This window comes from Nocardioides agariphilus, assembly GCF_015352445.1.
Lineage (GTDB): Bacteria > Actinomycetota > Actinomycetes > Propionibacteriales > Nocardioidaceae > Nocardioides > Nocardioides agariphilus.
The window spans coordinates 1-57671 of sequence record NZ_JADKPO010000023.1; the positions used below are offsets into that span (position 1 = coordinate 1).

A 57671-nucleotide genomic window follows, 5' to 3' on the forward strand; every position below is an offset into this window, starting at 1 on the left:
AGTGTCCAGCACTTCTTCCATGGCACTTCCTCCACTTCGAACCGCTCCTGCGATTCAGGTTGGAGGTCACGCCCTTACACAGACGGTCTGACACGCCCCCCGGCCTGGGCAACTTCCCCCCGCCGCCTGGATCGCCTCAGGGATCGCCATGCTCGGCGTTACCGCCACCTTGCTGCGGATGCCAAACGACGAGGTTCGACCTCCCGCCACGCGAACCGTCGCCGATCCCGGGCAGATGACCGGGTGACGAGAGCCTCGGTCCGCGCTCAGCCCTCCCTCGGGCCGCCCATGCCGGCCTCTCGGGCCTTGACGATGGCGGCGGAGCGGTCGGAGACCTGGAGCTTGGTGAAGACGTTGGAGACGTGGTTGCGCACGGTCTTGAGGCTGATCATCAGCTCGTGCGCGATGGTGGCGTTGCCCTTGCCCGCGGCGACCAACTCCAACACCTCGCGCTCACGGTCGGTCAGCGACGGAAACGCCCCAGCGGTCGAGCCCGCTCCGCTCGCGAAGTGCGCGATGACGCGGCGGGCGATCTCGGGACCAAAGATCGCCTCGCTTGCGGCGGCGGCCTGGATCGCGCGAACGATCTCCTCCTGCTCGGCTCCCTTGAGCAGATAGCCGCATGCCCCGGCCCGCATCGCAGCGAACACCGAATCGTCGTCCTCGAACATCGTCAGGACGACGACCGCGGGGCCGGGCGCGTCGCGACGGATCCGCCGAGTCGCCTCGATGCCGTCGAGGTCGGGCATCCGGAGGTCCATCAGGATCACGTCGGGTGCCAGCGACGCGGCGAGCTCGACGGCACGCGCACCGGTCTCGGCCTGGCCGACGATCTCGATGTCGGCGGTGTCGGCGAGCATCAGCTCCAGCCCACGGCGAAACGCGGGGTGGTCGTCGGCGATGAGCAGCCGGGTCACGAGGTGGCCTCCGCCGGATGATCCATGCCGAGCGGGAGTACGGCGCGCACGAGCAGTCCTCCCTCGGGTCGGCTGGTGACGGTGCAGCTTCCGCCCAGTTCGGCGGCACGTTCGCGCATCGAGGTCCAGCCCACTCCCCGTGTTGTACCGCCGTCGGTGCCGTGGCCATTGTCGGCAACGGTGAGCTCGAAGGCGCCGTCGAGCGCGACCGCGACGCGGCAGCGGGTGGCGCCGGAGTGCCGCACGATGTTGGTCAGCGCCTCCGAGGCGATCCGGTACGCCGCCACCTCGACGGCCGCGGGCAGCGTCGGCAGCGTCTCAGGGCCGGACACTTCGATCGCCACCTCACCGCTCAACCCGACGGCGCGCTGCCTGATCGCGCCAACGAGGCCGACCTCGTCGATCGCCGGAGGACGCAGGTCGTCGACGAGCCGTCGTACCTCCCCAATCGCTGACCGCACTTCGTCCCGGGTCTCCGCAAGCAGGGCGTTCCGCTGGTCGGCGTCGGAGCGGGCCTGGGCGGCGTTGAGCTTGAGCACGATCGCCGCGAGCGAAGGCCCGACGCCGTCGTGCAGATCGCGGCGAAGCCGTCTCCGCTCCTCCTCGCGGGCTGCCACGATGCTGCTGCGCGACTCGCGCAGCTCCTTGGTGAGCCGCTCGGCGCGGACGAGTACTGCGGCATGACGAGCAAGGTCGTCGAGTAGCGATCTATCCGCGGCGCTGAGGGTCCGCCCCGCAGGAAGGTCGACTGCCAGGTCGCCGAGCCGCTCGCCGCGGTGGAGGAGCGGCACACCGGAGCCGACGGGACCGATTCGAGCCCGGTTCGCCCGTAGCGCCTCCGCGACCGCGGCCGTCACGGCGTCGATGAGGCCTTCGGGGTCGGCTGCGTCGGCGCGGTCGGCCAGAAGCCGGATCGCTTCGCGCGGCTCGGAACGCAGCCCGTACACCCAGCGCTCGATCCGACGCCGAAGGAACGAGTAGGCCGGGTGCACGGCGACCGCCACGACGCCGACCGCGAGCAGCCCGCCCACGGTGCCGTTGCCGAAGACGCGGTCGGTCGCCAGGAGCAGCAGCGCGTAGGTACTGACGACTGCCACGACCAGGAGCAGGTAGGTCAGCGTCCGGCTCAGCACGAGCTCGATGTCAAAGAGGCGATGCCGCAGGATCGCGATGCCGATCGTCGCCGGGAGCGCGACCGCGGACAGCGCCAGCGCCGCGTCGAAGACAGGCTCGCCGTGCTCGCTCCACGCAAAGTGGACCGCCCAACCGGTGAGGAGCGTGATCGGGACTGTCAGCGCCCCCCACACCAACCAGAGCAGCTGCAGCCGCTCCTCGCCGGCCGAGCGCCGCAACCGCGTGCGCACCGCGAAGAAGCTGCCGAAGATCAGCAGCGCAGTCAGCGCGAGGCCGGTCACGCCGAGCACGCCTGACACTGGCTCAGGCAGCCAGCGCAGCGGCGGGTCCGCGCCGTGGTGGGCGTCGCGGAAGCTCTCCGCGTCACCGGCCGCCCCGATGAGGAACAGCACCACGCCCATCAGGCCGGTCTGCATCCAGCGACGCCAGAACCGCGACGCCGCACGTCCGTCGGGGAGCAGATAGGCGATCAGCACCAGCCACAGGAACAGGAACACCCAGGACCCGGCGCCGAGCTGGTCGACCACGGCCCCAGGACCGTCAGCGCTCTCTTCGCCGAGGGCCAGCAACGCACCGAAGCAAACCCCGTGGGCCACCAGCAGCCAGCCGATCCGCCGCTGACGCGCGCGCAACACCAGCAGGCCGACGCCGACCGGCACCGCGGCAGCTCCCAGCGCCAGCATGGGGTTCATCCCGCCAGTGTGGACGCCGTGACCTGGCCGGGCCAGGTTCCCGGGAACAGTTCCCGGGCCGCCTGGGACATTCGGATCGTGTGCCTGGGCGAGTGGGTCGCGCACCGTAAGGGTCTCGGCGAAGGCCGCCGGGGCCTGATCGGAAGGAGCGGGACATGCCGCTCAGCAAGTTCGAGAGACTTCTGCCCTGGACCGGCGCGGTCGCCGGTCTGGCGTGGATCGGCCAGAGCTTCCTCTTCCACGAGGACACCGAGGACTTCCCGGGCAAGGCGACCACAGCTGTGATCCACGACCACCTGGCCCTGAACTACGGCGGCGTCGCCTGCCTGGTCGTCATGGGCATCTCACTGGTGTTCTTCGCGACGGCACTGCGCGGTCATATGCGTTCTGGCGAGGCGCGCGAGGCGACCTACTCCGACATCGCCTACGGCGGACTGCTCTTGGTCGCCGCGGGCCTCTCCCAGATGGTGATGTGGAACTGGGGCCTCATCAACGGAGCCGCCGACGCCAAGGACGACGCAGCACTGCACACCCTCAGTTTCGTGGGGTACTTCGGCTTCGCCGGCATGGGCATCGGGATCGCGACCACCTTCCTGGCCACCGGACTGGCAGGAATCGCCCACGCTGTGGTGCCGCGCTGGTTCGCGATCCTTACCCTCGTGCTGGGTGTCCTCAGCGCTCTGGGCACAGCCGGTATCCCACCCGGCGGGCTGGTCAACTACCTCCTGCTGCCGTTCTGGCTTATCGGCGCGGCGATCATCGTGGGCAGGCGCCAGACGGCCGCGGCGGCGCCCGCAAACCTGACCATGGCCACGCCTTGATGGTTCAAGCTTGCGCGCCGTTCTCACGAAGAGGTCCGTCTCGTTCCCAGTCGGAAACGAGACGGCCTCACCGGTAGGGGATCCCCTACCGGGACGGCCAAGCGCCCAGGTCGACGTAGCGCGAGCTGTGGAACAACCCGTGGGCATTTTCAATCTTCGCTGCATCTCGACATTCGTCGTTTCCGACCGAGGTCGGATGCCGGCAGCAGTAATGGATCAGTACCTCGAGGCCCGCGGCCGCCGCGAAGTCTGACGTTGCTGTCATTTGCGCCTGTCGGCGCTCGCGTGCACGAGGGCTCGGATTGGGCTCGGTTTGATTCGCAAACGTGCGCAACGGCGTACCGACGACTTCAGGCGAGAAGATCAGCATCTCCGCAGGTCAAAAGGCGACTTCGGGACGATGATCGCAGTCGGCCGCAAGGGATCGCGGCCACGCTCAGGCGCTTTGACGTGTTCCCGATGACCCACCACGTCGAATGCGTCGCGCTGCTGGAGAAGGCGAGGTCGCCTGGGGGACTCACGACGGGGGCGGCGACCTGACGAACACGGTGCGAGATACGTGGACAACCATGGCACCGAAGACCAGCACCCCCACGGCGAAGGCGAACCACAGCTCTACGCCGGCGATCCGACCCACCAGTGGGAGTTGGTCCGCCTGGCCGAGGTAGATGCCGGCCACCGCGTACATGCCCAACGGGAAGACGATGCTCCACAGGGTCGCCTCGTAGCGCAGTGGGACGCGGCGGCTCACGTGTCGCCACCAGCCCGCCGCCACAAGCACCGGGAACAGCCAGGTGGCGAACGCCCAGAAGACCACGGCCAGCCCGGCGATCAGACCGCGCGTCGCTTCGACCATCGGCGCATCGGCCATCTCCACGATACGAGCGCCGGCCAGTACCGTGATCGCCAGACCGCCCATGGCCACCCAGTAGGGCGGGGTCAGCTCCTCGGGGCCGAAGTCGTACAGGACCAGGCGCAACGAGACGAGCATTCCAGTAGCCGCGTAGAGGAACACCCCCACCGACCAGGAGACCACGGCCAGCAACGCGAGGGCGCTGCGACCGGTCTCGACAACTGGCTCGATCGAAGCGGCTGCGATCGTCACCGACTGGCTGGCCACCGCCCAGATGAACCAGGTGCCATTGGCCGTCGCCAGAACAGGTCGTTGCTGGTTCCCGAGGACGGCTGTCCACGGCACGACGTAACCCAGCACCAGCCAGGCACCCCCGGCGAGCGCCAGGAGCGTGGCCGTCGCGCTGTGGTAGCCCTCCATGCCGAGGCGGACGCCCAGCACGTTGGTTCCGGCCACGAAGGTGAAGAAGCCGAAGGCGCGGCGGGGGTCGAGAAAGTCCTCGTTGAATGCGCCCCGGTAGGCCACGAACCGCCAGACGGTCAGACCGAGCAGCACCACGAACGCCGTACCGCAGACCAGCAGCAGGAGCAGGGACAGGATGTCGTGGCCCTTCAACGCCATCCCGATCGAGAGAATCCCGCTAGCCATCACCAGCGCGAAATACCCCGGCGTGAGCCCTTCGACTGAAGCCCGCGCCCGCTCGATGAGGGGTTCCGACACGCCGGAAGGGTAGCGACGCACGGCGGCTTGTGCTGTCACGACCGCTTCATGCCGGAGCCCGACGACGAGGAAACGAGTTCTCGGTCAGCCGGTGGACTACGAGACCGCGATGAACTGCACGCGGAAGTCGACCGGGCCACGCTCGAGGTAGGTGATGTCGAATCGACCGGGCGAGCGCTGCTGTACCTGGTTGAGCAATGGAACCGGGTCATGGTCGGCGACGATCTCCAGGCCCGCGCCCGGAGCCACCCCGTCGAGGGCGCCGAAGATCGTGGCGTGCCGGATGGCGTGTGGGATCACACGGACGTCCAGCTCGGGGTTTCCGGGCGGGTCCACGGTGCCGCAGTCGCAGCTCGAGGCGCCGTGGCCGGTCGCCGACTCGGCGGGGTCTGCATGACCGTGTCCCTCGTGTCCGCCACCGAGCACCTCGTGCATGCCCTCGAGCAACCGGGCGATCGAGTGGTTCGGCGACGCGGCGAGCAGCGGCAGCACCTGGTCGTTCTCCTTGTCCAGGTGCACAGCGAAGAGTGCCTGGAGGGCGCGCCCGGCGGCGGCCGCCGCTACGTGTGTGTCGGCCTTCTCGACCTCGTCGACCATCGCGACGATGGCGACGTGCTCGGCGAGCATCGCATCGACCAGGAGCCGCCCCTCGGTCAGCTCACGGGCTGCTGGGTAGAGGGTCTTCTCCTCGGCCAGTGCGTGCGGCACGAGCGACTCCCGTGCCCAGGCGACGAGGCGGCGACGGGCGCTGATGGCTGCATCACCGTCGGCGGCGTTGGCGAGGTTGGCGAGGTTGGCGACGAGCAGGGTCAGCTCGCCGGACATCTGGGCGTGGTGGTTCTCGACGGCATCGATGGCCTCGGCGTCGGCCGGGTCGGAAGCGATGGTGAGGGTGGTCATGTCGGGTGTCCTCTCGAGGATCGGGTGGTGAATAATATACAGTTAATCCCGTGGAAAATAATGTGGGCCCCCCCACAGGCGTCAGCCGGGCGCCCACCGGCGCCCAGGGCCGCGTCCTGGCCGTGCTCGCGCAACGCGACTCGCCCACGACGCTGGCCGAGCTGGTCGAGATCACCGGTCTGCACGAGAACACCCTGCGCGGCCACCTCGACGCCCTCCACCAGGCCGGTCATGTCTCGCGTTTGCGCGCCACGCCGAGCGGACGCGGTCGCCCCGCCTGGTCCTACGTCGCCCGCGAGGCGCCCTACGCCGCCTTGGCCCTCGCCCTGTCCCGCGGCCTCGAGAACAATCCCGGTGCCACCGCCCGTGAGGCCGGCGCGTCCGGGGGTCGAGCCTGGGGGGAGCAGCTGCGCGAGCTGTTCGACGAGGATGGTCGATCGCCGGACGAACGACTCATGCTCGCCCTCGAGCACGTGGGTTTCGGCCCCGAGATCTCAGCCGACCGAACGTCGGTCAGGCTGACCCGGTGTCCCTTCATCGACACCGCCCGTACCCATCCCGAGGCCGTCTGCAGTGTGCACCTCGGGCTCATCACAGGGGTGTTGGGTAGGCCCCTCGACCGAGCCGCGTTGCAGCCCTTCGCCGAGCCGGGTGCGTGCCTGGTGACGCTCGCGGTGCCGGGGACGCAGGCATGACAGCGCGTCGCCCTGCGGCGCGAACGCTGTTGGCGCTCCCTGCCGGACTTGCGCTGCTGGTCGGGATCGACGCCGGCCTCGGTCTCCTGGACGCCTGGCCACCGGTGAACTCCGGTCGCCTCGGCGAGGTCCACGGGATCCTCATGGTGCTCGGCTTCGTCGGCACCCTGGTCGCCCTGGAGCGAGCGGTCGCGCTCGGTCGTCCGATCGGCTACGCGGCCCCGGCCCTGCTGGGGCTCGGGGCACTGCTGCTCGTCCCCGAACCCACCGGCGAGATCGGCGCCTCCCTGATCACCGCCGGAGCGCTCGCGCTGTGCCTGCTCTACGTCCCGCTGTGGCGGCGCAACCGTGATGACGCGGTCCTGGTGTCCGCCCTCGGCGCGGTCTGTGCCCTGGGCGGCGCACTGTTGTGGCGCGGAGGTGCGGACACCTCCCAGACCATCGCGTGGCTGGCCGGCTTCGTGATCCTGACCATTGGTGGCGAACGCCTCGAACTTGCTCGACTGGCCATGCCATCGACCGCCGGACGCGACCTGGTCCTGCTGGGCAGCGGCCTGGCGAGCGGCATCGTCGCGGCCACGCTGTGGCCGGCCGTGGGAACGCCACTGCTGGGCGCCGCACTCCTCGCGCTGACCTCGTGGCTCGTGCGTCACGACGTGGCCCGCCGCACGATCAACGGTTCGGGCCTGCCCCGGTTCGCCGCCAGCTGCATGCTGTCGGGCCAGGCCTGGCTGGTCGTCGCCGGCGTCATCTGGCTGCTGGCCGGCGCGACTGTGGAGGGAGCGACGTACGACGCCGTGGTGCACGCGGTCTTCCTCGGCTTCACGATCTCGATGATCATGGCCCACGCCCCCTCGATCCTGCCGGCCGTGACGCGGGTGCCGCTGCCCTACCGTCCGGCGATGTACGCCCCGTGGTTGCTGCTCCAGCTCTCGCTCGTCGTGCGGCTGTGGGGCGGGGACGCCCTGGGCAGCGAGCTGGCTCGTCGCATCGGCGGCGCCGGCAACGCGATCGCCCTGCTGCTCTTCCTCGCCGTCGCGATCGGCAGCGCGGTGCGTGGGGTGCCCGCGAAGCCGAGGACCACGACCGAGGGGGTGCGCTCGTGAAGACCGCGGTCGGCGCGCCGGTGCCTGAGGTCGCGTCCGGCTCGCGGGGGTTCTGGCCGTTGCGCGACCTGCCCGTCGTGTTCTGGCTGCTCGGTGTGGCCGTCGTGTCGTTGGTGCACCCTTTCATCCCGGCACCGCGCTGGCTGATGATCCACTTGCTCGTGCTCGGCGCGGCGGGCCACTCGATCCTGGTGTGGAGCCGCTACTTCGCCGACACGCTGGTGCGCCTGCCGGCTACCCCTCGGCGGGCGCAGTCCCAGCGTCTGCTCCTCTTCAACGCCGGTGTGCTTCTCGTCGCCATCGGCGTGCCCGGTTCGCTCTGGTGGCTGGTGGTCGTCGGCGCGCTCGGTATCGCGGTCGCGGTCGGCTGGCACGTGGGGACCCTCATCCGTGGTCTGCGAACCGGTTTCGCCTCGCGCTTCTCCAGCACCATCTGGTTCTACATCGCCGCCGGGGCCCTGCTGCTGGTCGGCGTCACGCTCGGCACCTGGCTAGCGGCCGATCCAGGCGAGCCACTCCACACGCGGCTGCAGCTCGCCCACGTCGCGGTCAACCTGCTCGGCTGGATCGGCCTCACCGTGCTCGGGACCACGGTCACGCTGGGCCCGACGATGCTACGCACCCGCATCGTCGAAGGTGCGGAGAAGCACTCACGGCAGGCCCTGCCCGTGCTGCTCGGTGGCATCGCGCTAGTGGTCGCCGCAGTCTGGGCGGACGTCGTAGTCCTGGTGCCTGCCGGGCTGCTCCTGTACGCCGCCGGCGTCGCGCTCGTGGCCTGGCCCCTGGGGAGAACGGCCTGGCGCAAGCCCCCGGTCTCCTTCCCCTCGTGGTCGCTGGCCGCGGGCATGGTGTGGCTGGTCGGCCTGTTGCTGGTGCTCGTCGCGCAGGTGGCGTGGGACGTGTCCCACTCCGGCTCGTGGCTTGAGGTCGGCAGGACCTTCGAGCAGTACATCCCCTACCTGGCCGCCGGCTTCGTGGCCCAGGTCCTGCTGGGCGCCTTGTCCTACCTCATTCCCGTGGTCCTGGGCGGCGGGCCGGCCGCCGTACGGGCCACGAACCGGGACCTGGATGCGGGCGGCGCGCTGCGCGTGAGCCTGACCAACCTGGGCTTGCTCGTCTGCGTGCTGCCGGTCCCGAGCCTGGTGCGCGTCGTCGCGTCCGCGCTGGTGCTGGCCGCGCTGGCAGCGTTCGTCCCGATCCTGTTGCGCGCGATCCGACTTCGTCGTGGGGCGCCCGCTGACGCCCGCGAGACCACACCTCGTCCCCACGGCCAGACCACCGGCCTGGCCGTCGTCGGGCTCGCCCTGGTCATGACGGCGGTGGCCTTCGGCGGTTCGCTGGATCCGGCCAGCCTGGGCGGGCCGCCGAAGTCGGCTGCCGACGGGGTCATCGCGACCGGGCACACCACCACCGTCACGGTCGAGGCGAAAGACATGCGCTTCACGCCCGCTCGCATCGAGGTGCCGGTCGGTGACCGGTTGGTGATCAGGGTCGAGAACACCGACCGAACCGACGTGCACGACCTCGTCCTCGAGACCGGCCACGACACCGGACGGCTCGCGCCCGGGGAGTCCGCGGTCCTCGATGTCGGGGTGGTCGGACGCAACCTCGACGGCTGGTGCTCGGTCGTCGGGCACAAGCAGATGGGCATGGTGCTGGCCATCGAGGCCGTGGGATCCCCGGTCGCCGCCACCGGTCCCGGCACGCCACCGGTGGCCGACGACCCCGGGACCGACGCCCACGGCACCGGTCACGACATGACCATGGGCGAGCCCGCCGACGGCACGGTCATCCCCGATCCCGTGCTGCCGCCGCCGGAGCCCGGACGCGTCCACCGGCACACGTTCACGGTCACCGAGCAGGGCATGGAGGTCGCTCCGGGCATCACCCAGGAGATGTGGACCTACAACGGCTCTGCGCCCGGACCGACGCTGCACGGCCGGGTCGGGGACACCTTCGTCATCCGACTCGTCAACGAGGGCGGGCTGGGCCACTCCATCGACTTTCACGCCGGTCAGCGAGCGCCCGACAAGGTGATGGTGACGATCCCGCCCGGGGAGTCGCTGACCTACCGGTTCACCGCGACCCGCGCCGGCATCTGGATGTATCACTGCTCGTCGATGCCGATGAGCGCCCACATCGCCAACGGCCTGTTCGGCGCCGTCGTGATCGACCCACCGGACTTGCCCGCCGCCGACAAGTCCTACGTGTTGGTGCAGTCCGAGCACTACTACGGGGCCGAGGGCCAGCCGGTCGACATGGACAAGCTGCTGGCCGAAGAGCCCGACGCGGTGGTCTTCAACGGCTACGTCAACGCCTACGACCACGCCCCGCTCCAGGTGAAGGTCGGCGAGCGGGTGCGGATCTGGCTGCTCGACGCCGGGCCCAACCGCCCGTTGTCGTTCCACGTCGTCGGCGGCCAGTTCGACCGGACCTGGCTCGAGGGCGACTGGCTGCTCGGCTCCGCCGAGGCGCCCTCGCGCACCGGTGGCTCGCAGGCGCTCGCGCTGGCAGTGGCCCAGGGAGGGTTCGTGGAGATGGTCTTCGACGAGCCCGGGCGCTATCCCCTGGTCAACCACGTGATGATCGACGCCGAGCGCGGCGCCCACGGCGTCATCGAGGTCACGCGCTGAGACCCTCGCCCCACACCATGCTGGCCAATGTCCGCTGATGGCAGCCGAGTAGCGCCAGGTCGTCGGGCTTATCACCGGCGCCGTCGCCGGCGTGGCCAACGACCTGACGTGGTGTGCTCGACGTGCCCGTGGCGGACCCGCCGCGCGATCTCCTCCTGGCGCTGGCGGGCGTAGTCGAGGGCGGCGAAGGTGGTGCTGGGCAGCATGACGTGCTCCTTGCTCGGGGGCCTCGGCGAGGCCACTGCCGGCACCTTGACGCCGGGCGCTGGCACCTGGCTGCCAACGCACTGTCACCCAGCGGTCGTCGGATGGGAGGTGAGCACGGTGAGCACCGCCTCACCTGCGGCGTCCAGGTCGCGTGCTGCGCCGGCGCGCCAGGAGGCGTTGTACTCCGTGGGCGCCAGCGCCGCTCGGGCCCGCCCCAGGGCGGCGGCCACCCGCTCGGCCTCGACGCCGTACGACGGCCGGTCCGGCATCCGGGTCGTGATGGTCGCCACCAGCTCCACGACAGCACGATGGGCGTCGAGTCGGTCGAGTAGCGAAGCCACGTTGCGCAGACAGGTGACGAAGAGGTTCTCGTTGCCCGAGCCCAGCCAGAACCTGACGGCCTCGGCGGTCGTGCTCACGGTCTCCTCATCGAGGGCTCCCACTCGCCCGAGCAGTGCTGTCTCGGCAACGAGCGAGACGCCGAACACCAGCCGGTTGCCCGTCGCGCCGGCCAGCTCACGCGACTCGGCGAACAGCTCCAGCGCGCGGTGGGGATCGGTGGCCGAGAGCGCTTCCGCCTCGGCGTACCAGCCCATGGCCCGGACAAGCGGGCTGTCGACGCGGTGCTCGTAGGCCCGCAGCAGGGCGATCTCGTGGGAGACGTCTCGCTCGTCGAAGGTGCGGGCCAGGAGCATCCCGGACACGCAGAGCATGGTGGCGTTCGCGTCGCCTGCGCTGGTCGCGTGCCTCATGGCGTGCTCGGCCATGCCCCAGGCCCTGTCCAGGTCCCCGACGGCCAGGGCGGTGTCCACACCGGCATGGAGGGCGAGGTAGGCGGCGGGGGAGTCCGGGCCGCCCGCGAGCGAGATGCCTCGCTCGGAGTAGTCGGCCGCGCGGTCGTGGTCGCCCACCATCCACCAGTACCAGGAGGCCACCGCCAGCACGTCCGGAGTGACCGCACTCTCGTGCCCCGACTCCACCAGCAGCCGGCCCCACGCCATGACGTCGGCGCGGACCCGGCACTCGGCCCAGGGATACAGGTCGGGGACGATGCGCGCCGCCTCGTCGACCTGGCCGGTCCGGATGGCCCAGGCGACCGACTGGGCGAACTCCGGCAACAGGGCCTCCACGCGTGCCGTCCACCGGCCGGCGTCCGACCCCGCGAGGCCGGCGCGAGCCGACGCGGCAGTGTCCGCGGCCCATCTCGCGTGAGCGAGGGCCGCCTCGTCGTGCTCGGCCTCGTCGAGCAGCCCGCGGGCGAAGGCGCGGACGGTCTCGAGCATCCGGTAACCGCCCTGGGCCGGCGCGGGCCGCACGAGCAGCGACCGCTCGACCAGACCCAGGACCTGCTCGACCGAGTCCGGGCCGAGCACGGCCTCCGCGGCGTCGAGGTCGAACGGGCCGGCGAACACCGCGAGCCGTCGTAGCGACCGCTGCAGATGAACGTCGAGCAGGTCGTAGGACCAGGCGATCGTGTCGACCAGCGTCTGGTGGCGGGCGGGGGCGCGGAGGTGGTGGGAACGCAGGAGATCGAGCCGTTTGTCGAGCCGGTCGCGCAGCGTGGCCAGGCTGATCACGCCGACTCGGCTCGCCGCGAGCTCGATGGCCAGAGGGAGACCGTCGAGTCGGCGGACGAGCTCGGCAGCGTCGTGGACGACTTCCGGCGTGGCCTCGAGGTCGGGAGCTGACGCGCGTGCTCGCTGGAGGAACAGCGCCACCGACGGTACGTCTGGGTCCTCAGCACCTGCCCCTGGCAGCCGGAGTGGCGCCAGGGGATAGACCTGCTCGACGGGGAGCCCGAGCCGCTCCCGGCTGGTGGCGAGGACCCGGATGCCCGCCCGGCGGCGACGATCTCGGTCACCAGGTCACTGGCCGCTGCCAGCACGTGCTCGCAGTTGTCCAGGACGAGCAACCCCGACGCTGTCTGCGAGCGGCGGCGCAGCGCGGCCTCGGCCGTGCCTCCGGGGAAGACCTCGACCTCCAGGGCGGTCGCGACCACCGCGCGCACGCCTGCCTGGCTCGAGACGCTGGTCAGGTCGCACCACCAGGCAACCTGCTCGGCGCCGCTGACCGCACGCGCCACGGAGGTCTTCCCCACGCCTCCGGGCCCCACCAGCGTGACGCAACGATGGCGCGTGGTGAGGGTGCGCACCTGGTCGATGTCCTCGTCCCGCCCGATGAGCGTGACGGACGGGTCACCGGGCACGTCACTGGCCACGTCACCGGTGGGGTCTGGGACGTCTGGTCGCGAGGCTTCCGAAGCGCGTTCGAGGATGCGACGCTGGGCCTCGACCAGCTCGGGCGAAGGATCCAGCCCCAGCTCCTCGGCCAACGCGACCCGGTGGTCGGTATAGACCGACAAGGCCTCGGCCGAGCCGCCGAGGCGATGGAGTGCCCGCATCAGCAGCAGCGAGTGTCGGTCTCGCAGGGGCTGCTCGGCGACGAGCTGACGCAGCTCGTCGGCCGCCTCACGTGCGCGGCCCAGCTTCAAGAGCAGCTCCGCGCGCTCCTCACGGGCTGCCAGTCGACCTTCCTCCAGGCGCAGCGCCTCACCCTGGGCGATGTCGGCGGCCAGCCCTGCCCACGCGGTCCCGCGCCACAGCGCCAGCGCCTCGTCGTAGGCCGCCAGCCGACGGCCGTCCTCGAGCGCGCGCGCCTGCGTCAGCGCCGCGGCGAACTGATCCGCGTCGACGACAACACCTGCCAGGTCCAGCCGGTAGCCGACCGCCGTGCGCGCGATGCGCGAGCCCTCCGGGCCGAGTGCGCGACGCGCGCGACCGACCGTGGTGTGCAGGGCGGCGCGCGCGTCCACGGGGAGTTCCTCGCCCCACACGTCGTCGACGAGTCGGTCATCGGTGACGACCTTCCCTCGGGCCACGAGCAGCGAGGCGAGCAACCGCCCGGGACGACCAGCGGGGAAGGGCAGCTGCTGACCGTCGACCCTCAGGTGAGGGTCACCCAGGACGAACACATCCATGGCGCTCACCTCCCTCCACGCACGTACGGCTGCCTCCTGACACGCAGGTCCAGACATTGTCAGCCAGCCGTGAGCGCCCTGTCAGCGCCGCCGCCGAGGCTCTGGGCGACCAAGAACCGTCACTCACATCGGAGCACCCATGACCACCCACATTGCTGACCTGACTGCTGGCGATACTGCTGGCGCCTACGGCACGTCCCCGGAGCGCAGCGAGGAGGAGACCGGCGCTCTCGCCGACCGAGTCTTCGCCTCGGTGCTCGGGGCTCTCGACGTCCTCACGATCCACATCGGGGACCAGCTCGGTCTCTATGACCTGCTCCACCGTCGCGGCCCTCTCGGCGTCGCCGACGTCGCGGACGCGACCGGCGTCCACCCGCGCTACACCCGCGAGTGGCTCGAGCAACAGGCGGTCGCCGGCATCATCGAGGTGCTCGACCCGACAGTGCCTGCCGACCAGCGGCGCTACTGGCTGAGCGAGGCGCACGCGGCCGTGCTCAGCGACCGCGACAGCCTGGCCTACGCCACCCCCTTCGCCCGGATGGTGGCTGCGGCCGCAGCGCAGCTGCCCCAGCTGCTCGACGCATATCGGACCGGCGACGGGGTCAGCTGGGAGGAGTACGGCGAGCTGATGCGCACGGCACAGGCTGAGGCCAACCGCCCCCTGTTCCTGCAGGTGCTCGGCTCCGACTGGCTGCCGTCGGTGCCCGGAGTCGATGCCGAGCTCCGAGACGGCGGACGGGTCGCCGACATCGGCTGCGGCGAGGGGTGGTCCTCGATCGGCATCGCCCGTGCCTACCCGGCCGTCACGGTCGACGGGTACGACGTCGACGCGGACTCGGTCGAAGCGGCTCGCCGCCATGCGGAGGCCGAGGGCCTGGGTGACCGGGTGCGGTTCACCCTCGTCGACGCCTCGAGCGTGCCCGCATCGGGGGAGTACGACCTGGTGACCGCCTTCGAGTGCATCCACGACCTCCCTGACCCGGTCGGCGTCCTGCGCTCCGCGCACCGGATGGTCAAGCCCGGGGGCACGGTGCTCGTCATGGACGAGCGCATGCCGGAGACGTTCACCGGGCCGGGAGCCGCCGTCGAGCAGCTCATGTACGGCATCTCGATGCTGGTCTGCCTGCCCGACGGCCTCTCCCACTCCGGGTCTGTCGGCACCGGCACGGTCATGCGTCCGGACACGCTGCGCGGGTACGCCCGTGACGCCGGCTTCGACGACATCGAGATCCTGCCGATCGAGCACGACATGTTCCGCTTCTACCGGCTGCTCGGCTGAGCCGGATGGCCGTCGAGCGGAGGCGGACGGGCCGGCTGAGTGACTGGGTCGTGGCTCATCCCGTCTGGTGGGGCCTGGTCTCGGGAACCGCGCTGGTGCTGCTCGGCTTCGTGCTGGGCCTGGCTCCGATCGTGGTCATGGGCGCTGGTGCGGCCGTCGGCCTGCTCAACGTCGTTCATGCCAGGAAGCGCGGATACTGTCCGCTTCCGGCCCAGACGAGGTCTCGCCCGATGGGGTCCCAGACCCAGGAGTCCCGTACTCACCGACGGGTGCGATCTCGTCCTGAGGTACGACGACGAGGCACCTGAGTGGGAGGGGCGGAGCGCGGGCGCGACCTAGCGTCGATCACATGCGCTGGATCGCCGCCGTCCTCCTCGGCACGTACTCCTATGGGGTCGCCATGCTCACCCTGGGCAGCTCCTCGGAGGTGGTCTGGGCCTACGGCATCACCGATCGCCTCTACGCGATGACCGAGCCGCAGGCCAACGTGGCGCTGTTCGTCCCGGCGGGCTTCCTGCTCACGATCGTCTTGCTGCGTCCGCTGCTCGCCACTGCGGTCTGCCTGGTCGGATCGGCTGGGATCGAGTGGTTCCAGGCGGAGTACCTGCCGTGGCGGGTGGCCGACGCCGACGACATCGTGCACAACGGGCTCGGCGGCCTGATCGGCGCGGTCCTCGCCTGGCCGGTCGCCTGGGCGCGGGTCCAGGTGGCGCATAGACGCCGGAGTGCGCCCGTGACCCCGACCCTGGGCCGCACTGCCTGAGGAAACGGTGGCATGGTGTCGAGGTGGCCACCTCGAAGTACGCACACGTCGAACGGGAGCGGCGGTGGCTGCTCGCCGCCGTACCCGACCTTCCGGAGCACGCACGCAGGCTCGACATCGTCGACCGCTACGTCAGCGGGACCCGACTCCGCCTGCGCGAGGTGACCGAGGCCGGCCTGGTGACGCGCAAGCTGGGCCAGAAGGTGCGGCTCGGCCAGGGCGCTGGCGAGGTCGCGCACACCTCGATCTACCTCGACCAGGCCGAGTGGGATCGGCTCGCCACCCTGCCGGCGGCAGAGGTGAGGAAGGCGCGGACCCTGGTGTCCCACGTCGAGGGCATGGTCGCGGTCGACGTCTTCGGCGGCCACCTGGCCGGCCTCGTCCTTGCGGAGGTCGACGCGGGGGAGGGCCAGCCCTGGGATCTGCCCGCCTCCTACGGGATCCTCGGCGAGGTCACCGGGGACGAGGCTTTCACCGGGGGTGCGCTGGCCCTGGCCAGGTAGGGCATCGGGAGAGTCGCCTATGATATCTTGACGTCAAGATACTTCGCGGAGTCCACCGTCGAGGACCCCGGCAGACACACACCTCCGGGCAGCGGCAAGATGGCACGCGGAACCCCCACGAACTGATCGAGGAGATGGCGGATGGCCAGCCAGGACAGCTTCGGTGCCAAGAGCACGCTCGACGTGGACGGCAAGTCCTACGAGATCTACCGGCTCGCGGCCGTGACAGGCGACGGCCTCGACGTCGAGTCGTTGCCGTTCAGCCTCAAGGTCCTGCTCGAGAACCTGCTGCGCACCGAGGACGGCGCCGACATCACGGCCGACCATGTCCGGGCGCTGGCGGGGTGGGACGCCGACGCACAGCCCGACAAGGAGATCCAGTTCACTCCGGCGCGCGTGATCATGCAGGACTTCACCGGGGTGCCGTGCATCGTCGACCTGGCCACCATGCGCGAGGCGATGGCCGACCTCGGCGGTGACCCGTCCAGGATCAACCCGCTCGCGCCGGCCGAGATGGTCATCGACCACTCCGTCATCGCCGATGTCTTCGGCACCGCCGAGGCCTTCGGCCGCAATGTCGAGATCGAGTACGAACGCAACCGTGAGCGCTACCAGTTCCTGCGCTGGGGACAAGGTGCCTTCGAGGACTTCAAGGTCGTTCCCCCCGGCACCGGCATCGTCCACCAGGTCAACATCGAGCACCTGGCTCGGGTGGTCTTCACGCGAGAGGTCTCGACAGGCTCGACCGACGAGAAGGTGACCGTCGCCTATCCCGACACCTGCGTCGGAACCGACTCCCACACCACGATGGTCAACGGCATCGGCGTGGTCGGCTGGGGAGTCGGTGGCATCGAGGCCGAGGCCGCGATGCTCGGCCAGCCGGTCAGCATGCTGATCCCGCGGGTGGTGGGTTTCAAGCTCAACGGCGACCTCCCCGAAGGTGCGACCGCGACAGACCTGGTGCTCACCATCACCGAGATGCTGCGCAAGCACGGCGTGGTCGGCAAGTTCGTGGAGTTCTACGGTCCCGGCGTCTCAGCGCTGCCCCTCGCCAACCGCGCCACGATCGGCAACATGAGCCCGGAGTTCGGGTCCACGATCGCGGTCTTCCCGATCGACGAGCAGACCATCGACTACCTGCGGCTCACCGGTCGCTCGCCGGAGCAGCTCGCGCTGGTCGAGGCCTATGCCAAGGAGCAGGGGCTCTGGCACGACCCTGCCGCCGAGCCGCGGTTCTCCGAGAAGCTCGAGCTCGACATGTCGACCGTCGTGCCCAGCCTGGCCGGGCCCAAGCGGCCGCAGGACCGGGTCGCGCTCTCCGACGCCAAGCAGTCCTTCCGCGCCGCACTGGCCGACTACACCGACGACAAGGCCCCCGTGGATCAGCAGAGTGAGGAGGGGTACGACGAGGCGGTCGCCGAGTCGTTCCCGGCCTCGGACTCGCCGTCTCATGAGGGCAGCAACGGCTCCGCCCCGCCCACCGACAGCATGAGCGCCGTCGGCACCGGTGGGGGCCGACCCTCCAGGCCGGCCACGGTCACGATCGACGGCACGACCTGCGTGATCGACCACGGCGCGGTCGCCATCGCGGCGATCACCTCGTGCACCAACACCTCCAACCCCTCGGTGATGATCGGCGCCGCCCTGCTGGCCAAGAAGGCCGTGGAGAAGGGCCTGCAGCGCAAGCCGTGGGTGAAGACCACCCTCGCGCCCGGCTCGAAGGTCGTCAGCGACTACTACGAGAAGTCCGGCCTGACGCCCTACCTCGACAAGCTCGGGTTCAACCTCGTCGGCTACGGCTGCACCACCTGCATCGGCAACTCCGGCCCGCTCATCCCCGAGGTCAGCAAGGCGGTCAACGACAACGACCTCGCGGTCGTCTCGGTGCTGTCGGGCAACCGCAACTTCGAGGGCCGGATCAACCCCGACGTGAAGATGAACTACCTCGCCTCACCGCCGCTGGTCGTGGCCTACGCGCTGGCCGGCTCGATGGACGTCGACCTGTTCAACGAGCCGCTGGGCCAGGACACGGACGGCAACGAGGTGTTCCTGCGCGACCTCTGGCCGACGCCGACGGAGATCGAGGAGGTCATCGCCTCGGCGATCACCTCCGACATGTTCACCAGCGACTACGCCGACGTATTCGCTGGCGACGAGCAGTGGCGCGCGCTGCCGACGCCCGACGGTGACACGTTCGCATGGGACCCGGACTCGACCTACGTCCGCAAGCCTCCGTACTTCGACGCGATGCCCCGCCAGCCTGAGCCGGTCCGCGACATCGAGGGCGCCAGGGTGCTGCTCAAGCTCGGTGACTCGGTCACGACCGACCACATCAGCCCGGCAGGTGCGATCAAGAAGGACTCGCCGGCCGGTCGTTACCTCGGCGAGCACGGTGTCGAGCAACGCGACTTCAACTCCTACGGGTCGCGGCGCGGCAACCACGAGGTGATGATCCGCGGCACCTTCGCCAACATCCGGCTGCGCAACCAGCTGGCGCCCGGCACCGAGGGTGGCGTAACGCGGGACTTCACCCACGGGGGAGAGGTGACCTCGGTCTACGAGGCTTCCGAGCACTACCTCGCCGAAGGCACCCCGCTCGTCGTGCTCACCGGCAAGGAGTACGGCTCCGGCTCCTCGCGCGACTGGGCCGCCAAGGGCACTGCGCTGCTCGGGGTGAAGGCCGTGATCGCCGAGTCCTACGAGCGGATCCACCGATCCAACCTGATCGGCGTGGGGGTCTTGCCGTTGCAGTACCCCGACGGCGAGAACGCCGAGTCGCTGGGGCTGACGGGCGAGGAGACCTTCTCGATCACCGGCGTCACCGCGCTCAACGACGGCACCACCCCGCGCACGGTCAAGGTCACCGCCGACGGCAAGGAGTTCGAGGCCGTCGTCCGGATCGACACCCCGGGCGAGGCCAACTACTACCGCAACGGCGGCATCATGCAGTACGTGCTGAGGAGCCTGCTCAACGCCTGACCTCCAGCCGGTCCAGCAGCCAGGCGGCGACCGCAGCCTCGTACGCCAGGTGGTCGAGGCGGCCGCTCGGGCCGACGTGGGAGCCGGTGCCGAGCTCCACGCGGAACAGGCACTGCCGCGCCCAGTCGGGGTCGGTCTCGCGCAACCTGGCCACCCACTTCGCCGGCTCGTGGACGAGCACGCGGGTGTCGTGGACCGCGCCGGTGACCATCAGGTCGGGGCGGCCGCCGGCGGGGGGCGGGTTGTCGTACGGGGAGTAGGCGAGCATGGCGTCGAAGTGCTCGCGCACCCTGGGGTCTCCCCACTCGTCCCACTCGTTGACGGTGAGCGGGAGCGAGTCGTCGGACATCGAGGTGATGACGTCGACGAAGGGCACCTCGGCGAGCACCGCGCGCCAGCGGTCCGGTCGCTGGCTGAACACCGCGCCCTGCAGCAACCCACCGGCGCTCAGGCCACGGGTCGCGATGCGTGTCGGGTCCACGAGTCCGGCTTCGGCGACCCCGTCGGCGACCGCGAGCAGGTCGTCGAAGGTGTGCTGCTTGGCCGTCAGCCGGCCGTCGAGCCACCAGTGCCGCCCGCACTCACCGCCGCCGCGGATGTGGGCGTGCACCAACACGACACCTCGGTCGAGGAACGACGCCCACTTCTCCTCCCACTCACGCTCCCAGGAGTACTCGTAGGCGCCATAGGCCCAGATCAGCGCCGGCGCCGACCCGTCGAGTGGGGTCTCCCGGTGACGGACTATCGTCGCCGGCACCTCGACGCCACCGACCGACGAGAAGCTGCGGACCTCGGTGACGTACGCCGACGGGTCGTGGTCGCCGGCGCCGTCGCGGTGACTGTCGGTGACCGCCCCCGTGGCCAGCGCCACCTCGGCGTGCACGACCGGGTTGACGTGGGACTCGTCGATGATCGCGACGGACGCCGCGTCGTACCAGGTGTTGCGTGCCAGCCGGATCTCGCCGCCCGTGAACCGGCTGTGGACCTCGATGCCGGCGCCGGCCAGGTCACCGATCGGCAGCACCCGCAGCATCCGGTCACCGCCCCGGCGGAAGGTCGCCACGACAGCGTCGCCGAACGCGTCGACCCGCTCGAACCGCTCCGCGGGGTCCTCGGCACGCTCCTCGACCCAGCTGGTGTGGTCCTGTCCACCCGCGGGCGGGAGCGGACACGAGACCAGCCGGAACTCGACGGCCTCGTCGTCGGTGACCAGCAAGAACCCGGAGTCCCGCACGTGCTCGGCCCGGTACTCGACGCCCCCTCGTCGGCCGCCGAGCGACCGGGCTCGCAGGTCGACGCCGGACGGGTCGACGTACCAGCTCTCGGAGGTGTCGCGGCTCTCGGCGAGGACCACGATCGCCTGCTCGCTGCGACAGCGCCTGACCGTCACCTCGAAGCGGCGGTCGGGCTCGACCAGCACGTCGACGTCGTCGCTCGGCGGCGTGCCCAGACGGTGCAGGCGGACCCGCTCCTGGCGCCAGGAGTCGTCGAAGACGGTGTAGAGGAAGCCCGATGAGTCCGAGAGCCAGGCGCCGGTGTAACCGGTGCCCTCGACCACGTCGGGTAGGTCGGCACCGCTGCGCAGGTCGCGGAACCGCAGCGCGAACACCTCGTCGCCGCTGGTGTCGACCGAGTAGGCCAGCAGGTCCTCCGACGGCGAGACGATGGTCAGCCCGAGGTCGAGGTAGCCCGTGCCCGCGTCGAGGGAGTTGATGTCCAGCACCACCTCTGCGTCCTGCGCCGGGTCCGCGACACCGACGAAATCGTCGTCCGGTACCGCGATTTGCCGTGATTTCGTGGCCCCTGAGGCCGAATCGTGACGACTTTCTCGCCAGATCACGCCGTAGTCTCTGTTTCTCGCGTCCCAGGTGTAGTAGGAAAAGCGCATCCGCGACCAGGTTCCTGATCGACGCCGCTCGGGAACCCTCGCCACCATCTCGGACCGCAGCACCGACGTCAGGGAGTCAAGATGAGTCGTCGCCAGGTCGCACCACGCACGTTCGGCAGCCAGATGATCCACCAGCTCCTGCGGGTGCTCGCCGTCCACCGGGGACATCCACGCGTAGGGGTCGGAACGGCTGACGCCGTGCAGGACGTGGTCGTGGGCAACTCGGCGAGCCACTGGCGCAACGGTCGGTTCATCGGTCAGGGAGTCGGACACAGGCCGCACCGTAGCGGCCCCGTCCGGATCATGGCTGCCCTCGCGCTGCTCGGTGCGCTGCTCGTGCCGGGGTCGATGACCACCCCCTCGGCGTCGGCGGTGGGCGGTGGCACCTTCACCGTGGGCCTGTCCAACGAGGTCGACTCGTTCAACCCGTTCCTCGGCATCGAGGCGACGTCGTTCGAGATGTGGGCGCTGACCTACGACTACATGATCAGCTACGCGATGAAGGACATGGCTCCCGAGCCAGGCCTGGCCACGGACTGGGAGACCTCCGATGACGGGCTGGTGTGGACCTTCAACATCCGCGAGGGCGTGATGTGGTCCGACGGCCAGCCGCTGACCGCCAACGACATCGCCTACACCTACAACCGGGTGCTGGACGGCGGGCCGGAGGCGGCCACCTGGTCGTCGTACCTGACCGGGGTCCAGACCGTGGAGGCACCCGACGACACCCACGTCGTGCTCACCCTCAAGGAGCCCAACGCGGTGCTGCCGCTGCTCCCCATCCCGATCGTGCCCGAGCACGTCTGGAAGGACGTCACCGACAAGGAGATGAAGAGCTACGCCAACGAGCCGTCCGACGACGCGCCGGTGGTGGGTTCGGGTCCGTTCCGTCTGGTGGAGGGCACGGCCGGCGGCTCGACGTACCGCTTCGAGGCGAACCCCGACTACTGGAAGGGCGCGCCCAACATCGACGAGGTGGTCTTCCGGGTCTACAAGAGCGAGGACCCGATGGTCCAGGCGCTGATCAAGGGCGAGATCGACTTCGCGGAGGGCATCTCGGCTCTGCAGGTGAAGTCGCTGGAGAACCAGGACGGCATCACCGCGCAGAACGGTGACTCGCCCGGCTTCGACGAGATCGCCTTCAACACCGGCTCGATCGACACCGAGACCGGCGACCCGATCGGTGACCCCAACCCGGCCGTGCTCGACCCGAAGTTCAGGTTCGCACTGAACTTCGCGATCGACCGCGAGACGATCATCCGCACGGCCTACCAAGGAGGCGGCCAGCCGGGCACCACGATCATCCCGCCCGCCTACCCCGGCTACCAGTGGGTCTCCGACGACCCCGACGCCTTCGCCTACGACCCCGAGAAGGCGGCCTCCCTGCTTGACGAAGCCGGCTATGTCGTGGGTGACGACGGGTTCCGCACGCTCCCTTCGGGCAAGCCGATCGGCAAGCTCCGCCTGGCGGCGCGCAGCGACTCCGAGACCTCGGTCGACGTGATGGAGTTCTTCAAGGAGTGGCTGGCCGACCTCGACATCCAGTCCGAGGTCGAGACCTATGAGTCGAGCAAGCTGACCGACGTCATCTTGGAGGGCACCTTCGACACCTTCGAGTGGGGCTGGTACGTCGAGCCTGACCCCGACTCGATGCTCAGCTACCTGACCACCGGCCAGCTCGGCAACTGGTCGGACTCCTGGTACAGCAACGAGGCCTACGACGCGCTCTACGACCAGCAGCACGTCGAGCAGGACCAGGCGACTCGCGAGGACCAGGTCAAGCAGATGCAGGAGATCCTCTACAACGACGCGCCCTACCTGGTCACGGCGTACTCCTCGATCGGTGAGGCCTTCCGCAGCGACCGCTGGGCGTGCTTCCAGCCGCAGCCCGACCCGGGTGGCATCTGGCTGATCCAGTACGGCGTGCAGAACTACCTCAACGTCCGGCCCGCCGCGGATGCCGGGGACTGTGGCGGCCTGGAGAACGCCGTCGGTGCGGTCACCGGCACCACCGGGTCCAACGGGTCCAACGGGGGCAACGGTGGCGACGACAGCGGCGAGGACAGTGGAGGCAACGGCGCGGTGATCGGCGTCGGCGTGCTCGCCGGCCTTGCGGTCGTCGTCGGCGGGATCGCCCTGATGCGCCGCCGGTCGACCGTGGACGAGCGCGAGTGACGGTCCTCACCCAAGCGGATGCGGGGCCAGGACATGCAGGGGAGCTGGCACCGGCGCGGCAGGGCACGTTCGGTCGATACGTGCTCAGCCGCTGCCTCGGCGCACTCGGCAGCCTGGCGTTCATGCTGGTGGTCAGCTTCTTCCTGTTCCGGGTGATGCCGGGAGACCCGGCCAAGACGCTGGGTCGTGGCCGGTTCAGCACGCCTGAGCAGCTGGAGGAGTTCAACAAGGCCTATGGCCTCGACCAGCCCTTGCCGCAGCAGTTCGTCACCTTCTTGAAGAACACCCTGACCGGCGACTTCGGGATCTCGCTGCGCTATCGCGTGCCCGTCAGCGACCTGATCCTGGACCGGATGTGGCCGACGATCCTGCTCGTCGGGCTCTCGACGATCTTCGCGACCGTGATCGGTGTGTGGCTGGGGATCCGGGGCGCGTGGAACCGCGGCGGCAAGTTCGACAACTTCTCCACCGGCACCTCGCTGACCCTCTACGCGATGCCCGAGTGGTGGCTCGGCCTGTTGCTGATCGCGGCCTTCGCGGTGGGCTTCGGCCCGATCCCCGGCTACTTCCCGACCGGCGGGCTCCACTCCATCGACGTCGACCCGAACTCCGTGGCCGGCTGGTTCGACACGGCGCGGCACCTGACCCTGCCGGTGGTCACGCTGACGTTGGCCTATCTCGCCGACTATGCGCTGATCATGCGCAGCTCGTTGCTCGACGAGCTGGGGGAGGACTACCTGACCACCGCCCGGGCCAAGGGCCTGCGCGACGTGCAGGTCCGCAACCGGCACGCCGTACGCAACGCGCTCCTGCCGACCACCACGTTGGTCGCGCTCAACATCGGCTTCGTGGTCTCGGGCGCCATCACCATCGAGACGGTGTTCTCGATCCCGGGTCTCGGACTGCTGGCGACCGAGGCGCTGTCGGTGCCCGACTACTGGGTGCTGCAGGGCACCTTCCTGGTCGCATCTGCTGGTGTGATCCTGGCCAACCTCGTGGCCAACCTGCTCTACGGCCTCCTCGACCCACGAGTGCGCACATGACGACAAGTACGACGGTCCCGGCGCAGATCTCGGCCCGTGCGCTGGCCCGCAGGCGACGCCGGGAGGCCTGGCGTCGTGGCTGGGCGACGTTTCGTCAGCACCGCTCCGGCATGATCGGCCTGGGCATCCTGTTCGTGTTCGTCGGCGTCGCGCTCCTCGCTCCGGTCATCGCCCCGTCCGAGGGGCTCTCGGTCACCAGGGCGACGGGCGGGGTGCTCGAGGCGCCCTCGGGCGAGTTCTGGCTCGGCACCGACGACAAGGGCCGGTCGGTGCTCACGCTGCTGATCTGGGGGTCGCGCATCTCGCTGTTCGTCGGGCTCGCGGCGACGCTGCTCTCGATGGTGCTCGGCACCTTGATCGGTCTGATGTCGGGCTACTTCAGCGGCTGGACCGGCGCGATCCTGTTCCGGCTGACCGAGTGGTTCCTGGTGATCCCGTTCCTGCCCCTGGCGATCGTGATGGCCACGACGCTCGGCCGGTCGCTGATCAACATCGTGATCGTCATCGGGGTGACCTCGTGGCCCGGCACGGCTCTGCTGATCCGCGCCCAGACCCTGACGATCCGTGAGCGTCCCTACATCGAGCGCGCCAAGGTCCTCGGGGCCGGCTCAGGTCACCAGATGCGGCGGCACATCCTGCCCAACGTGATGCCGATGGTGTTCGCCAACACCACGTTGACCGTGGCCATCGCGATCCTCACCGAGACCACCTTGAGCTTCCTCGGCCTCGGAGACCCCACGCGAGTGTCGTGGGGCAGCATGCTCGACGCGGCGTTCGGGGTGGGTGCGATCACCACGGGCTCGTGGTGGTTCATCGTGCCGCCCGGTGTCTGCGTCGTCCTGGTGGTGCTCAGCTTCACCCTGGTCGGCCAGGCGCTCGAAGAGGTACTCAACCCGAGACTGGGTGCTCGCCGGTGAACGGGTCTGCCCAGTTGCTGGAGTTCGACGACCTGTCGGTGACCTACCGGACCGGTGGCGGCGACGTGCCCGCCGTACGCGGTGTCTCGTTGTCGGTCGCGGCGGGCGAGGTCGTCGGCGTGGCAGGGGAGTCGGGGTGCGGCAAGTCCACGCTCGCCGCCACGATCCTGCGCCTGCAGCCCCCGTCGGCGAAGGTGACCGGCCGTGTGCTGTTCGAGGGCGAGGACGTGCTGACGATGAAGTGGGGTGCCTTGCGCACGCTGCGCTGGGCCGGCGCCTCCATGGTGTTCCAGGGCGCGCTGCACTCGCTCAACCCGGTGCAGCGCGTCGGTGCCCAGATCGCCGAGCCGATCCGCCTGCACGAGCCCGGCCTGTCCGACAAGACGATCGACGGCCGGGTCGGCGAGCTGCTCGAGCAGGTGGGCTTACCGGCAGTGCGTGCTCGTGCCTATCCGCACCAGCTCTCCGGCGGGCAGCGGCAGCGCGTGATGATCGCGATGGCGCTGGCCTGCCGCCCGCGGCTGATCGTGGCCGACGAGCCGACCACGGCCCTCGACGTGATGGTCCAGGCCCAGGTGCTGAACGTGCTCAAGGACCTCGTCTCCGACCTCGACGTCGGCCTGTTGATGATCAGCCACGACCTGTCGGTGCTGGCCGACCTCTGCGACCGGATCGCGGTGATGTATGCCGGCCGCGTGATCGAGCACGGCCCCGCGGACAAGGTCTTCACCGACCCGCTCCACCCCTACGCCGCCGCGCTGGCTGCCTCGTTCCCCCACATCGGCGACCTGGCTGCGCGCTACGCCCCGTCGGGCTTGCCCGGAGACCCGCCCGACCCGACCGAGCTGCCCTCCGGGTGCTCGTTCCACCCGCGCTGCCCGCAGAGGTTCGAGGACTGCGACCGGGTCGTGCCCGAGCTCCGCGGCGACGACACCCGCGCCGCAGCGTGCCTGCTGCTGGAGGCCCCGTGAACCCCACCGGGAGCGAGACGACGCTCGAGGCCCGCGGCCTCTCCATCCGTTTCCAGGGTCGCGGCGGCCCGGTCGCCCGAGCCGTCGACGGCGTGGACCTCAGCATCGCCGCAGGCGAGATCCTGGCTCTGGTGGGGGAGTCGGGATCGGGCAAGACGACGCTGGCGCGCGCTCTCCTCGGTCTCGAGAAGCCGGCTGCCGGTGACGTGCTCCTCGACGGCCAGCCCCTGGACCGATCGGCGCAGGGGCTGCGCGCGTTCCGGCGCCGGGTCCAGCTGGTGCTCCAAGACCCTGCGGGCGCACTGAACCCCCGGCACACGGTCTACGAGTCGGTCGCCGAAGGCATCCGTCTGCACCGCCTCGACGCGCACGATCCCGAGGGGCGCAACGAGGCAGACCTGGTTGCAGCGGCGCTGTCCTCTGCCGGGCTGCGTCCTCCTGAGCGGCTGTTCCTGCGCTACCCCCACGAGCTGTCGGGAGGGCAGCGACAGCGCGTCCTGATCGCCGGTGCCCTGGCGATGGCGCCGCAGTTGCTGGTGGCCGACGAGCCGGTCTCCTCGCTCGACGCCTCGATCCGTGGCGAGATCCTGGCCCTGCTGCTCCAGCTCCGGCGCGACCTGGGCCTCGGCGTCCTCGTCGTCACCCACGACCTGGGCCTGGCCTGGAACATCGCCGACCGCATCGCCGTGATGTACCTCGGCCGGGTCGTCGAGGCCGGCCCGACCGAGGAGGTCCTGCGCGACCCGCAGCACCCCTACACCAAGGCGCTGCTGTCCGTCGTACCCGAGATCAACCACGTCACCCCCGTCGTGCTGACCGGCGAGGTGCCCGACCCGACCCGTATCCCCGACGGCTGTCGGTTCCATCCACGCTGCCCCGCGCTCGCCGACGGCTCGGCCGAGGACGCAGGAGTCGGCGGCGACTGCCGGACCTCCGCGTTGCCCATCCTCTCGGCGGGGGAGGGTCATCACACGGCGTGCCATCTGGTCGCTGCACGATCCGGGAGTCGTTCGTGACCGGGCTCCAGGCCGCGCTGCCCCGCGAGATGTACGTCGACCCGCAGGCCTTCGTCAAGGAACGCGACCGGGTGCTCCTTGCCACGTGGGCGTGTGTCGGACGACTCGACGACCTCGGCCTCGAGGCGTCCGGACGCCTCGCTGTTGTCGACGTGGTGGGGGAGTCGGTGCTGCTGACGCGTGACGACGACGGCCTGCACGCCGCCTACAACGTCTGTCGGCACCGCGGCTCACAGGTCGTGCCCCGCGAGCCGTTCAGCCCTCCCGTGTGCTCGGCGGCCGGTGCGCTGAGGTGCCCCTACCACTCGTGGACCTACTCGCTGTCGGGCCGGCTGCTCAAGGCGCCCCACACCGACGGTGTCGAGGTCGATCCCGATGACTTCTCGCTGCACCCGGTCGGGGTGCAGGAGTGGGCTGGCTTCGTCTTCGTGAACCTGACTCATCCTGGTCCCGGGACCTTCGACGAGGGCGTTGCCAAGGCCGCCGGCAACCTCGGCAACTACGACATGGGCTCACTGGTGACCGGGCTGAGGCTCACCTACGCGGTCGCCGCCAACTGGAAGGTCCTCGCCGAGAACTACAACGAGTGCTACCACTGCGGCCCCGTCCACCCCGAGCTGGTGCGTCTCGTGCCGTCGTTCGGAGGTGGTGGGCTCGGGCTGGAGTGGGACGACGGCATCCCGCACCGCGAGGGCGCGTGGACCTTCACGATGAGCGGCACGACCAACCGCTCACCGCTGCCTGGACTGTCGGAGGCCGAGAAGGTGCGTCACAAGGGCGAGCTCGTCTACCCCAACCTGATGCTGTCGTGCTCGGCCGACCACGTCGCGGCGTTCGTCTTGCAGCCTCTCGCGGTCGACCGCACGCGCATCGACTGCTCGCTGCTGTTCCACCCCGACGCCGTCGCAGCCGCCGACTTCGACCCCTCCGACGCCGGCGACTTCTGGGACCTGGTCAACAAGCAGGACTGGGCCATCTGCGAGTCGGTACAGCGCGGGATGTCGTCGCGTGCCTACACCCACGGCTGGTTCGCGCCGATGGAGGACGACAGCGCCGACATCCGGCGCTGGCTGCTGCCCAGGCTCAGCGATGAGTGAGTCCCGACAGGCTCGACCAGCGAGGTGGGACGTCGTGGTCATCGGCTTGGGCGCGCTGGGCAGTGCGGCAGCGATGCACCTCGCGCGCCGAGGCAAGCGGGTGCTGGGTCTCGAGCGGTTCGAGCTGGGCCACAAGCGCGGCGCCTCGCACGACTCGAGCCGGATCCTGCGGCACAGCTACCACACGCCGGTCTACGTCCGGCTGACCCAGGAGGCCTACGCCGACTGGGCCGCGCTCGAGCGCTGGTCAGGTGAGCAGCTGGTCACCGTGACCGGCGGGCTCGACCTGTTCCCTGCTGACCCGGCCATCCCGATGGACGACTACACCGCGTCGCTCTCCGAGGTCGGCATCCCCTTCGAGCTGCTCGACGTGGCGGAGACGGGCCGCCGCTGGCCGCAGTTCGCGCTGCCGGACGGCACGACCGGGCTCTACCAGGAGCGGGGCGCGATCGTGCCCGCTGCGCGCACCACTGCGCTGATGCAGAAGCTCGCGGTGGCTGCGGGCGCCGAGCTTCGAGGGTCGACGCGGGTGCTCGAGCTGGTCGACCGGGGTGGGCACGTGGAGCTGGTCATCGGCGATGGACTCGACCATCTCGACCAGCGGGTGGTCGCCGATCGTGTCGTCGTCTGCGCGGATGCCTGGACCAACGAGGTACTGGCCGGCCTCGACGTCCGCCTGCCGCTGGAGACGACGCTGGAGCAGGCGACGTACTTCGCCCCCGAGCGGCCCGGGAGCTTCGCCCCGCACCACCTGCCGCTGTGGATCTGGATGGACGACCCGTCCTTCTACGGCTTCCCGTGCTACGGCGAGCCGACGGTCAAGGCCGCCCAGGACTGCGGAGGCCCGGTGATCGACACCTCCGACCCCTTCTCGCGGACCGCCGAACCCGACGCGGAGATGCTGGAGCGGCTGGCGTCGTTCGTCACCACCTTGCTTCCCGAGGCGGGACGGCCGGTGCGCTCGATCCGCTGCCAGTACACCTTGACCCCCGACCGCGACTTCGTGATGGCACCGGTGCCGGGCCACGAGTCCGTCGTCGTAGGTCTTGGCGCCGCCCACGGGTTCAAGTTCGCGCCGACATTCGGTCGCATCCTGGCTGACCTCGCCGAGAGCGGTACGACGAGCAGCGACGTGTCGCCGTTCGGGATGGACCGCGCGGCGCTGGTCGACCCGTCCTACCAGGCTCACTGGCTGGTGTGAGCTTTCCAGGGCGGCCTGTGTCAACCTGATCGCAGGTCGAACGACTCTCGGGCATGACGCAATCCGTCCCCGAGGAGCTCTCGATGGGCGAGCACCGTGACATCGGCCGGCGCAGCTCGGAGTCGGCCCGCGCAGAGCTGGTCGACGTCGTCTTCCGTCGCCACTATGCGGCCCTTCTGCGGCTCGCCGTCGTGATGGTGGGCGACCGTGGGGCTGCCGAGGACGCCGTCCAGGACGCGTTCGTCTCCCTGCACCGCAACCTCCGCGCACTCCGGGACCCCGACGCCGCCGAGGCCTATGTCCGCTCAGCCGTGCTCAACCGCTGCCGTTCGTGGGTACGCCGCCAGGCCACCCAGCGAGCCAAGCGGCCTCTCCTGCTCGTGCGTGAGGGACCGCGCCGGACACCCGAGGACGCCACCCTGGCGCGCGACGAGGTGGGCTCGCTGGTGGCGCAGATGCGGATGCTCCCCAGGCGTCAGCGCGAGGTGCTGGCCTGCCGGTTCGTGCTCGAGCTGTCGGTCGCCGAGACGGCCGCACTCCTCGACATCGGTGAGGGGTCGGTCAAGACGCACACCCATCGCGGGCTGCACGCACTTCAGCAAGGGATCGAGGTGAACCGGTGAGCACTATCGAGGAGCGCCTCGCGCGGGACATCGAGGCAGTGACAGGAGGAATCGTCGTGACCGACTCGGACCTGCGGGACGCCCGCAACCAGGTTCAGCAGCGCATCTCCGGGCGGCAGCAGCGCCACCGGCGACGGGGCGTGGTCGCAGCCGCCGCGGCGGCCGCGGTGGTCGTCGGTGTCGCCACCTGGCAGAGCCTCGGGTCTGACGACGAGACGCTGTCGCCGACCGAGCCGGTGCCGACGCCCACCTCAACGTCCCTGTCGGCGGCCGACCAGACCTTCCTCGTCGGGGATGCACCGACGGCCGAGGAACTGGCCGGCGTCTGGCGGCTCGACAACCCGACCGTCTCGCGGATGCTGTTCATGTTCACCGCGGACGGCTCGTTCAGCTACGACGACACCGGCCAGCTGTCCGCGGACCCGATGGTCCACGGCACCTTCGTCGTCGACGGCGACACGATAAGCGTGGACGTCGACGGTGGGACCGCCGCGTGCGCCGGGCGGACCTTGTCGCTCCGCGCGGCCATGGCTGCGGGCGGCGGGCTGCACATCGTTCCCGTGGGTCTGGGTGACTTCGACTGCGACCGACCGTTCCGTCCCCAGTGGGCGCTGGAACGGGTGCTCCCGGGTGGCATGGGAGGCCTCGAGGCTCCCGCTGAGGCCGTGTGGCGGCCGGTGACAGGACCCGAGGTGGTCGTGGCGACGTGGCTCGATCCGCAGGGCGAGTACGTGTCCGAGCTGCGCGGTGACGGCACCTACACGGTGCTCACCGGGCCTGGGGAGCTTGCCGACCTCGGCACCTGGACCCTCAGTGACTCGAGCTCCCGCCTCAGCCTGACCAGCTCGGGGGACTCGCCGAGCTGCCAGTCAGGCGACCAGTTCGTCCTCAGCAACCTGCAGGCCACCGACTTCGGCACCCTCGTGATCCGGGGGGACGTGGCACGCAAGGACTGCCAGGTCCTCCTGCGGGCCGAGGCCTGGTTCTCGCTGGCTCCTTGAGCCCGACGCAGCAAGATAGGGGCCGTGAGTACCCAGAGTCCCTGGCAGGCCGAGCGGCTGGACCTCGACGCCTACCTGGCGCGGATCGAGATGAGCTTCGAACCTGCGTCGAGGTCCGCTCTCGACGCCCTCCACGAAGCCCACGTCCGGGCGTTCACCTTCGACAACATCGACGTGCTGCTCGACGAGCATCCGGGGGTGTCGCTCGATGCAGTGCAGGAGAAGTTCGTCGGGCGGGGGAGAGGCGGGTACTGCTTCGAGCACGCCGTGCTGTTCGCGGCTGCCCTGGAGCGGCTGGGCTACGACGTCCAACGGCGGCTCGGTCGCGTGGGAGGCCAGGCCCGGACCCACTGCGTCGTCGTCGTGAGGGTCGACGGGTCAGAGCTGCTCGCGGACCCAGGGTTCGGGATGAGCGTGCTGCGCCCGATACCACTGACCGACGGTGCGGAGGAGAGCCACGGCGGGTGGCGCTACCGGCTGCGCGAGGTGCCGCTGGGACCGGGCCGCAGCTGGACGCTCGAACGCTGGCGTGACGGCGACTGGGAGCTGATGCACACCCATGACGAGCTTCCGGTGGAGCCGCTCGACGTGATCGTCGGTCACCACTACACGAGCACGTTCCCGACGATCCACTTCCGCAACATGTTGATGCTGACCAAGCACCTGCCAGGACAGCACGTGGCGCTGACCCACGAGACCCTGACCGTACGTCGACCGGGCGAGCCGACCGAGCACCGCGAGCTGCGCGAGGGTGAGCTGGCCGAGCTGATCGACGAGCTCGGCGTACCCCTCACCGACGAGGAGCGCGACCGGTTGCTGCGGAGGGTCTCCCAGTTGCGCCCGTAGGGACAGCAGCGGCCGGACCCCTGCTGGGGCCCGGCCGCGTGGAGGAGCGAGGCTCAGTGGGCGTAGCGGCTCTGCAGGGCGACCTCGGCGCGCATACGCGGGGTCCGGGCGGGCCGGCTGGCGTAGTAGGCACGCAGGGCCACGCCGAGGGTGATGGCCGTGGCGATGACAGCGACGGCGAGGACGACGAGGAAAGCCGAGACGGTGGCGGTGTCGATGATGGTCATGATGCTCTCCCTGGATTTCTGAGACCGTGTGGCCTGATGACCAGGACTCTGCTCCGATCGGCGGGCCGCGTCTGTCGGCTGGCGAACACAACGACGAAGTCGGCAGCTGATCAGCTCAGAAGGTCGTCGAGCACCTTGACCAGCGGCCGGGAGCTGGCCCCGCTGTTGCCGATGACCGTGATGGTCGAGCCGTCACGGGGGTCGTGCCTGGACCAGAACCTCACGCCTGCGTCGCCGCCCGACATCTGGACGATGCCCGGGCCTGGCCTTGCCCAGCAACCGAGGGCGTAGCCGTCGCCGTCCTCGTCGACCGGGCTGCGCGGCGTGAGCATCGTGTGGCGGGTCTCCTGCCCGATGAGGCGGCCGGTCATCAGTGCGTCCCAGAACCGCGTGATGTCAGCGCCGGTCGTGTAGACGCCGCCGTCACCGGTGGCCACGACGGGCAGGTGGAAGACGTTGGTGCGCCAGTACCCGTCGACCTCCACATAGCCCAGGGCAGCCGTGCCTGGCAACGAGTCGGAGCGGAGGAAGTCGGTGCTGCTCATGCCCGCCGGCTTGCAGACGATGTCGCGGACGAGGTCCTGGTAGCTGCGGCCCGAAGCCCGCTCGGCGAGCAGTGCCAGTACGACGTACCCGCCGTTGCAGTAGGAGAACCGCTCGCCCGCAGGGAACTTGGTGGGGTAGCCGTCGAGGATGGGGACGAAGTCCTCGGTGCGGACGAGCCGGTGCACGGAGACCGGCATCGGGTAGTCGTCGGAGTCCAGCACATCCTCGTCGAGGTAGTCGCCGATGCCGGACCGGTGGCACAGGAGATGCTCGACCGTCACGTCGTCTGCGATCAGCGGCAGGTCGCGGCCGAGCAACGCCCGCGCGGGCATCGACAGGTCCAGCAGGCCGTCTTCGACGAGCTTCAACACGACGACCGCGGTGAAGGTCTTGGACCCGCTCGCCATCCCCAGCTGGGTGTCGGTGGTCATCGCGATGGTGTGCGCACGGTCGGCCAGACCGTAGGCAGCGTCGATCTCGACGGTGCCGTCACGGTCGACCCGCACCACACCGCTGAACCCGCACTCGCTCGCGGCTGCGTCCAGCCGTTGGCGCGGGTCGTCCACGACGCCACCGTAGTCGCAGGTCTGGTTGTCCACCGCTGGGTTTTCCTCGTTGACAGCTGATGGGAGACCGTGTCATAATTCGAACACATGTTCGAAACATTCTCGGGTTCTGACCCTCTCACGGCCACCTCGGTGACGGCTGCCGCACGTGCTCTGAGTGCGTCGTTGCAGTCCCCGTCAGGTCTCGACGACGCCGGACGCATCGACGCCATCCGCGCTCTCGAGCAGCTCGTGTGCGTGGCGACGGCGGCCCAGGCAGCGCTGACGGCAGAGTTCGACGACTCGCAACGAGCCGCGCAGGATGCCGTGGGAGTGCCCCTCGCTCAGCAGGGTCGCGGCGTCGCTGCCCAGGTGGCGCTCGCTCGACGCGAGTCCCACCACCGCGGGCAACGCCATGTGGGTCTCGCCAAGGTCGTCGTCTCCGAGCTGCCCTCGACGTGGGAGGCCTGGCGCGCCGGGCGCATCACCGAGTGGAGGGCGACGCTGGTGGCTCGCGAGACGGCGTGCCTGACCCGTGAGGACAGGCTTGCCGTCGACGCCCAGGTCTGCGGCGACCTCGACAAGGTCGTCGCGATGGGCGATCGAGAGCTCGTCGTCGCTTGTCAGCAGACCGCCTACCGGCTAGACCCGGAGTTCTTCGTCACTCGCCGGCGTCGCGCTGAGTCTGACCGCACGATCACCTTGCGGCCCGCTCCCGACGCGATGGTGTGGTTGACCGCCCTGCTGCCCGCGCGAGACGGCATGGCTGCGCATGCCGCCCTCAGCCGTGCTGCCGACTCGGCCCGGGCGATGGGTGACCCGCGCTCCCGGGGCCAGGTGATGGCCGACGCCCTCGTCACCTCCGTCGTGGACGCGGCCGTGCGGGTCCCGGATGCGCAGGCGACGGGGGAGACGTCCAGCGACGCGGTCGCGCCGGCGGCCGGTGTGGGTGTGAGCCTCGGGCTGGTGATGACTGACGCAGCTCTCCTCGGCAGCAGCGACGAGCCTGCTCACATGGAGGGCTACGGGCCGGTGCCCGCCGAGCTGGCTCGTGAGCTGGTCGCCCGCGCCTGCGACCGCGACGAGCGGATCTGGCTGCGTCGCCTCTACACCCATCCGACCTCCGGCGAGCTGGTGGCGATGGAATCTCGCGCCCGACTGTTCCGCGGCTCGCTGGCCCGCTTCATCCATCTCAGAGACCAGATCTGCCGCACGCCGTGGTGTGACGCACCGATCCGACATACCGATCATCTGAGAGGTGCATCCAGCGGGGGAGACACCGACGCCGTCAACGGTCAGGGCCTCTGCGAGGCCTGCAACTACGCCAAGCAGGCGGCTGGGTGGCGAGCCAGACCCTCCCGGGCGGGCGGCCGCCACGCGGTCGAGACCGCCACTCCCACGGGTCACACGTATCGCTCGGTTCCTCCGGCGCTGGTGATGATCCGGGAGACTCGGGCACGCATCGACCTCGTGCTGGCCGGATGAACGGGCTAGCAGGTCTCGCGCCAGGTCCGGTGCGAGACCTCCACGCCGTCGCGCCATGCCCAGGTGTCGATCACGACGTCGACCTGGCCGTCGACGATGTCGAGCTCCATCACCGAGCGGACCTTGACCGCGACTCCCGGCCAGGTGAGGTCGTAGGTCGTGTCGGCGTGGGCGTGCTGGGCGAACGTGCGCCGGTCGACGCTCACCTCGCCGCGGTAGTCCTCGCGCGCGGTGCCGTCGTAGGGCGTGTCGTACTCCGAGACCGACATCGTCCGCGCCGACGTCACGCGGGCGAGCACGTCGTCGCGGATCTCCCAGGCCACCCCTTCGGCCGACTCGGAGGACTGGTCGGCGCCGGGGCCGAACGTAGGGGCAGGCCACGTCCCTGCGAGGACTGGGAGCTCTAGTGCGGCGGCGTGGACTGTCAGCTGCACCGGGTGCGGCGGAGCCACGGTGTTGGGCCAGTCGGCTCCCGCGATGCTCACGCGCAGTACCTGACCCGGCGACCACGCGTAGGCGCAGGCGTCGAGGACGACCTCGACCTCGTAGGGCACGCCGGGCTCGAGAGGCTCCGGTGGCCCGTGCACCGAGGACCGGAAGGCCAGGTCCAGAGTCCCGCGGGTCACCAGCGCCGAGGTGCCGTCGGGGAAGACGTCGCAGATCTTCACCGACAGCGACGCGGCCGGCCGGTCGGCCGAGACCTGGATGCGCAACACCGGGTGACCTACCACCGGGCCGGGCGGCGGCTCGAAGTTCCAGCGCAGGGAGCGGGCGTCGTCGAGGCGCTGGTCACCTGACAGCCCCCACGGGAGGTGTCCCGCACAGTCGATCCAGGCCGCGGATCCGACATCCGCCTTGACCGCCAGCACGTGTGGCCCTGGCAGTGGCAGGACCTCGGTGGTGGTGGGCGGCACGGAGGGCAGTCGCAGCCAGTAGCCCTCGTGCAGGTCGAGGTCGATCTCGGGCCGCGTCGAGGTCCGCACGAACACCTCGCAGGCGTCCTCGTGCGTCCCGCGTCCACGTAGCCAGAGGTCGAACCATCCGGCCAGCTCGGCGTCGAAGTCGATCCGCGGGCCGGGCATGGCGGTCGTCGCGTCCGCGTGGGCCCAGGGACCGGCGAGGAGCCGGTGCGGCGTCCCGTTGGCCGCGAGCTGTTCGACCGTACGGAAGCTGTTGTTGCGGTAGCCGTCGGCCCAGCCGGCCACGATCAGGGTCGGCACCTGGATCCGTTCGTACCCCGCCGTGCTGCCTGCGAGGCGAACCGACCCGTGGTCCCAGTAGGGGCCGTGCCGGCTCTCGCGCAGCCAGGTGAGGAACCACGGCTCGTTGGTCTCCAGCCGCCGCGTCCACTCCGTATCCCAGCCGTCGCCGAACACAGCCGGCACGGGCGGTAGGACGCACATCGGCGTCATGTAGTGGTTGTAGTCGACCTGGTCGACCAGGCGGAGCGCGCCGCCGCGCCAGTGCACGTCGTCGGTCCACCGGTCGTCGGTGGCGTAGATCGCGCAGATCGCCTTGAGCTCCGGCGGCTGCTCGCACGCCATCTGCAGCGAGTTGAACCCGGAGTACGACGTGCCCCACATGCCGATCTGCCCGTCGCACCAGTCCTGGGCGGCCAGCCAGCGCATCAGCTCGGCGAGGTCGCGCTGCTCGGCCGGCTGGTACTCGTCGAGGGCGTGGCCGCTCGAGGAGCCGGTCCCGCGCAGGTCGACGCGGCACACGGCGTACCCGTGCTGGTCGCGCAGCCGCTCGTAGGACGCGGCGTAGGACGAGGTCAGGTCGTCCTTGCGGTAGGGCAGGGCCTCGACCAGGCAGGGCTGCGGATCAGGGGAGTCCGGGAGGTAGAGGGTGACGGCGAGCTCCACGCCGTCGGACATCGGGACACGGACCTCGCTGCTGCTCCCCACGCGCTGGATTGTTGCAGCAGGATGGACCCTCGTGGGCGACGTGATGACCGTGACCGGGCCGGTGGCTGCCGACGACCTCGGCGTGACGCTGCCTCACGAGCACGTCTTCCTCGACCTCACTCGTGAGTACCGCGGCAACGGGCTGCTCAACGACGCAGACCTCGCTGCGACCGAGCTGCAGAGGTACGCCGACGCGGGAGGTCGCACGATCGTCGACGTCACGACCGGGGGCCTGCGCGGCGACCCAGCCGGCCTGCGTGTCATGTCCGAGCGCACGGGTCTGCAGATCGTGCGCGGCGCCGGGTTCTACCGACGCGCCTACTTCCCCCCGGAGCTCGACGAGCTCTCGACCGATGCCGTCACCGACCTCATCGTCCGCGAGATCGAGGAAGGGACCGACGGCGTGCGCGCGGGGATCATCGGTGAGATCGGCTGCGACCGCTTCATCTCGGCGGTGGAGGAGCGGTCGTTTCGGGCCGCGGCGCGCGCCCATCGGCGTACGGGACTGACGATCACCACGCACGCGGCGCGGTGGCCCGTGGGCACCGCCCAGCTCGACCTGCTGGCCGAGGAGGGCGTGGACCCCGGCCGGGTGGTGATCGGGCATTGCGACATGGTCCCCGACCACGACTACCACCTCGCGATCGCGCGGCGTGGTGCCTGGGTCCAGTTCGACACGGTGCAGGGCGTGCACGAGTGGGACACCGAGCAGCGGCTGGGCTGGCTGCGCAGCCTGGCCGACCACGGCTTCCTCGATCGCGTGCTGCTCAGCCAGGACGTCTGCCTGCGCAGCGACTACGCCTCGATGGGAGGGCCGGGCTACGTCTACGTCGTCACCGAGTTCGCCGACCGACTCAAGGAGGCCGGGTTCGACGAGGCCGACGTGCGGCGACTGCTCGTCGACAACCCGCGGCGCATGCTCACAGGTCGATAGCCGGATCGATCGTGGGCCGGATCGCCGGTCGTCCGTACTTCGACATGGCCGCGATCAGCAGGTCGTGGGGGAGCCCGTGGATGGTGACCCCGCGTGCGGTCATCGTCGGCGAGGCCAGTAGGCAGTTGAGGATGGCCTCCTCCGTCGCCTCGACGACCGCGTCGAAGAGCGGGTTCATGGCCTGGTTCGCGACAGTGCGCACCTCCGCGACCGTCGCCTGGCTGTCGATCCGGGCGAAACCGCGGTTGCCTGTCGCGAAGGCGAGGAACAGGTCACCGCTGCCGTTCTCGCCGACGCCGCCCATCCGCCCGACGCCGAGGGACGCACGCTGTGCCAGGCGGCGACACTGGAGCGGGAGCAGAGGGGCGTCGGTCGCGACGATGCCGATGATCGAGCCGGAGCCGGGCGGTGGCCCAAGAATGTCGCCGTCGGGGGTGCCGGGCAGCACGTCGTAGGGGATCTCGAGCCCCACCGGCACGCCGTCGACCGAGAAGCGCGACCGGCGTCCGTAGTTGGCCTGGACCAGCACCCCGACGGTCCAGTGACCCTCGGCGTGCACGACTCGACGCGAGGCCGTGCCGATGCCGCCCTTGAACTCGTGGCAGATCATGCCTGTCCCACCACCGACCGATCCCTCGGCCACAGGTCCGGAGGTGGCAGCGCGGTAGGCCGCCTTGGCGTGCTCGGCCGTCACGTGGAAGCCGTTGACGTCGTTGAGGGTGCCGTCCCAGGTCTCGGCGACGACCGGCAGTGCCCAGGCCTCGATGCCATCGGGCAGCTCCTCGACCTCGATCTCCACCAGCGCGTCGCGGACGATGCCGACGCTGTGGGTGTTGGTGATGCCGATGGGGGAGTGCAGCAGGCCGACCTCCTCGAGCCACGGTAGGCCGGTCATCTCGCCGTTGCCGTTGAGACGGTGGTACGCCGCGTAGACAGGGTCGTTGCCGACGTTGCCGTCGTGGGGGACGACGACCGTGACTCCCGTGCGGACGTCGTCGCCCTCGATGAGGGTCGTGTGTCCGACCCGCACGCCGGGCACGTCGGTGATGGCGTCGTTGTCGCCAGGTTCCAGGGAGCCGATGACGATGCCGAGGTCGCGTGCGCGCGTCACAGGAGCGCCTTGGCCAGGTGCAGGTGGAACCGCACCGACGCGGACAGGTCATCGACGTGCACGCGCTCGTCGGCGTTGTGGTAGCCCGACTCGAGCACCTCGATGGGAGTGGTGAAGAACGGCTGGAAGCCGTAGGCCGCGGTGTTTCCGGCCGCTCGCAGGAAGCTGGAGTCGGTGAACCCGGTGCCCAGGCTCGGCAGCAGGTAGGCGTCGGGAAGCTCCTGGGCGACCCAGTCCCGGATCGCGTCGATCACCGGCCCCGTGGGCGGGGAGGCGCTCCCGGGGATGAGCTTGTCGGGCCAGGAGAGGTCGAAGTCGACGCCGCCGCCGATCCTCTCCCGCACGGCCGCCTCGACGTCGGCCTCGGTCGTGCCCGGCAGGATCCGGCAGTCGAGCTCGACCCAGGCCCGGCTGGGCATCACGTTGAGGGCATCCGAGGCGCCCACCCTGGTCGGTGCCATCGTGGTGCCGGCCAGCGCCGGTAGCCAGTGCTCCAGCTCGGGATGCAACGCGCCCGCGGTGGCCAGCGCCTCGTTGAGGTCGTCGTAGTCGTCCGAGCCCAGGAGGACACCGAGCATCTGGTCGACGAGTGGGTGCCTGACCGGAGCGGGCAGGCCTCGGCCGATCCGGGCGATCACCTCGGCGAGGTGCGGCACCGCGTTGTCGGCCTTCGTCGGGGTGCTGGCGTGGCCGGCCTCGCCGAGCGCGGTGACCCGGGCGGGGTAGGTGCCCTTCTCGCCGACCGCTACCCCCACCAACGTGCGGCCGTCGGTGAGCTCGAGTCGCTCACCGCCGCCCTCGTTGACGCTGAGGTCGGGCCGGATGTCGGGGCGCGCGTCGAGCAGCCAGCGCATGCCCACGTCGGCCATCCCGTCCTCCTCGTCGGCGACCGCGAGCAGCCAGAGGTCCCCGCGCGGGCGCCACCCGGACCGGACCAGCTCCTTGATCGCAACAGCGCGGGCGGCGACGTGCCCCTTGGTGTCGATGGCGCCGCGACCCCACAGGTAGCCGTCGTCTGTGACCACGGCCTCGAAGGGCGGGTGGGTCCAGTCGCGTACGTCGACCGGCACGACGTCGGTGTGACCCACGAGCGCGAGGCTGGGTGCCGTGCCCCTCTCGGTGCCCGGCACCCGCGCAACCAGGTTGGCGCGGTGGCCGAAGCCCTCGCGGGCGACCAGCTCGCACTCGATGCCGACCTCGCCGAGGTACTCGGCCAGGTGCTGCGCGACCAGCGTCTCGTGGCCGTCGTGCGCCCCGAACGCGTTGCTGGTGTCGAACCGGATGATGTCGCGGGCCAGCTCGACGACTTCGTCCTGCAGAGGATCCATGCGCGGAACCTACCCAGAAGCGGGACAACGTCATACGAAGTGGTCGCCGGAGCAGCCGCTTCGTATGACGTTGTTTCCTTGTGTCCCCTGTATTCAGTTGTGAGCTGCGTCGGACTACTTGACCTCGGACCGCAGCACCCGCCACAGGCCGAAGGCCAGCGGGAGGAGCAGCCACGCGGCGCCGGTAACGGCGAGCGAGGCCCAGTCCTGGGCGGTGAAGCCGCCGTCGAAAAGCCCGGTCTGGTTGAACTGGAAGTCCACCCAGCGCTGTGCGTCGGCGTACCAGTCCTGGGCGCCGGCCAGCAGCGCCGAGAGCGTGGGCAGCACCATCGAGTAGACGAAGTACCCGACGATCGCGGCAGCCGAGTTGCGGAACAGCACACCGAGCGTGAAGCCCATCAGCAGGCCCAGGCCGTTGCCGGCGAGGATGTAGAGCACCTCGCTGACCGTCATGTCCCAGGTGGTGGGTACGCCCGCGAGCTGGCTGCCGATCACGTTGCCGAGCGCGCCGACGGCGAGCGCGACCAGGATCGAGGTGATCCCGATCAGCACCGTGTCGATCAGCTTGGCCACGACCACGCGGCTGCGGCTCGGCACCATCGTGAAGGTCGTGAGGCCGGTGCGCTGGCTCCACTCGCTGGTGATCGAGAGAGCGGCGATGATCGGCAGCACGATCGTCATCGGGATGCCGATGGCGCCCGCGAAGCTGTCGTAGGTCTGCTCGTCGGCCGGTGCGAAGAGGATCACCGCGCCGGTGGCGATCACCGACAGGATGACGATGCTGGCCATCAGCCAGAAGCCCGAGCGCGTGTCGAACATCTTGCGCAGCTCGACGCCCATGATGGTGCGCATCGGGATGGGTTCGTACGTCGTCCGCTTCTTGCGGGCGACCTGCTCGCCGACGCCTGTGGTCGGGGCCAGTGTCGCGGTGCTCATGCTGCTGCTCCTGCGTTCGTGTCGGTGGTGTCGTCGCGTTGGGTGTCGGCGGTCAGGGCGAGGAACATCTCCTCGAGTCCGGCGCCGTCGGCCGGCCGGAGCTCGCGCAGGGCGATGCCGGCGGCCAGGGCCACGGTCCCGACCTCGTCGGTGGTGGCCTCGGTGCGAAGGCCCTGGTCGGACTGCTCGGTGTGGTGGCCGGCGGCGTTGAGCGCCGCGGCGAGTGCGGCGTGGTCGGCGGCGCGGACGTAGGTGCCGGCAGCCTCGAGCAGCTCGTGCTTGGTGCCCTGCGCCACGACGCGGCCCTGGCCGATGACCACGATGTCGTCGGCGATGACCTCGATCTCGTGCAGCAGGTGGCTGGAGAGCAGCACGGTGCCGCCGTGGTTGGCGAACCCGCGCAGCAGGTCGCGCATCCACCGGATGCCGGCGGGGTCCAAGCCGTTGGCCGGCTCGTCGAGGATGAGGACCTCGGGGTCGCCGATCAGGGCGGCAGCGATGCCCAGCCGCTGGCGCATGCCGAGGGAGTAGTCGCGGACGCGGCGGCCCGCCTCCTCGTCGGTCAGGCTGACCAGGGCCAGCATGTCCTCGACGCGCCCCTTGGGCATCCGCATCGTGCGCTGCGCGATGGTGAGGATCTCGCGGCCGGTGCGGCCGGCGTGCTGGGCGGAGGCGTCGAGGAGGACGCCGACCTCGCGGCCGGGGTTCGGCAGGTCGGAGTAGTGGCGGCCGAGGATGGTGGCCTCGCCGGAGGACGACGGGGTCAGCCCGACCATGATCCGCATGGTCGTGGACTTCCCGGCGCCGTTGGGGCCCAAGAAGCCGGTGACCCGGCCGGGGTGGGCGGTGAAGGTGACGTCGTCGACGGCGCGGAACGCGCCGTAGGTCTTGCTCAGGTGGGAGACGTTGATCATGGGCCTCAGCCTGGGTCCGCGGCGCACGATCCCGCTTCGGGTATCCGCCTGACCCGACACCTGACCGCACCCTGAGAACCCGTCAGGGTCCGACCCTGAGACCCTGCAGACCGCGCACTAGTCGGCCGGGTAGCGCTCGACGCCGACCTGGACCTCGGAGTCGGTGAATCCGACGCTGCGGTAGACGCGGATCGCGAGGTAGTCGGGGTCGGCGACCATCACCAGGGTCTCGGCGCCGAGGTCGGCGAACCCGAACCTGCTGATCTCATGGACGAGGGTGCCGGCCAGCCCGCGCCCGCGAGCGTCCGGGTGGGTCTTGACCGTCTGGAACCGGGCCAGACCTGGCGAGGCCCGGAACAGTCCCATCGACGACAGGAGCCGGCCGTCCTCGAACGCTCCCCAGTACTGCCCGTGACCGGCGTCGGCCAGGGCCCGGTGCTGCCGGGCGCGGCCCGTGCTGAACTCCAGGCTGTACGCCGCCGCCTCACCGGCCATGGTCAGCTCGACCTGCTGCTCCCAGTCGGCGTCGTTGTGGAGAGGCCGGTAGGTCGCGTCGCGGTTGGGTCGAGCAGGCTCGTGCACGGATGCGGCCGTCATGACCGAGGCCACGTCGACGTCGAGGCCCAGGTCGACGAAAGGCGACGCGTCGTCCGCCGTACCGCTGGTTCCGTCGATGCCGAAGGTGCGGTGGGCGGCCGCCGGATGCGCCGACTCGAAGACGCCGAGCCACTGACGGGCGTCCGCAGCGTGTGCCGGGGGAGCGGCCAGGAGCACGAAGTTGCCCCAGTAGAAGGTCGGGTTGTCGGGAGTGGTCACCACGATGTGGTCGCCGCGGTCCTCGAGCACGCTGCCCGAGATCTCCAGCAGCGCGAGGTCGGTGCGCCAGCCCAGGCCCTGGATGTCCATGGCCGGGACGGTACCGACCCGGCTGAATCGGGTCGACAGGGTTCCCGGGTTGACTCGAACACACGTTCGATCAACACTGGATGGATGGCGTGGGGATTCGCACCGGAACCTGAGCAGAAGGGGGCAGGCCTCTCACGCACGCCCGGCACCGACGGCATCGCCCCGGCCGGCTGGCCGCGCGAGGTGCGGCCTCCGGGTGTGCCGGGCTGGGAGAGGTCGGCGGCCGAGTGGCTGCTCGACCTGTGTCCGGCCGACTGGCGCGGCTACCCCGGCCTGCGACGGCACCTGGTGGTGCTCGCCCGCTTCGCCTTGCTCCACGTCGAGGCCGGCCAGGCCGCCGCTGCACGCGGCCTCAGCGAGACCCGGGCCGACCTCCGCGACGTCGCCGACCTCGACGTGATCGACGCGGCCGTGCAGACCTGGCAGCTCGAGCAGGCCCGGTTGGTCGGTCTGCGCCGCGCCGTCGGGCTGGTCGAGGACGCGGTCCGCGGCCGCAGGTTCACAGCACGTCTCTAGGGGGCGTCTCTAGGGGGCGTCTCTAGGGGGCGTCTCTAGGGTGACCTGGTGCCCGAGAGCCATCGCTTCGCCGGTGTCGTCCTCGTCGACCGCCGCGGCTGGCTCCTGCTCCAGGAGCGCGACGAGCACCCGCGCATCGACCCCGACAAGTGGGGTCTGGTGGGCGGACACCTCGACCCGGGGGAGGACTTCGAGCCGGCCGCCTACCGAGAGCTGGCCGAGGAGACGGAGATCGTCGTACCTTCCGGGTCCCTGCGGTTCTGGAAGGTCTTCGACGTCGACCACTCCGAGGCCTACGGCACCACCGACCAGATGGCCGTGTACGTCGCCCCGACCGACCTCACCGATGCCGACGTCGTGTGCCACGAAGGCCGCCAGATCGTCTTCGTCGATCCCGTTGCGGCTCTCGGGCTTCCGCTGACGAACGCTGCCTCGGTGATCGTGCCCGAGCTGCTCTCCTCCGCCCTCTACGGCGAGCTCGTGCGGGCTCACTAGCCTGATCGGGTGCTGCTGGGGCGATCCGCCGTCCTCGACCGGGCCGAGGCCTTGATCGCCGGCCTGTCGTCGACAGGCCGAGGCGGTCTGCTCTGGGTGCACGGCGAAGCAGGGATCGGCAAGACGTCCGTGCTCGACGCGATCGGGGAGCTCGGCCGGCGGTCGGGCGCGACTGTGCTGCGCGGGACTGCGGCCGAGGAGAGCAGTGGTCCACCGGCGTTCTGGCTGTGGACGCAGATCCTCAGGCAGGCCGGAGCGGGCGACGCCGGAGCGCTCGTCGCGCTCGGGGGCGCGCGGGCCCGTCGGGCCGCCGACCTCGTCGATCCCGACATCGCGACCGACCCCGACCAGGCCGGCAACAGGTTCCCGCTCTTCGACGGCGTCTCGGCCGTGGTCGAAGGCCTGGTCGAGGAGTTCCCGGTCGTCCTGCTGCTGGACGACCTGCACTGGGCGGATCCCGGCAGCCTGCACCTGTTGCGCTTCCTGCTGCCGGCGCTGGCCGGCCGACCGGTGCTGGCCGTGTGCGGCTGGCGCGACCACGAGGTGTCGTCCGGGACAGACCGCCACCAGCTCGCCTCCGAGATCGCCGCCGCGGGGGAGTCGTGGCCACTGGCCGGGCTCGGACCGGAGGACGTCGCTCGGCTGGTCGAGCTCACCAGCGGCCAGCAGGTCGACGCCGAGGAGGCCGCAGCCGTGACGGCGCGCACCAATGGCAACCCGCTCTTCGTGGCCGAGATGGCCCGGCTGGCGGCGGCGCGGGGCGCGACCGTCGCAGAGATGGTCCCGGAGACCGCCCAGGGCGCGATCCGCCGACGAGTGGCCAGGTTGGCGCAGTCCGCGCAAGACGTGCTCACTGCTGCGGCCGTGCTCGGGCTGCGGCCGCCGCTCGACGGTGTCCGCGCCCTCGGCTCGCTCGATGGCGATGACCTGGTCGCTGGGGTCGACGCGTTGGTCGGCGGCGGACTGGCCCGCCAGGAAGGAGACCGGCTCGCACTCTCGCACGCGCTGGTCCGGGACGCGGTGTACGACGCCACGCCCGTATCGCGTCGCCGTGAGCTGCACCTGGCGGCGGCGGACCTGCCGGGGCTTGCCGCTGCAGAGGTGGCGGGGCACCTCGTCCGAGCCATGCCGCTGGCCGACCGCGACCGGGTGGTCGCGGCCATCGAGGACGCGGCCCGAGCGGCTCGCGATGCGCAGGCCTGGGAGGAGTCGGTCCGGCTCTACCGCCAGGCTCTGGACCTGGTGCCGCCAGGGGAGCCCGCCAGGCCGCGCCTGCTACGCGGCGTCGGCGCGGCGCTTCTCGATGCCGGCGATCTCGACGCCGCGCGCGTCTACTACCGGGAGGCAGCAGGGCTTGCCCGTGGCGCCGACGACGCGGTTGCGCTGGCCGAGGCAGCACTCGGCTTCGCGGCTGGCCTGGGCGGCTTCGAGGTGCGCCTGGTCGACCGCGAGCAGAACGACCTCCTCCGCGAGGCTCTCGACCTGCTCGACGACGACGAGAAGTCATTGCGCGTGCACCTCATGGCCCGCCTGGTCGTCGGACTCGCCTTCACCGACGATGCTGGCCAGATCCCCGAGCTCGCGGACGCGGCGGTCGCCTTGGCCCGGCAGGCAGGTGACGCTCGCGCTCTCGGGGCCGCCTTGGCCGCGCACTGTGACGCGTTCGCCGGACCGGACCACGTGGCCCTGCGCGAGGCGGAGGCGACAGAGATCGTGGCGATCGCGAGAGCCATCGGCGACGTCGGCCTGGAGCTCCTCGGACTCCGGCTCAGGATCATCGCTCGGTGGGAACGTGGCGCGATGCGCGAGGCGGCAACCGATGTCAGCACGTTCACGGGGCTGGCCGAACGGCTCGGCCAGCCGCTGTACGGCTGGTACGTCCCGCTGTGGCGGGGCCTGGCCGCTCACCTGCGCGGGGACCTCGACGAGATGGCCCGCTGCGCTGAGGAGGTGGCGCTGGTCGGCAGCCGTGGTGAGAGCCAGAACGCCGCCGTGTTGGCCGTCGTGCAAGGCATCTGGCCGCTCCTCGAGCGCGGCCTGACCACGCAGGCGATACGTCGGCTCACCTCCGCGTTCGGGGAGCTGCCCGAGCTCGCACCGGACGGCGGGTCGATCATCGCGCTCTTCTACGGCACCGAGCCCGAGACCCGGCGTCGCCATCTGCCTCACCTGCCGCGGCTGGTCGACGCCCTGCCGCGCGACAAGGAGTGGCTGCCCAACCTGGCCGGAGTCGTCGGCGGACTGCATGAGGGTGGCCTCGGCGGTCCGGAGGTGGCCTACCTCTACGAGCTCCTCGCGCCGTACGCCGACCTCTTCCTGGTCGACGGTATCGGCGCGGCGGCTCCCGGGTCGCTGGAGCGACCTCTCGGTCTGCTGGCGGGGCTGGTCGGCGACCACGAAGCAGCAGTCGCCCACCTCGAGCGGGCGATCGCGGCCAACGAGCACATCAACGCCGGGCTGGCGACCGCCAACTCCCGGCGAGCCCTGGCCGAGGCACTCGAGTCGCGCGGCTCCCGAGGAGACCTCGAGCGAGCCGCGCACGAGCGCGGGCTGGCGCTCGCCTTCTACACGACCGCCGGCATCGCTGAACGCGTGGCCGAGCTGACCTCCGTCGGCACGAGGGCCGGCGCACCGATTAGCCCGACGAGCCCGACGAGCCCCGGTGCCGAGAGCGGCACCTGGGAGCGCACCGGCGCCGGATGGACGATCACCTTCCGCGGGCGCACCGCCTCCCTGCCAGCGGTGAAGGGCATGGGTGACCTGGCCAGGCTCCTCGACGAGCCGGGGCGCGAGGTGCACGTGCTCGACCTGGTCGCCCCGGTCGGTGGAGCCGCACCTGGTCAGGGAGACCTCGGCGAGGTGCTCGACGACCGTGCGCGGGCGGCGTACCAGCGTCGTCTGGCCGAGCTCGACGAGCGGATCGCGGAGGCCGACTCGGATGGGAACGCCGATCGCTCGGCGGCAGCGCTGGAGGAACGCGACTTCCTGCTGGCGGAGCTGGCCGGTGCCTACGGGCTGGGCGGGCGTCCTCGCAGGGCCGGCGACCCGGCCGAGAGGGCGCGTACGACGGTCACCTCGCGGATCCGTGACGCGCTGGGCCGCATCGAGGCCGAGCACCCTGAGCTCGGCCGTCACCTGCGCTCGTCGGTGCGCACGGGCACGTTCTGCTGCTATGCCCCGGAGCTGCCAGTCGCGTGGGACGTGCGCCCTACATCGTCAGGCCCCACATCGTCAGGTTGATTCCCACGCCCAGAAGGTGACACCACTCCCAGAAAGGACCAGCCATGGGCTTCCTGCAGGTCATCACCTTCGCCACTGACAACATCGATGAGTTCGTCCGCCGCGAGCACCAGTGGGTCGTCGACTCCACCGGCCAGCGCACCAGCGTGGGCGGCCAGCTGTGGGCCGATCGCGACCGGCCCGGACACTACGTCGCGCTCGACTGGTTCGACTCCTACGAGTCGGCCATGGTCAACTCCCACCTCCCGGTGACCGACGAGTTCGCGCACGACGCCATGGCCCTCGCGACCGGCGAGGTGGTCTTCCACAACCTGGAGCCGCACCAGCCGGAGTGGAACTCCTGCGAGGCCGCGCTCAGAGTCTCGCTGGAGAGCTCGACGGCCGCCGAGCAGACCTTCACCGACGACGTCGACCTCGACATCCTGGTCCCGCACGGCCGGACGCGGTCCTCCGGTGTTGTCGCCCTGGAGGAGTCTCTGCGCGCCGAGGCTCCGGGCCGCGACATCGAGCTGTGGGATGCGCACGCCACCTTCGACGGGTTCGTCGTCGAGTACGCCTACCGCACGCACGGCACCCCGAGCCTCGCCGCGGGCATCATGCTGGTCACCATGCGCGACGGGCGGATCGCCCGCCTCGCCATCACCTGCGCTGGCAACTGGTCGGCCGAGACCGAGGCACGCGTCCTCGCCGAGACCGGCGCACTGGGCCGGAGGGTCGCGGAGGCGGTCCGATGAGTAGCACTGCCGAGATCGAGCTCACCGGCGCAGTCACCGAGCGTCTCTTCGCGTCCTTGCTCGGGGCGCTGGAGCTGGCGACGGTGCACCTCGGCGTGCGGCTCGGCCTCTACGAGGCCCTGGCGACGCCACGAACCGCTGCTGGACTCGCCGAGGTCGCCGGCATCGACGAGCGCTACGCCGCGGAGTGGCTCGAGCAGCAGGCCATCAGCGGGTTGGTGTCCGTGACCGAGCCCGGTGACCGCGAGACCCGGGTCTACGGCCTGGACGCCGAGCAGGCCCTGTCGTTCGGCGACCCGGAGTCACCGGCGTACGCGGGCGCCATGGCGCTGTTGATGGGTGGGGTCGGGCGGGTGATCGAGCAGCTGCCCGAGATCTACCGCACGGGCGGGGGCATCGCCTTCGGCGGGTACGGCGACGACGTACGCCTCGGCCAGGGTCTCTTCAACCGATCGGGGTTCCTGGGCCAGCTGACCCAGGAGTGGCTTCCCGCCATCGATGGCGTCGGCGACCTGCTCGGGCGACCTGGCGCGCGGGCCCTCGACATCGGGTGCGGGGTCGGTTGGTCCTCGATCGCGCTGGCTTCGGCGTACCCGGGTCTGACCGTGCTGGGCATCGACAGCGACGACGCGTCGGTCATGGACGCGCGCCGCAACGCGGCCGAGGCGGGACTGGGTGAGCGGGTCCGGTTCGAGGTGGGCGACGCCGCCGCTCCACCGGCCGGCGAGGGGTACGACGTGGCGTTCTACTTCGAGGCCCTCCACGACCTGCCGCACCCGGTCGAGTCGCTGGCCGCCGTCCGCTCGGCGCTGCGGCCAGGTGGCGTCACCGTCGTCGTCGACGAGCGGGCCGAGGAGGAGTTCGCGCCCGGCGGGAGCGAGGTCGAGCGGCTGCTCGCCACCTCGAGCGTCCTCCACTGCCTGCCGGTCGGTCGGTCGCAACCGGGATCGGCAGGGACCGGAGCACTGTTCCGCCCCTCGGTGATGCGGGACTACGCCGCCCGGGCGGGATACGCCGGCGTCGAGGACGTGCCGGTCACCCACGACCTCTTCCGGTTCTTCCTGGTGCGGCCCTGATCGTTACAGTGATCGGGTGCGTCTGGAGCAGATCTCGTCCCCCCGCGACCTGCGGGGACTGAGCGCACCCGAGCTCGACGAGCTGGCCGCCGAGATCCGCGACTTCCTGGTGAAGACCTGTGCGCGGACCGGCGGCCACCTCGGCCCCAACCTCGGCGTCGTCGAGCTGACCATGTCGATCCACCGGGTCTTCGAGTCGCCCCGCGACCGGGTCGTCTTCGACACCGGCCACCAGGCTTACGTGCACAAGCTCCTGACCGGCCGGATGGCGGGCTTCGAGAGGCTTCGCCAAGAAGGCGGCGTCAGCGGCTACCCGAGCCAGGACGAGTCCGAGCACGACATCGTCGAGAACTCCCACGCCTCCACGGCGCTGTCCTACGCCGACGGGCTGGCGAAGGCCTATGCGATCCGCGGCGAGGACCGCCACGTGGTCGCGGTGATCGGCGACGGTGCCCTGACCGGCGGCATGGCGTGGGAAGCGCTCAACAACATCGCGGTGGCCAAGCGGAGCAGGCTGGTCATCGTCGTCAACGACAACGGCCGGTCCTACACCCCGACGGTCGGTGGCCTGGCGACCGCGCTCACGAGCCTGCGGACCAATCCCCGCTACGAGCAGGTCCTCGACATGGTCAAGCGCCGCCTCAATGCGGTGCCGGGTGTCGGCCCGGCGGCCTACGACGCCCTCCACGCGATGAAGAAGGGCCTCAAGGACGCGCTGGCTCCCCAGGGCCTGTTCGAGGACCTCGGCCTGAAGTACGTCGGTCCCGTCGACGGCCACGACCGCGCGGCGATGGAGCAGGTGCTGGCGCAGGCCAAGCGGTTCAACGGGCCGGTCATCGTGCACGCGATCACGCGCAAGGGGTTCGGCTACGACGCGGCCGAGACCCATGAGGCAGACCAGTTCCACAGCCCCGGCCCCTTCGACGTCGACAGCGGCGTCGAGAATCCCAAGGAGCGCATCTGGACCGACGTCTTCGCCGACGAGATGGTCCATCTCGGCGAGCGTCGCCCGGACGTCGTGGCCATCACCGCCGCGATGATGCATCCGGTGGGGCTCGACAAGTTCCAGTCGAAGTTCCCTGACCGCACCTTCGACGTCGGTATCGCTGAGCAGCACGCCGCGACATCGGCGGCCGGTCTGGCCATGGGCGGACTGCACCCGGTGGTGGCGCTCTATGCGACGTTTCTCAACCGGGCCTTCGACCAGGTGCTGATGGACGTCGCGCTGCACAAGTGCGGGGTGACGTTCGTGCTCGACCGGGCCGGCGTGACCGGCGACGACGGCGCCAGCCACAACGGCATGTGGGACATGTCGATCCTCCAGGTCGTGCCCGGGCTGCGACTGGCCGCACCGCGCGATCCCGCCCGACTGCGCGAGCTGCTCGACGAGGCCGTCGGGGTCTCCGACGCACCCACGGTGGTCCGCTTCCCCAAGGGTGCGCCGCCCGCCGACATCGAGGCCGTCGGGCGGCGCGGCGGGTGCGACGTACTCGTGCGCAACGGCACCCATGACGTGCTGATCGTGTCCTATGGCGCGATGGCGACGACGGCCGTCGAGGTAGCCCAGCGGCTCGTGGCCCAAGGCATCGGGGTGACCGCGGTCGACCCCCGCTGGGCCAAGCCCGTCGACCCGGTCCTGCTCGACCTCGCCCGGGAGCACCGCCTCGTCGTCAGCATCGAGGACAACGGTCGCGTCGGGGGCTGTGGCTCGGTCCTGTTGTCCGCCCTCAACGACGCCGCGGTCACCACGCCCTTCCGGCTCCACGGCATCCCGCAGGAGTTCCTCTCCCACGCCAAGCGGGCCGCGATCCTCGAGCGCGTCGGACTCGCGCCACAGGCACTGGCGCGAGGGATCGTCGAGGACATCACCGCGCTCTCCGACACCCCAGCCGTGCGGCCGACCAGCGTCAGTTGAGGTATTCCCCCATGGGAATGGCGAATCCGCCGTCCAGGGAGCCGACGTCCTCGGCGACCATGCTGCACTCGCCGCTCGAGACCGTGCACGTCAGGATGTCGATCGGTCCGTCTCCGTTGGTCTCCGTGAAGCCCAGGGCTGCGTAGTGGTCAGCATCGATCCAGTCGTAACCGCCGAAGTACGCGTAGCCGAGATCCTGCTTGGGCAGCGACCTACCGACTGAGAGGTCGTAGATGCGTACGTCGTCGGGCTCCGGCTCACCGAGCAGGTAGGCGCCGTCGGGGGAGAGTGCGTAGGCCTCCCAGAGGTCGACCTTCGTGCCTGACTCCGGGTTCGGGCCTACGAGGATGTCATCGCCACGTTGGTAGACGATCTGGCCGGCCTGAACGTCCTTGATCGTGAAGCCGTCGGCCTTGGTGTCCAGGAACGTGAGGTCACCGCTCGCGGTGTCCCATGCCGCGGCGCCCTGCTCGGTCTTGACGTAGGCCGTCTCGCCCTCGAGGGCGTACATCACGGCCGCGTTCTTGCCGTCGCGCACGTCGCTCATCCCTTCGACGTTCTGCAGCGGATCACGCACGGTCTCGCCGGTGGCCTGGTCGTAGACCGTGAAGGCGGGAACGTCGCCGGGAGTCACCCACGCAGCACGAGGTCCGTCGGCGACGAGGTGCGGGACCTTTGCGTTGATCCGGCCGATCTCCACGACGTCCGCCCCGTCGGCGGCCCACACCTTGCCGTCGGCGTCGCTGAACACGGCTCCGGCGTCGGTCTGCACGAAGGCGCGCACCTTGTGTCCGACGTCGAACGTGGTGCCGTCGATGGTGATCCGCGAGCCAACCGCGTAGCTGGGGGAGTGGGCCGCGAACGCGGCGACGAGGTCGGGGTCGCGGTCCTGGGCCGTCTTGCCCGTGCCGCCCAGCACCGACGGTGCGACCACGGCCGCGGCGACGGCGAGTGCCGCGACGCCTCCGACGACGGCCGTGCGGCGCCGGCGTACGCGCTTGTCTCCCTCGCGCACGATGCCGTCGACATCGAGGTGCGGGCGGTCGAGCCCGTCTGCGCGCTCGTGCATCAGGTCGTTGAGCAGTCCGGTCATCGGGTCACCTCGATCAGGTCCGTGGGGAGTACGTCGTCGCCGAGGCGGGCTCGCAGCTTGGCGAGACCCGCGGACACCTGGCTCTTCACGGTGCCCACCGCGCAGCCCATCGCCTCGGCGGTCTGGGCCTCGGTGAGGTCCTCGTAGAAGCGCAGCACGATGGCCGCGCGCTGCCGGACGGGCAGCTCCTGGAGGGCCTGCCACAGCCAGGCCCGCTCGTCGACCGACTCGGAGTGGCCGGCCTGGGAACCCTCGGGCAGGACCTCGGCGGTCCGCTCGCCCCACGACTTCTTGCGGAACCAGCCGATCGCCGTCGTGGTGATGGCCTTGCGGGCGTAGGCCTCGACCTTGGCGTGGTTGGTGGCGTCGTGCAGTCGGGGCCACGCCACGTAGATCTTGGTCAGCGCTTCCTGCACGAGGTCCTGCGCGAGCTGGGCGTCGCCGACCATCAGGAACGCCGCCCGGTGCAGCGCGCCCGAACGCGCCGCGACGAAGTCGGCGAAGGCCTGCGGGTCTCGTCGGCTCATGGATGCCCTTCCGAGTGGTGGTGTCATCCTTCACGACGCGTTGAGGCCCACGAAAAGTTCGTCGGGAGGCGGGGGCGTTGGTCCACCGGGTAACTGGTGTCATTTCGTGAGTTCCCCGCGGTCGGCTGGTATCCATTCCCGGTGTTCGCCATGCCCCGCCAGGGTTTCGTCTTCCTGGCCACGACGAAGACCGCCTCGACGGCCATCGAGAACGCCTTCGCCCTCCCTGCCTCTGTCGCCTTCCGGCACCCGCCGGCGCTCAAGCACATGAACGTCCGTCGCTTCCACCGCCAGGTCGCGCCGATCCTGGCCGGGCTCGGCCACCCGCCCGGCTCCTACGACGTGGTCTGCATCGTGCGCGAGCCGATCGGCTGGATCTCGTCCTGGTACCGCTACCGCTCGCGCGGACGAATCGCCAGCTCACCGAAGTACACCGGCGACTTGACCTTCGAGGAGTTCGCCGAGCAGGTGATGGACGGTCAGATCCGGCTGGGCTGCATGGAGGCGTTCGTCAGGGCGCCCCAGGGCGGCAACGGCGTGACGCGGATGTTTCGCTACGACCGGCTCGACTCCGCAGTGGCCTGGATGGCGCGGCGGGCCGGGTTGGCCAAACCCGTGCTTCCCCACGTCAACGTGTCGCCCTCGCGGGACCTGGTGATCAGCCGGTCGGTCCGCCTTCGACTTGAGGAGCACCTCGCTCCACACGCGGAGCTCTACGAGTCGGCGGTCTGAAGCAGCTCGTCGAGCCTGTCGTAGCCCTGGCCGAGACCCTGCGTCATGCCCGAGGCCACCCACCCGTCGCGGATCTCCCGGTCGGGGTAGCGGACCGTCAGGGTCATCGACGTCCGGTCCTCACCCAGCGATGTGAGCACGAGGGTGTTGGTGCTCGGGCCCGGAAAGGCGTCGAACCTCTCGGTCGTCACCAGCCGGTGCGGAGGCTCGACCTCCTCGAAGGTGCCCGAGACGCCCATGCTCTGCGAGCTGTCGGGATCGCCGAAGACCCAGCGGTAGACCCCGCCCACCCGCACGTCCATCTCGCACGTGGTCAAGGGCAGCTGCTCGTCGCCCAGCCAGCGCCGCATGTGGTCGGGCTCGGTCATCGCCCGCCATACCCTCGCGGGCGGAGCACCGAACTCCCGGCGGATGACGACGGAGGTGTCGTCCGGGGTGTCGTCGGGGATGGTGACGGCGAACGTGGCCGGCCAACGGATCGTCATCGCTCATCCTCGTGGGTCTCGTCGGGCATGGTGGCGAGGTAGTCGTCGAGCCGGTCGAACCGCTGGTCCCAGAACTGCCGGAACTCCTCGGCCCAGTCGGCCACCCGCTGCAGCGGCGCGGCCTCCAGCCTTGCGGGCCGCGCCTGGGCGATGCGCGATCGGCTGACCAGCCCCGCGCGCTCCAGCACCCGCAGGTGCTTGGAGACCGCCGGGCCCGACATGTCGAACGGCTCGGCGAGCTCGCCCACCGTCTTGGGACCGCCCGTCAGACGGGCCAGGATCGCGCGGCGGGTGGGGTCGGCCAGCGCGGCGAAGACGAGGCTCAGCGGGTCACGTGCGGGTGCGTCGATCGCGATCGTGGTCATGAGTAGTCGTGGGTCCCTCCGTGCGGCCACTGCTGCAGGAGCCACATGTTGCCGTCCGGGTCCTCGAATCCGCAGTAGAGCACGCCGCCCATGTCCTGGATCTCGCTCATCTCGACGCCGTTGCCGATCAGCTGGTCGCGGGCCGCCGCCAGGTCGGGCACCACCAGGTGGATGCCGCGCTGGGACCCGGCCGTCATGTCGGTGATGCCGGGGACGTTCTTGCCGAGCAGGATCGCGCAGTGGGAGCCGGGCGGCACGATCTGCACGATCCTCATGTCCTCCAACTGGACGTGGTCGGTGATCAGCGTCCAGCCGCACTGCTCGACGTAGAAGTCGCGCGCCCGGTCGACGTCGGTCACGGGGATGTTCACGAGCTCGAGCCGCATCTCGCCGGCGCTCAGGGTGGTGGTGGTCATGGTGGTCGGACTCCTTAGATAACTGAACAGTTAGATAACTAGATGGTTTCTAACATGGTCGACCGCGACGGGTCAAGCGTCTGATCGAATCGGCGTCGCCCCTGGCAAGTCGGGGACTCGACCGAGTAGAAACAGCCATGGCCACCTACGTCACCGACGGCGGGCTCGAGACCGACCTGATCTTTCACCACGGACTGGACCTTCCGGAGTTCGCGGCGTTCCCGCTGCTGGACGACGCCGACGGACGTTGGCTGTTGACGCGCTACTACGACGCCTATGCCGAGATCGCCGCCAAGGCGCGGGTGGGTCTGACGCTCGACGCGCCCACCTGGCGCGCCAACTGGGACTGGGCGGCCAAGGTCGGGTACGCCGACCCCGTCGCGCTCGATCGCATCAACCGGGTGGCGATCGAGTTCCTGCAGGGCCTGCGCGAGCGGTACCGATCCGAGTTCGGGCTCGCCGACGTCAAGGTGGGCGGGCTGCACGGTCCGCGCGGCGACGGCTACGTGTCGTCCGGGGACGCCGAGCCCGACGAGGCTGCCGACTACCACGCGGCGCAGGTCCGCTCGGCCGCCGCGGCTGGTGCCGACCAGGTGACGGTGCTGACGATGACCGGTGCGGGCGAGGCGATCGGCTTCGTGCGCGCCGTGCGTGATGCGGGGCTGCCAGCCGCGGTGGGCTTCACCGTCGAGACCGACGGGCGGCTGCCCGACGGCACTCACCTGCGCGACGCGATCGCCCGCGTCGACGCCGAGGAGGCACCGGACTACTACCTTGTCAACTGCGCGCACCCCACCCACGTCGCCCCCGCACTGGCTGACGGTGAAGCGGACGGTGAGTGGCTGGGTCGGATCCACGGGTTGCGTCCCAACGCATCGCGGATGTCCCACGCCGAGCTCGACGAGGCCCCCGAGCTCGACGAGGGCAACCCCGAGGAGCTGGCCGGAGGTGTCGACGACCTGCGGGCAGCACTGCCCAACCTGCGGATCGTCGGGGGTTGCTGCGGCACCGACAGTCGTCACGTGGCGGCGCTCTGGGGCGTGTGACGTCCTCTAGACACGCCACCCCAGGCCGCCGCTAGGTTGCCTCGGGTGGACGTATTTCGGACCAAGAGCATCGAACAGTCGCTGAAGGACACCGAGGACCCGGAGTTCCAGCTCAAGCGCCGCCTGACCGCACTGGACCTCACCGTGTTCGGCGTCGGCGTCATCATCGGGGCCGGCATCTTCACCCTGACCGGGCGGGTCGCCCAGGCCAACGCGGGGCCGGGTGTGGTCTTCTCGTTCGCCATCGCGGCGGTGTGCTGTGGCCTCGCGGCGCTCTGCTATGCGGAGTTCGCCTCGACCGTCCCGGTGTCGGGGTCGGCGTACACGTTCTCCTACGCCACGCTGGGGGAGCTGATCGCGTGGATCATCGGCTGGGACCTGCTGCTCGAGCTGATGCTGGGAGCGTCGGTCGTGGCCCAGGGCTGGGCGTCGTACTTCGAGACCTTCCTCGACGAGATCGGTGTCTCGTGGCCGTCGGGTCTGGGGTACGGCGACGACTTCAACCTCGCCGCCTTCCTGCTGGTCGTGGTACTCACCGCCCTGGTCGCCTACGGCATCAAGGAGTCGCTCCGGGTCAACCTCGTGCTGGTCGCGATCAAGCTCTTCATCGTGCTGTTCGTCATCGTCGTGGGCATCGGCTTCATCAACACCGACAACTACCGGCCCTTCGTCCCACCGTCCGAGCCCGTCGACGGCGGCACCGAGTGGCTGCACACTCCGCTGCTCCAGCTGGTCACCGGCTCGCCGGCTGCCTACGGCGTGGGCGGAGTGCTCTTCGCGGCGTCGTTGGTGTTCTTTGCCTACATCGGGTTCGACGTGGTTGCCACGACGGCGGAGGAGGCAGCACACCCGCAGCGCGACCTACCGCGCGGCATCATCGGCTCGCTCGTGATCTGCACCGTGCTCTACATGGCTGTCGCGCTCGTCATCACCGGCATGGTGAAGTACGACAAGATCAATCCGGACGCGGCTCTGGCTCAGGCGTTCGTCGACCAGGGCAAGGACGGCTACGCCACGCTCATCTCGGCGGGGGCGGTCGCTGGTCTGACGACCGTGGTGATGACGCTGATCATCGGTGCGGTGCGGGTGACGTTCGCGATGAGCCGCGACCACCTCCTGCCGAAGACGATCGGGCAGGTCTCGCACAAGACCGGCACGCCCATCCGCCTCACTCTCGCGATCGGGACCGTCGTGGCCATCGTCGCCTCCGTCACCCCGGTCGGGAAGCTGGAGGAGATGGTGAACATCGGCACGCTCACGGCGTTCTTCCTGGTCTCCATCGCGATCCCGATCCTGCGCCGTCGCCGGCCGGACCTGAAGCGGTCCTTCAAGGTGCCGCTGTCGCCGTTCCTGCCCTGGCTCTCGGCAGCCATCTGCCTGTTCTTGATGATCAACCTGACGGCCGAGACCTGGCTGCGCTTCTTGGTCTGGATGGCGATCGGCTTCGCGATCTACTTCGCCTACGGCTACCAGAACAGCAGGGTTGGTCGGGGTCAGGGCGAGCCCGCGCACGACTACTCCCGCTAGTGCCGGCGTGCGCTTCCACGTGACCCGCGTCGGCGGGTCACTAGGCTGACGGGCATGGCGCAGCGTCTGGTCCACATCGTCGACGAGGTGCCCGGTCTCGACGACGGGCAGCACACGTCGCTGACGCTCGTGCTGGTGCTCGACGGGTTCCTCGACGCGGGCAGCGCCGCCGCCAGGGCCGCGCGGCACCTCGTCGACCAGTCGGGGGACGGGCCGGTGGTGGCGACGTTCGACGTCGACGAGCTGCACGACTACCGCGCCCGCCGGCCGGCGATGTCGTTCGTGCGCGACCACTACGAGTCCTACGACGCCCCGCGCCTGGTCGTCCGGTTGCTGCGCGACACCGGGTCCACGCCCTACCTCCTGCTCCACGGCCCCGAGCCGGACACCCGCTGGGAGGGCTTCGCGCTGGCGGTCCGCGAGGTCGTCGAGCGGTTCGGCGTGACGCGGGTCGTCGGCCTGGGCGCCGTGCCGATGGCGGTGCCCCACACCCGCCCCATCGCTGTCACCGAGCACGCCAACAACATCGAGCTGATCTCGGGCGACAGCCGCTGGCGCGGCGAGCTCCGCATCCCCTCGAGCGCACAGGCGCTGCTGGAGCTGCGGCTGGGGGAGTGGGGCCACGACGCGATGGGCTTCGTCGCGCACATCCCCCATTACCTGGCGCAGCTGGAGTACCCGCGGGCCTCTGCCGTCCTGCTCGAGCAC

At 70.3% G+C, this 57671-nt stretch carries 53 protein-coding genes (1 of these 53 running past the window's edge); 31 read left to right on the forward strand and 22 right to left on the reverse strand.

Annotated features, from left to right (window positions below; all coding sequences use genetic code 11):
- Positions 1–266 precede the first annotated feature (266 nt).
- Positions 267–917 carry a response regulator transcription factor gene (locus ISU10_RS15985; RefSeq protein WP_194697417.1) on the reverse strand — a complete coding sequence of 217 codons (651 nt, stop codon included), beginning with the start codon at positions 915–917 and terminating at the stop codon, positions 267–269.
- Positions 914–2743: a sensor histidine kinase gene (locus tag ISU10_RS15990; protein WP_194697418.1), complete on the reverse strand. Its 1830-nt coding sequence runs from the start codon at positions 2741–2743 to the stop codon at positions 914–916. Before ISU10_RS15990 ends, ISU10_RS15985 begins: the two co-directional genes overlap by 4 nt.
- Positions 2744–2898: 155 nt before the next feature.
- Between ISU10_RS15990 and ISU10_RS15995 the strand changes: the two genes are divergently transcribed.
- A complete protein-coding gene (locus tag ISU10_RS15995) occupies positions 2899–3564 on the forward strand; it encodes a hypothetical protein (RefSeq protein ID WP_194697419.1) in 666 nt (221 codons plus the stop codon).
- A gap of 85 nt (positions 3565–3649) precedes the next feature.
- Here the strand turns inward: ISU10_RS15995 and ISU10_RS16000 are convergent, their stop codons facing one another.
- The 3 genes from ISU10_RS16000 to ISU10_RS16010 form a co-directional block, all read right to left on the reverse strand.
- Positions 3650–3934, reverse strand: a complete 285-nt coding sequence (locus tag ISU10_RS16000; protein ID WP_194697420.1) for a hypothetical protein — start codon at positions 3932–3934, stop codon at positions 3650–3652.
- Positions 3935–4081: 147 nt separating this feature from the next.
- Positions 4082–5137, reverse strand: coding sequence for a tellurite resistance/C4-dicarboxylate transporter family protein (locus ISU10_RS16005; RefSeq protein WP_194697421.1), 1056 nt, complete (start codon positions 5135–5137; stop codon positions 4082–4084).
- Between the two features lie 96 nt (positions 5138–5233).
- Positions 5234–6037, reverse strand: a complete 804-nt coding sequence (locus tag ISU10_RS16010; protein ID WP_194697422.1) for a DUF2249 domain-containing protein — start codon at positions 6035–6037, stop codon at positions 5234–5236.
- A gap of 62 nt (positions 6038–6099) precedes the next feature.
- Here ISU10_RS16010 and ISU10_RS16015 point away from each other — a divergent pair, with 62 nt between their 5' ends.
- From ISU10_RS16015 to ISU10_RS16025, 3 genes are read left to right on the forward strand one after another with little or no spacing between them, the layout of a single operon-like run.
- A complete protein-coding gene (locus tag ISU10_RS16015; RefSeq protein ID WP_194697423.1) occupies positions 6100–6732 on the forward strand; it encodes a helix-turn-helix transcriptional regulator in 633 nt (210 codons plus the stop codon).
- Positions 6729–7838: a DUF8744 domain-containing protein gene (locus ISU10_RS16020; protein WP_194697424.1), complete on the forward strand. Its 1110-nt coding sequence runs from the start codon at positions 6729–6731 to the stop codon at positions 7836–7838. Before ISU10_RS16015 ends, ISU10_RS16020 begins: the two co-directional genes overlap by 4 nt.
- Positions 7835–10471 carry a multicopper oxidase domain-containing protein gene (locus ISU10_RS16025; RefSeq protein ID WP_370865504.1) on the forward strand — a complete coding sequence of 879 codons (2637 nt, stop codon included), beginning with the start codon at positions 7835–7837 and terminating at the stop codon, positions 10469–10471. Before ISU10_RS16020 ends, ISU10_RS16025 begins: the two co-directional genes overlap by 4 nt.
- A gap of 71 nt (positions 10472–10542) precedes the next feature.
- Here the strand turns inward: ISU10_RS16025 and ISU10_RS23625 are convergent, their stop codons facing one another.
- The 3 genes from ISU10_RS23625 to ISU10_RS16030 all read right to left on the reverse strand — a co-directional run bounded on the left by ISU10_RS23625 (position 10543) and on the right by ISU10_RS16030 (position 13655).
- A complete protein-coding gene (locus ISU10_RS23625; protein ID WP_267239177.1) occupies positions 10543–10677 on the reverse strand; it encodes a hypothetical protein in 135 nt (44 codons plus the stop codon).
- 84 nt (positions 10678–10761) lie between these two features.
- Positions 10762–12255 carry a winged helix-turn-helix domain-containing protein gene (locus ISU10_RS24360; protein WP_503128332.1) on the reverse strand — a complete coding sequence of 498 codons (1494 nt, stop codon included), beginning with the start codon at positions 12253–12255 and terminating at the stop codon, positions 10762–10764.
- Complete coding sequence (locus ISU10_RS16030; protein ID WP_194697425.1) at positions 12252–13655, reverse strand: AfsR/SARP family transcriptional regulator; 1404 nt, start codon at positions 13653–13655, stop codon at positions 12252–12254. Before ISU10_RS16030 ends, ISU10_RS24360 begins: the two co-directional genes overlap by 4 nt.
- 139 nt (positions 13656–13794) lie before the next feature.
- Here ISU10_RS16030 and ISU10_RS16035 point away from each other — a divergent pair, with 139 nt between their 5' ends.
- From ISU10_RS16035 to ISU10_RS16055, 5 genes are all read left to right on the forward strand, one after another.
- A complete protein-coding gene (locus ISU10_RS16035; RefSeq protein WP_194697426.1) occupies positions 13795–14934 on the forward strand; it encodes a class I SAM-dependent methyltransferase in 1140 nt (379 codons plus the stop codon).
- A 50-nt stretch (positions 14935–14984) separates the two neighbouring features.
- Positions 14985–15242: a hypothetical protein gene (locus tag ISU10_RS16040; RefSeq protein ID WP_194697427.1), complete on the forward strand. Its 258-nt coding sequence runs from the start codon at positions 14985–14987 to the stop codon at positions 15240–15242.
- Positions 15243–15283: 41 nt separating this feature from the next.
- Positions 15284–15697 (forward strand): VanZ family protein, encoded by a 414-nt coding sequence (locus ISU10_RS16045; protein WP_194697428.1) that lies wholly within the window; start codon positions 15284–15286, stop codon positions 15695–15697.
- Positions 15698–15720: 23 nt separating this feature from the next.
- Positions 15721–16200, forward strand: a complete 480-nt coding sequence (locus tag ISU10_RS16050) for a CYTH domain-containing protein (protein WP_194697429.1) — start codon at positions 15721–15723, stop codon at positions 16198–16200.
- A gap of 141 nt (positions 16201–16341) precedes the next feature.
- Positions 16342–19179 carry an aconitate hydratase gene (locus ISU10_RS16055; RefSeq protein ID WP_194697430.1) on the forward strand — a complete coding sequence of 946 codons (2838 nt, stop codon included), beginning with the start codon at positions 16342–16344 and terminating at the stop codon, positions 19177–19179.
- Here ISU10_RS16055 and ISU10_RS16060 read toward each other — a convergent pair.
- On the reverse strand, positions 19169–21349 hold the full coding sequence (locus ISU10_RS16060; RefSeq protein WP_370865506.1) for a prolyl oligopeptidase family serine peptidase: 2181 nt from the start codon (positions 21347–21349) through the stop codon (positions 19169–19171). The genes ISU10_RS16055 and ISU10_RS16060 overlap by 11 nt on opposite strands.
- Positions 21350–21574: 225 nt before the next feature.
- Here ISU10_RS16060 and ISU10_RS16065 point away from each other — a divergent pair, with 225 nt between their 5' ends.
- Genes ISU10_RS16065 through ISU10_RS16110 form a run of 10 tightly spaced genes read left to right on the forward strand, consistent with a single transcriptional unit; the run spans position 21575 to position 31957 of the window.
- Positions 21575–23242: an ABC transporter substrate-binding protein gene (locus ISU10_RS16065; RefSeq protein WP_228501140.1), complete on the forward strand. Its 1668-nt coding sequence runs from the start codon at positions 21575–21577 to the stop codon at positions 23240–23242.
- Positions 23239–24285 (forward strand): ABC transporter permease, encoded by a 1047-nt coding sequence (locus tag ISU10_RS16070; protein WP_370865507.1) that lies wholly within the window; start codon positions 23239–23241, stop codon positions 24283–24285. The genes ISU10_RS16065 and ISU10_RS16070 overlap by 4 nt, the downstream gene beginning before the upstream one ends.
- Positions 24282–25202 (forward strand): ABC transporter permease, encoded by a 921-nt coding sequence (locus tag ISU10_RS16075; protein WP_194697433.1) that lies wholly within the window; start codon positions 24282–24284, stop codon positions 25200–25202. Before ISU10_RS16070 ends, ISU10_RS16075 begins: the two co-directional genes overlap by 4 nt.
- Positions 25199–26173 (forward strand): ABC transporter ATP-binding protein, encoded by a 975-nt coding sequence (locus ISU10_RS16080; protein WP_194697434.1) that lies wholly within the window; start codon positions 25199–25201, stop codon positions 26171–26173. The genes ISU10_RS16075 and ISU10_RS16080 overlap by 4 nt, the downstream gene beginning before the upstream one ends.
- Positions 26170–27189 carry an ABC transporter ATP-binding protein gene (locus tag ISU10_RS16085; protein ID WP_370865510.1) on the forward strand — a complete coding sequence of 340 codons (1020 nt, stop codon included), beginning with the start codon at positions 26170–26172 and terminating at the stop codon, positions 27187–27189. Before ISU10_RS16080 ends, ISU10_RS16085 begins: the two co-directional genes overlap by 4 nt.
- Complete coding sequence (locus ISU10_RS16090; RefSeq protein ID WP_370865512.1) at positions 27186–28286, forward strand: aromatic ring-hydroxylating oxygenase subunit alpha; 1101 nt, start codon at positions 27186–27188, stop codon at positions 28284–28286. The genes ISU10_RS16085 and ISU10_RS16090 overlap by 4 nt, the downstream gene beginning before the upstream one ends.
- Positions 28279–29487, forward strand: a complete 1209-nt coding sequence (gene solA / locus ISU10_RS16095) for an N-methyl-L-tryptophan oxidase (RefSeq protein ID WP_194697436.1) — start codon at positions 28279–28281, stop codon at positions 29485–29487. The genes ISU10_RS16090 and solA overlap by 8 nt, the downstream gene beginning before the upstream one ends.
- Before the next feature lie 53 nt (positions 29488–29540).
- Positions 29541–30110: an RNA polymerase sigma factor gene (locus ISU10_RS16100; RefSeq protein WP_228501141.1), complete on the forward strand. Its 570-nt coding sequence runs from the start codon at positions 29541–29543 to the stop codon at positions 30108–30110.
- Positions 30107–31111 carry a lipocalin-like domain-containing protein gene (locus tag ISU10_RS16105; protein ID WP_194697437.1) on the forward strand — a complete coding sequence of 335 codons (1005 nt, stop codon included), beginning with the start codon at positions 30107–30109 and terminating at the stop codon, positions 31109–31111. Before ISU10_RS16100 ends, ISU10_RS16105 begins: the two co-directional genes overlap by 4 nt.
- 24 nt (positions 31112–31135) lie before the next feature.
- Positions 31136–31957 carry an arylamine N-acetyltransferase family protein gene (locus tag ISU10_RS16110; protein WP_370865515.1) on the forward strand — a complete coding sequence of 274 codons (822 nt, stop codon included), beginning with the start codon at positions 31136–31138 and terminating at the stop codon, positions 31955–31957.
- Between the two features lie 53 nt (positions 31958–32010).
- Here ISU10_RS16110 and ISU10_RS16115 read toward each other — a convergent pair whose 3' ends face one another.
- Entirely contained in the window at positions 32011–32184 is a 174-nt protein-coding gene (locus ISU10_RS16115; protein ID WP_194697438.1) for a hypothetical protein, read from the reverse strand.
- Positions 32185–32294: 110 nt separating this feature from the next.
- Positions 32295–33296, reverse strand: a complete 1002-nt coding sequence (locus ISU10_RS16120; RefSeq protein ID WP_370865517.1) for a serine hydrolase domain-containing protein — start codon at positions 33294–33296, stop codon at positions 32295–32297.
- A gap of 87 nt (positions 33297–33383) precedes the next feature.
- Here ISU10_RS16120 and ISU10_RS16125 point away from each other — a divergent pair, with 87 nt between their 5' ends.
- Positions 33384–34760 carry an HNH endonuclease gene (locus ISU10_RS16125; protein WP_194697439.1) on the forward strand — a complete coding sequence of 459 codons (1377 nt, stop codon included), beginning with the start codon at positions 33384–33386 and terminating at the stop codon, positions 34758–34760.
- 5 nt (positions 34761–34765) lie between these two features.
- Here ISU10_RS16125 and ISU10_RS16130 read toward each other — a convergent pair whose 3' ends face one another.
- Complete coding sequence (locus tag ISU10_RS16130) at positions 34766–36667, reverse strand: CocE/NonD family hydrolase (RefSeq protein ID WP_194697440.1); 1902 nt, start codon at positions 36665–36667, stop codon at positions 34766–34768.
- A 31-nt stretch (positions 36668–36698) separates the two neighbouring features.
- Here ISU10_RS16130 and ISU10_RS16135 point away from each other — a divergent pair, with 31 nt between their 5' ends.
- A complete protein-coding gene (locus ISU10_RS16135; RefSeq protein WP_194697441.1) occupies positions 36699–37601 on the forward strand; it encodes a phosphotriesterase family protein in 903 nt (300 codons plus the stop codon).
- Here the strand turns inward: ISU10_RS16135 and ISU10_RS16140 are convergent.
- From ISU10_RS16140 to ISU10_RS16160, 5 genes are all read right to left on the reverse strand, one after another.
- Complete coding sequence (locus ISU10_RS16140; RefSeq protein ID WP_194697442.1) at positions 37588–38712, reverse strand: DmpA family aminopeptidase; 1125 nt, start codon at positions 38710–38712, stop codon at positions 37588–37590. The genes ISU10_RS16135 and ISU10_RS16140 overlap by 14 nt on opposite strands.
- Positions 38709–40040: a M20/M25/M40 family metallo-hydrolase gene (locus tag ISU10_RS16145; protein ID WP_194697443.1), complete on the reverse strand. Its 1332-nt coding sequence runs from the start codon at positions 40038–40040 to the stop codon at positions 38709–38711. The genes ISU10_RS16140 and ISU10_RS16145 overlap by 4 nt, the downstream gene beginning before the upstream one ends.
- 114 nt (positions 40041–40154) lie before the next feature.
- Positions 40155–40976, reverse strand: coding sequence for an ABC transporter permease (locus ISU10_RS16150; protein ID WP_194697444.1), 822 nt, complete (start codon positions 40974–40976; stop codon positions 40155–40157).
- Entirely contained in the window at positions 40973–41890 is a 918-nt protein-coding gene (locus ISU10_RS16155; protein ID WP_194697445.1) for an ABC transporter ATP-binding protein, read from the reverse strand. Before ISU10_RS16155 ends, ISU10_RS16150 begins: the two co-directional genes overlap by 4 nt.
- Positions 41891–42007: 117 nt before the next feature.
- Positions 42008–42796, reverse strand: a complete 789-nt coding sequence (locus tag ISU10_RS16160) for a GNAT family N-acetyltransferase (protein WP_194697446.1) — start codon at positions 42794–42796, stop codon at positions 42008–42010.
- 84 nt (positions 42797–42880) lie between these two features.
- Between ISU10_RS16160 and ISU10_RS16165 the strand changes: the two genes are divergently transcribed.
- From ISU10_RS16165 to dxs, 6 genes are read left to right on the forward strand one after another with little or no spacing between them, the layout of a single operon-like run.
- A complete protein-coding gene (locus tag ISU10_RS16165) occupies positions 42881–43312 on the forward strand; it encodes a hypothetical protein (RefSeq protein ID WP_194697447.1) in 432 nt (143 codons plus the stop codon).
- A gap of 48 nt (positions 43313–43360) precedes the next feature.
- Positions 43361–43807 carry an NUDIX domain-containing protein gene (locus ISU10_RS16170; protein ID WP_370865522.1) on the forward strand — a complete coding sequence of 149 codons (447 nt, stop codon included), beginning with the start codon at positions 43361–43363 and terminating at the stop codon, positions 43805–43807.
- Between the two features lie 9 nt (positions 43808–43816).
- Positions 43817–47047, forward strand: a complete 3231-nt coding sequence (locus ISU10_RS16175) for an ATP-binding protein (protein ID WP_194697448.1) — start codon at positions 43817–43819, stop codon at positions 47045–47047.
- A 44-nt stretch (positions 47048–47091) separates the two neighbouring features.
- On the forward strand, positions 47092–47781 hold the full coding sequence (locus ISU10_RS16180) for a hypothetical protein (protein WP_194697449.1): 690 nt from the start codon (positions 47092–47094) through the stop codon (positions 47779–47781).
- Positions 47778–48857: a class I SAM-dependent methyltransferase gene (locus tag ISU10_RS16185; RefSeq protein WP_194697450.1), complete on the forward strand. Its 1080-nt coding sequence runs from the start codon at positions 47778–47780 to the stop codon at positions 48855–48857. The genes ISU10_RS16180 and ISU10_RS16185 overlap by 4 nt, the downstream gene beginning before the upstream one ends.
- Before the next feature lie 16 nt (positions 48858–48873).
- Positions 48874–50772 carry a 1-deoxy-D-xylulose-5-phosphate synthase gene (gene dxs, locus ISU10_RS16190; RefSeq protein WP_194697451.1) on the forward strand — a complete coding sequence of 633 codons (1899 nt, stop codon included), beginning with the start codon at positions 48874–48876 and terminating at the stop codon, positions 50770–50772.
- Here the strand turns inward: dxs and ISU10_RS16195 are convergent.
- Positions 50765–51865, reverse strand: coding sequence for a hypothetical protein (locus ISU10_RS16195; protein ID WP_194697452.1), 1101 nt, complete (start codon positions 51863–51865; stop codon positions 50765–50767). The two genes, dxs and ISU10_RS16195, sit on opposite strands and share 8 nt — an antisense overlap.
- Positions 51862–52392 (reverse strand): SigE family RNA polymerase sigma factor, encoded by a 531-nt coding sequence (locus tag ISU10_RS16200; protein WP_194697453.1) that lies wholly within the window; start codon positions 52390–52392, stop codon positions 51862–51864. The genes ISU10_RS16195 and ISU10_RS16200 overlap by 4 nt, the downstream gene beginning before the upstream one ends.
- 141 nt (positions 52393–52533) lie before the next feature.
- On the opposite strand from ISU10_RS16200, the gene ISU10_RS16205 reads away from it, so the two are divergent.
- Positions 52534–53124 (forward strand): hypothetical protein, encoded by a 591-nt coding sequence (locus ISU10_RS16205; protein WP_194697454.1) that lies wholly within the window; start codon positions 52534–52536, stop codon positions 53122–53124.
- Here ISU10_RS16205 and ISU10_RS16210 read toward each other — a convergent pair.
- The 3 genes from ISU10_RS16210 to ISU10_RS16220 are packed head-to-tail and all read right to left on the reverse strand — an operon-like array spanning position 53106 to position 54390.
- Positions 53106–53609, reverse strand: coding sequence for an SRPBCC family protein (locus tag ISU10_RS16210; RefSeq protein WP_194697455.1), 504 nt, complete (start codon positions 53607–53609; stop codon positions 53106–53108). The genes ISU10_RS16205 and ISU10_RS16210 overlap by 19 nt on opposite strands.
- Complete coding sequence (locus ISU10_RS16215; protein ID WP_194697456.1) at positions 53606–53974, reverse strand: ArsR/SmtB family transcription factor; 369 nt, start codon at positions 53972–53974, stop codon at positions 53606–53608. Before ISU10_RS16215 ends, ISU10_RS16210 begins: the two co-directional genes overlap by 4 nt.
- Entirely contained in the window at positions 53971–54390 is a 420-nt protein-coding gene (locus tag ISU10_RS16220) for a VOC family protein (RefSeq protein WP_228501143.1), read from the reverse strand. The genes ISU10_RS16215 and ISU10_RS16220 overlap by 4 nt, the downstream gene beginning before the upstream one ends.
- A 137-nt stretch (positions 54391–54527) precedes the next feature.
- On the opposite strand from ISU10_RS16220, the gene ISU10_RS16225 reads away from it, so the two are divergent.
- The 3 genes in view from ISU10_RS16225 to ISU10_RS16235 are tightly spaced (at most 54 nt apart) and all read left to right on the forward strand, a layout consistent with a single transcriptional unit that may run on beyond the window.
- Positions 54528–55436, forward strand: coding sequence for a homocysteine S-methyltransferase family protein (locus tag ISU10_RS16225; RefSeq protein ID WP_194697457.1), 909 nt, complete (start codon positions 54528–54530; stop codon positions 55434–55436).
- A 45-nt stretch (positions 55437–55481) separates the two neighbouring features.
- Complete coding sequence (locus ISU10_RS16230; protein ID WP_194697458.1) at positions 55482–56963, forward strand: amino acid permease; 1482 nt, start codon at positions 55482–55484, stop codon at positions 56961–56963.
- A gap of 54 nt (positions 56964–57017) precedes the next feature.
- Positions 57018–57671 carry the 5' portion of a PAC2 family protein gene (locus ISU10_RS16235; RefSeq protein ID WP_194697459.1) on the forward strand. Its footprint extends 291 nt past the window's final position, so 654 of the gene's 945 nt are visible here — the first part of the coding sequence; its start codon is at positions 57018–57020; its stop codon lies beyond the right edge, outside the window.

Bases quoted from the DNA above. Each gene is read 5' to 3' on its own strand.
- ISU10_RS16150 (WP_194697444.1), bottom strand. From the start codon at position 40,976: ATGAGCACCGCGACACTGGCCCCGACCACAGGCGTCGGCGAGCAGGTC.
- ISU10_RS16155 (WP_194697445.1), bottom strand. From the start codon at position 41,890: ATGATCAACGTCTCCCACCTGAGCAAGACCTACGGCGCGTTCCGCGCC.
- ISU10_RS16115 (WP_194697438.1), bottom strand. From the start codon at position 32,184: ATGACCATCATCGACACCGCCACCGTCTCGGCTTTCCTCGTCGTCCTC.
- ISU10_RS23625 (WP_267239177.1), bottom strand. From the start codon at position 10,677: ATGCTGCCCAGCACCACCTTCGCCGCCCTCGACTACGCCCGCCAGCGC.
- ISU10_RS16125 (WP_194697439.1), top strand. From the start codon at position 33,384: ATGTTCGAAACATTCTCGGGTTCTGACCCTCTCACGGCCACCTCGGTG.
- ISU10_RS16180 (WP_194697449.1), top strand. From the start codon at position 47,092: ATGGGCTTCCTGCAGGTCATCACCTTCGCCACTGACAACATCGATGAG.
- ISU10_RS16020 (WP_194697424.1), top strand. From the start codon at position 6,729: ATGACAGCGCGTCGCCCTGCGGCGCGAACGCTGTTGGCGCTCCCTGCC.
- ISU10_RS16100 (WP_228501141.1), top strand. From the start codon at position 29,541: ATGACGCAATCCGTCCCCGAGGAGCTCTCGATGGGCGAGCACCGTGAC.
- ISU10_RS15995 (WP_194697419.1), top strand. From the start codon at position 2,899: ATGCCGCTCAGCAAGTTCGAGAGACTTCTGCCCTGGACCGGCGCGGTC.
- ISU10_RS15990 (WP_194697418.1), bottom strand. From the start codon at position 2,743: ATGAACCCCATGCTGGCGCTGGGAGCTGCCGCGGTGCCGGTCGGCGTC.
- ISU10_RS16215 (WP_194697456.1), bottom strand. From the start codon at position 53,974: ATGACCACGATCGCGATCGACGCACCCGCACGTGACCCGCTGAGCCTC.
- ISU10_RS16075 (WP_194697433.1), top strand. From the start codon at position 24,282: ATGACGACAAGTACGACGGTCCCGGCGCAGATCTCGGCCCGTGCGCTG.
- ISU10_RS16145 (WP_194697443.1), bottom strand. From the start codon at position 40,040: ATGGATCCTCTGCAGGACGAAGTCGTCGAGCTGGCCCGCGACATCATC.
- ISU10_RS16165 (WP_194697447.1), top strand. From the start codon at position 42,881: ATGGCGTGGGGATTCGCACCGGAACCTGAGCAGAAGGGGGCAGGCCTC.
- ISU10_RS16185 (WP_194697450.1), top strand. From the start codon at position 47,778: ATGAGTAGCACTGCCGAGATCGAGCTCACCGGCGCAGTCACCGAGCGT.
- ISU10_RS16030 (WP_194697425.1), bottom strand. From the start codon at position 13,655: ATGGATGTGTTCGTCCTGGGTGACCCTCACCTGAGGGTCGACGGTCAG.
- ISU10_RS16065 (WP_228501140.1), top strand. From the start codon at position 21,575: ATGGCTCCCGAGCCAGGCCTGGCCACGGACTGGGAGACCTCCGATGAC.
- ISU10_RS16010 (WP_194697422.1), bottom strand. From the start codon at position 6,037: ATGACCACCCTCACCATCGCTTCCGACCCGGCCGACGCCGAGGCCATC.
- ISU10_RS16045 (WP_194697428.1), top strand. From the start codon at position 15,284: ATGCGCTGGATCGCCGCCGTCCTCCTCGGCACGTACTCCTATGGGGTC.
- ISU10_RS16035 (WP_194697426.1), top strand. From the start codon at position 13,795: ATGACCACCCACATTGCTGACCTGACTGCTGGCGATACTGCTGGCGCC.
- ISU10_RS16225 (WP_194697457.1), top strand. From the start codon at position 54,528: ATGGCCACCTACGTCACCGACGGCGGGCTCGAGACCGACCTGATCTTT.
- ISU10_RS16000 (WP_194697420.1), bottom strand. From the start codon at position 3,934: ATGCTGATCTTCTCGCCTGAAGTCGTCGGTACGCCGTTGCGCACGTTT.
- ISU10_RS16220 (WP_228501143.1), bottom strand. From the start codon at position 54,390: ATGACCACCACCACCCTGAGCGCCGGCGAGATGCGGCTCGAGCTCGTG.
- ISU10_RS16160 (WP_194697446.1), bottom strand. From the start codon at position 42,796: ATGGACATCCAGGGCCTGGGCTGGCGCACCGACCTCGCGCTGCTGGAG.
- solA (WP_194697436.1), top strand. From the start codon at position 28,279: ATGAGTGAGTCCCGACAGGCTCGACCAGCGAGGTGGGACGTCGTGGTC.
- ISU10_RS16055 (WP_194697430.1), top strand. From the start codon at position 16,342: ATGGCCAGCCAGGACAGCTTCGGTGCCAAGAGCACGCTCGACGTGGAC.
- ISU10_RS16200 (WP_194697453.1), bottom strand. From the start codon at position 52,392: ATGAGCCGACGAGACCCGCAGGCCTTCGCCGACTTCGTCGCGGCGCGT.
- ISU10_RS16210 (WP_194697455.1), bottom strand. From the start codon at position 53,609: ATGACGATCCGTTGGCCGGCCACGTTCGCCGTCACCATCCCCGACGAC.
- ISU10_RS16195 (WP_194697452.1), bottom strand. From the start codon at position 51,865: ATGACCGGACTGCTCAACGACCTGATGCACGAGCGCGCAGACGGGCTC.